Raw genomic sequence first — 56,097 nt, 5'->3', positions numbered from 1 at the left:
CGATCCGCATGGCCGACGAGGGCTGGGGGATCGACCTTGAAGCAGAGGTCGCGGTCATCGTCGACGATGTGGCGATGGGAGCCGACAAGGAGCAGGCACGCGATGCGATCCGCCTCGTCATGCTGGTCAACGACGTCACGCTGCGCACACTGACGGCGCCGGAACTTGCCAAAGGTTTCGGCTTCTTCCAATCGAAGCCGTCCTCGGCGTTTTCGCCCGTTGCGGTCACGCCGGATGAACTCGGCGATGCCTGGGATGGCGGCAAGCTGCACCTTCCGCTTTGCGTCGACCTCAACGGAAAGCCGTTTGGGCGCGCCAATGCGGGCGTAGACATGACGTTCGATTTTCCGGCTTTGATTGCGCACGCAACCAAAACCCGGCCGCTCTCAGCCGGTGCGATCATTGGCTCCGGCACGATTTCCAACAAAAAGGACGGCGGCCCTGGCAAGCCCGTTGCCGAAGGTGGCTCCGGCTATTCCTGCATTGCGGAGCAGCGTGTGATCGAAACCATCCAGAGTGGCGAAGCGAAAACGCCATTCCTGCGCTTCGGCGACACGGTGCGTATCGAGATGAAGGATAAGGCTGGGCATTCGATCTTCGGTGCCATCGAGCAGAAGGTGGAAAAATACCAGGACTGACTATTGAGCAAAAAGGAGCGGCGATGGACCTGATCGATCATTTCCGCCGCATGGCCGCGAACAATCTCTGGTCTAACGACCGGCTTTACCGGGCTTTGATGGCACTGAAGCCCGGTGAGTTTGAGGCCGAGAGAACCGGTTTCTTTCCGTCCATCAAGGCGACGCTCAACCACGTCCTGTCAGTCGATCTCTACTATCTCGACATGGTGGAAGAGGGCGGTGTCGGGCTCGCCATCTTCGACGACTGGGCGGATTTCGAAATACCCGCCAAACTGGCCGCGGTCCAGGCGGAGACCGACCGGCGGCTGCTGTCGTTCTGCAACGAACTGAAAAAGGTCGACCTGGATCGGCGCGTGCCGACCGACCGGGGCGACAATGGTATGATTCCCGAGCGTATCGGCGACTTGCTGGCGCACCTGTTCCTGCACCAGATCCACCATCGCGGGCAGGTGCACGCCATGCTATCAGGCACATCGGTCAAGCCGCCGCAACTCGACGAGTTCCTGCTCGACTACGATATCAAGCTCAGAAAAAAAGAGGTCGAGCGCCTGGGACTTTGACACGCTCGACCTGTGAACCGGCCTGCTGCCTGGCTATTCGGCAGCCTGTACTTTCAGCACGCCGCGCTTGATCTGGTCCTGCTCGATCGACTCGAACAGGGCGCGGAAATTGCCTTCACCGAATCCCTCATCGCCCTTGCGCTGGATGAATTCAAAGAAGATCGGGCCGATCACGGTCTTGGAGAAGATCTGCAGCAGGATCTTGGTCATGCCGCCATTCACCACGCCTTCGCCGTCGATCAGAATGCCGTGCTTCTTCATGCGTTCGATCGGCTCGTCGTGTCCGTTCACCCGGTCGTGCGACATCTCGTAGTAGGTGTCGGGAGGGCCGGGCATGAATTTCAAGCCATTGTCGGCCAGCCTGTCGGTGCCGGCATAGATGTCGTCGGTTCCGACGGCGATATGCTGGATGCCTTCGCCCTTGTACTTCTTCAAATACTCGGCGATCTGGCTGGTATCGTCCTTGGATTCGTTCAGCGGGATGCGGATCTTGCCGCAAGGCGACGTGATGGCGCGGCTGACCAGGCCGGTGATCTTGCCGTCAATGTCGAAGAAGTGGATCTGCTTGAAACCGAACAGGTCGCGATAGAAGTCCCACCATTTGTCCATATTGCCGCGGTAGACATTATGGGTGAGGTGGTCGAGGAAATAAAAGCCGACGCCGGCCGGCTTCGGATTGCGCTCGCCGATCCAGTCGAATTCGGCGTCATAAGCTGAGCCCTTTGCGCCGTATTTCTCGACAAAATAGAGCAGCGAGCCGCCAATGCCGACAATCGCGGGCACTTCGAGTGCCTTGTCCGCGCCTTCGTAGGGCTTGGCGCCCTTGGAGATGGCGTGTTCGAAAGCGTGTTTGGCATCGACCACGCGCCAGGCCATCGACGGCGCACAGGGGCCATGTTCGTCGACAAACTTCATGGCATGAGAGCCCGGCTCGGCATTCAGGACGTAGTTGATGTCACCCTGACGCCAGACCGAGATCTTCTTGGTCTTGTGTTTGGCGACTTCAGTGTAGCCCATGCGGGCGAACAGTTCGGCAAGCTTTTCCGGCTCTGGATGGGCGAATTCGACAAACTCGAAACCATCGGTACCGGCGGGGTTGGTCTCGCTGATGGTGGCGGGTGGCGCGTCGTGCGGGAAGGGACCCATGGCAAATCCTCCGGTTCGTCTCCAGTTGCGACCAGTATAAGGCTGGATGCCCGCACGGTGCTTGCATTACAGTGCCTGCAAGGATCATAATGTGCGAAATTCATGCACGATTGAGGGGAAAATGTCTGAAGTCGCGCGCGTTGATCAGTTCGATCGCAAGATATTGGCTCTTTTACAGGGCGATGCGCGGCTTACGAATAACGACCTGTCTGAGCGTGTGAACCTTTCAGCATCGCAATGTTCACGCCGACGGCAGCGGCTGGAAGAGGAAGGTTACATCCGCAATTACCAGGCGGTGCTCGATCGCGACAGGCTGGGGTTCTCGCTCGTCAACGTCATCACTGTGACGCTTGCCACACACAACCGGGACAATGCCCGGCGGTTCGCTGAGTTGGTCAAACGTCTTCCCGAGGTGCAGGAAGCGCACGCACTGACCGGCGAGATGGATTATATCCTGAAAGTCGTTACGCCCGACCTGAAATCGCTATCCGAATTCGTGAACAACGAGCTGCTGCCGCACGAATCCGTGCAGCATGTCAAAACGGCGATCGTGCTGGAGACGCTGAAGGAGACCGGCGCGCTGCCGATCTAGCCTTTCAATTGCCGTACGGCAGCGTAAAGGTTGGTGCAGCGCGTGCCGGAACGGCAATAGGCGAAAACCGGGCCGGGCAGGGCGTCGAGGGCTTCGGCCTGGTCCTCGACATTCTGTGCGGTCATCTGGCCGCTGATGACCGGAACCCAACGGAATTCAAGCCCTGCAGCCTCGACCGCCGCCTTGATCTCGCCGGCGCTTGGCTGGCCGGGATCTTCGTTGTCTGGGCGGTTGCAGATGACACTCTTGAACCCGGCGGCTTTGATCGCCGCGACATCCTCGACGCTGATTTGCGGCGAGACGGAATAAGCGTCGGAAATCTGGCGGATGTTCATGTAAGCAGCTCCGGGGCGGATGGATGTTTCGCTTGTCATGCCATCGCGCGCGATGGGCTGCAACCTTCGCCTGTTGAGGCAGCGCCGATCTTCCCAGCCGGCGCTGCAGGGGCGAGCTAAGCTGCCCGTTCGCTGTCCAGCATCGCCATCTGATGTTCGGCGTAACGCTGTCCGGCTGCCGCGCCCTTCGGCGCCGCAGCCTCGATGGCTGCGATATCGCTGGCAGAAAGAGCAAGATCTAGCGCACCAAGTGCTTCCGTCAGCCGGTCTCGGGTGCGGGCGCCGATCAAGGGGAAGATATCGCCACCCTGCGCCAGCACCCAGGCGATGGCAATCTGCGCGACGCTGGCACCGCGCGTTTCCGCGACCTGGCGCAGCGCTTCGACCAGTTTGAGATTGCGATCGAGATTGTCGCCCTGGAAGCGTGGGCTGTGGCTGCGGAAATCGGTTCCGGCCGTGGCCTTGGTTCTGTCCCAATGGCCGCTGATCAGCCCGCGCGAAAGGACGCCATAGGCGGTAATAGCAATGCCGAGTTCGCGACAGGTGTCGAGAATGCCGTCCTCGATATTGCGCGACAGCAGGGAATACTCGATCTGCAGATCGGCAATCGGATGCACGGCAGCGGCGCGGCGAATGGTTGCGGAGCCAACCTCCGACAATCCGACATGCTTGACATAACCTGCCTTGACCAGATCGGCGATGGCGCCGATCGTTTCCTCGATCGGCACGTTCGGGTCGAGCCGCGCGGGCCTGTAGATGTCGATTGCTTCGACACCCAGTCGCTTCAGGCTGTAGGCCGCCGCAGTCTTGACTGCATTCGGCCGGGTATCGAAGCCAAGCCAACTTCCGTCGGGACCGCGCTGCGCGCCGAATTTGACGCTGAGCGCCACCTCGCCGGCGCTGCGGGTGGCTAGCGCCTCGGCGATCAGCATTTCGTTGTGACCCATGCCGTAAAAATCGCCGGTGTCGAGCAGTGTGACGCCGGCATCCAGCGCGGCGTGCAATGTCGCCAGGCTTTCGGTCCGGTCCGCCGGACCATAGAGATCAGACATGCCCATGCAGCCGAGGCCCAGGCGTGAGACGACAGGTCCGTTCGTTCCAAGAGTATGTTCGTGCATCGCGAATCCTTTCGTTTTGAACCGATGGTGCCGAAAAGATGGCGCATGCTACACTGTGCGATAAGATGCCCTTTTCCAAATAGACTGTGTGGATTTTCGCACAATGCCGATCGACCTTAATTTGCTCGCGGCTTTTGCCTCCGTCGCCCGCCGCCGTAATTTCCGGGCAGCGGCGGTGGAGCGTGGTGTGTCAGCCTCGACGCTCAGCCAGCAGATCCGCGACCTCGAAGCGGCTCTCGATTTGCGGCTTCTGAACCGCACTACGCGCAGCGTGGCGCCAACCGAAGCCGGCGTCCGGTTGCTCGAACGGCTGGCACCAGCACTGGCCGACATCACATCGGCTGTCGATCACCTGCAGCTGGAAGCCGACAGCCCAAGCGGTACGCTGCGTATCAACGCGCCCCAGCCGGCGATCGATCTGGTTCTTGCGCCACTTGTTGGCCCGTTTCTCAACGAGTTTCCTCGCCTACGGCTGGAGATTACCGCAGAAACGGCTTTCATCGACATCGTGTCGGCCGGGTTCGACGCAGGTGTGCGCTGGGGTGAGAGCCTGGCTCAGGACATGATCGCCGTTCCGCTCGGCCCTCAGCAGCGTTACGTAGTGGTGGCCGCGCCGTCGGTTATCGCCGCCGGCCCGCCAGTCCTGAAGCCACGCGACCTGCTTGGCCGCCCGTGCATTCGCACACAGTTCCCGAGCGGTATGAAACTGCCATGGGAATTCGAACAGGACGGCGTGCTTGAAAAGCTTGAGCCGGAAGCCAGGCTGCTCTCCAGCAACATTACCTCACAACTGCGCGCTTGCCGCGATGGCGTCGGATTCTGGGCAACGTTTGAGGACTATGTTCGGGTAGATATCGAGGCTGGCCGCCTTGTCAGCGTGCTGGATGACTGGCTGCCTCCGTTTCCCGGTCCGTTTCTATACTATCCCGGGCGCAGGCATGTGCCTGCGCCACTGCGCGCCTTTGTGGATTTCATCAGGCGGCAGCGGCGCAGCGGCTAGCCTTGGGAGGAGGCTATTCAGTCGCGTGCGTTTCGCCAGAGCCGCCGACGGCGACGATGTTGAAAGGCTTGCCGGTGAGTGAGATGTCGCCCGTCTTTGCAAAACTCGTTGCGTCGACAAGGTGGAGCTGGGATTTCAACGGGTCCGTGACAACGATACGATCACCCGCAACGGCGATGCGTGGCCGCGGGTCGCTCCAATGGCCATCCATCGAGTAAGGATCGGTCAGCTTCACGGACTGAGCGAGCCTGCCGGCGACGATGTCGACCTGATGAAGTTGGCCATCTTCGGTGAATGCATAGGCAAAGCGGGGACGTATCGGGTCCACCGCGAAGTGTACGCGCCGTGTCGGCAGTTCGACCAGACGGAACATGTCGTTTGCTGAAGGATCGATGAGCACAAGGCGATCAGCACCGTAATTGCCAAGGAAGTATTGCAGTCCCTTGCCGCCGAGCAGCGTCGTCGCTTTTCCGGACGGTAGGCTGGTAGGGTAGGCGATGTGCTCGATGGATGGACCTTGATCTGCGTCGCGGACCAGCAAGATGCCGCTGGCGCAGGCGAAGACCATAAGTTTGCCGGAGGTTGCTTCGCCATGCAGATCGGGACATGCGCGGATGTCGCCGACCTGTTTGCCTGCGCTGTCTACGACACGGATGCCGACTGGCAGTTCGTCGGGCTTTTCCTTGTTGGGTTCCGATAACAGTACATAGTCGCCAAAGACTGCGGCAACGCCATGATGCGGTGCCTCGGCCTTTACTTCGCGAACGCTGGTTTCACCGTCGAGAGCCTTCTTCTCGTCGAGGATCCGAGCGACGCCCTCGCCATCGAAGAAGAGAGCGAACTCGCCGTCATGTTCGACGAAATGCGATGGTTTCGTCCCGGCGATCTCGGTGCCCGTGAGCCTCGGTGCGGTTATCTCTATATCACCGTGGTCACCATGGTCTTCGAAGGTTATGCCGGTGGAGGCGGCGGAAACCATGTCAGCCTTGCCTTGTACTGCAAATACGATACGGCCGCTGGCGCTCCGATAGAGCGAAGCCGGCCCTTTCAGCGGCAATGTGTCGATCTTATTGCCAGTAAGGGCATCGACGACGTTGATGACCGGTTCGCCATGATCCGACACGAAGAGGCGCCACGCGGTCTTTTCCTCGGCGAAGGAGGAGGTCGTGGCCATGCCCGCAGCAAGAACGGCGATCGAGGCCGCAGCGAGAAGGCGTTTCATGGGATTCTCCTGTAATGTTATTTAAAAACATATTGTTGCTGGAAATAGGCGGAAGGAATCTCTTCCGCCAGGAGAGCTAGTGTTGATCGGGCCGATCGGTGGACTAATAGAAGCAGTACTTTAACTGCCGAGGATCGCGCCCTTGATCTGCTTGATGTTGTTGCGCATCAGGTCGATGTAGGTTGCAGCCGGACCATTCGCCTTCGACAAAGCGTCCGAGTAGAGCGTGCCACCCACCTTGACGTCGGTTTCGACCGAGATCTGTTCGATCAGGCGTGGATTGCTGATGTTCTCCACGAAGATTGCCGCGGCCTTGTCCTGTTTCACCTGTTCGACCAGCTTGGCGACGTCGGCGGCCGATGGCTCGGAGTCGGTGGAAAGCCCTTGGGGTGCCAGGAAAGTCAATCCGTATTCGTGCTCGAAATAGCCGAATGCGTCGTGGGACGTGATGACGATGCGCTTTTCCTGCGGAATTGCCGCGATGGCCTCGCGGACTTCCTTGTCCAGACCATCGAGCTTTTCGGTATAGGCGGCGGCGTTGGCGTTGTAGGTGTCGCAACCGGCGCTGTCGGCATTGCAGAAGGCGTCAGCGATGTTCTTCACATAGATCTTTGCGTTGACGACCGACTGGAATGCATGAGGGTCGGTAGAGCCATGATTGTGACCTTCGTGACCACCCTCGGCCTCCTCAGCTTCGGCGAATTCCTTTTTGAAGTCGATCGGCGTGATGCCCTTGGTCAATTCGACGATCGCTGCCTTGCTTGCGCTTGCCTCGACGAGACGCTGCAGGAACCCTTCGAAATGCAGGCCGTTGACGAGCACCAGCTTGGCGGATGCCATTGAGACAGCGTCGGCCGGGCTAGGTTCGTAGACATGGGCATCGCCGTCGGGACCCACCAGCGTTGTCACCTCAACGCGATCGCCGCCCACATTCTTTGCGAAATCACTAATGATCGAAAAGCTCGCTACCACCTTCAGCGGCTCGGCAAAGGCATGTCCTGCACTGAGGGATGTTAATGTTATAACGCTCAATATCAGGGCGCGGCGGATCGATTTCAGCATGGCCAACTCCTTTAAACAGTCAGGCGGTTCTGTGGCGATGGTGGACGAGGCGCGAGCGCAGCACGCCGCGCGGTCCAACCAGGATGGAAGCGATATAGGCTGCGCCGGCAGAGAGGATGATGGCCGGGCCGGATGGGAGTGCTGCATGATAGGAGAGAAGCAATCCAGCGACGCAGGAAATGAAGCCGATCGCGACGGCAAGAACGCACATCGGCCCGACGCGCTGGCTCCAGAAGCGCGCAGCGGCGGCCGGCAGGATCATCAGACCTACAGAGAGCAGGGTGCCCAGCGCCTGGAAGCCGCCGACCAGGTTGAGCACGACGAGCCCGAGGAAGATGAAATGCACGGGGCTGCCGAGCCTGCTCACCGAGCGCAGGAAAAGCGGGTCCAGGCATTCGGCGACAAGTGCTCGCCAGAACAAGAAAAGCGCGACCAGGGTGACGACGGCGATACCGCCGATCAGCAAAAGCGCCTCGTTGTTGAGTGCCAGCACGGTGCCGAACAGCACATGCATCAGATCGACGCTTGAGCCGCGGATCGAAACCATCAGCACGCCGATTGCCAGCGAAATCAGGTAAAAAGCGGCCATCGAGGCATCTTCGCGCTGTATGGAGAAGCGCGAGACTGCGCCGGCACCCAGCGCGACGATGACACCTGCGATCAGTCCGCCAACAGTCATCGGCAGGATTTCCAATCCGTAGAGCAGGAAGCCAGCAGCGGCACCCGGCAAGATGGCATGCGCCATGGCGTCGCCCGAGAGGCTCATTCTGCGCAGCATCAAGAAGACACCGACCGGGCAGGCTCCGAGTGACAGCATGAGTGAGCCGGCCAGGGCCCGCTGCATGAATGCGAAATCGGCAAAGGGAGCTATGAAGAAGCTATAGAGCGAACTCACGACGCTACCTTCTGCTTCGAGGGATGGTCGTGGTCATGGTGCGAATGATCGTGGGCAACGTGGTCATGACCATGGCCGTCCGGTTCGCACCAGGGTGCATTATCTTCCCACGCTTCGTGGAACCTGCGGGCGCGCAGCATGTTTTCCGCACTCAGCGTTGCCGAGGTGGCGCCCCAGGCGACCGGCTGGCGGGCAAGCAGCAGCGTTTCGGGGAAATTCTGCCGCACCAGTTCGAGGTCGTGTGCAACAACCATGACCGTGCGGTCTTCACCGTGCCAGCGTTTGATCAGTGCGATCAGATCACCAACCGTTTTGGCGTCAATGGCATTGAACGGTTCGTCGAGCAGGATGAGATCGGCGTCCTGCACCAGCACGCGTGCAAACAGGGCCCGTTGCAACTGGCCGCCGGAAAGGGTGTCCAGGCCGCGGCTTTCAAATCCCTCAAGTCCGACCGCCATCAGTGCTTTGCTGACGGATGCGCGATCTTCCGCGGTGTGCCGGCCGAGCAGGCCGCGGCGGGGCCAGAGTCCAAGCGAGACCAGATCGACGACGCGTGCGGGGAAACTACGATCGAGTTCCGATTGCTGCGGCAGATAGGCGATGCGGATGCCCGCCATTTTGACGACTGCACCCGCCATCGGTCTCAGCGCGCCGACGATGCCTTTCATGAGTGTGGATTTGCCGGAGCCGTTGGCGCCGACGACCGCGGTCAGCGATCCCTTCCGCACTGTGCCGTTCAGGTGATGGACGGCCGGGTGGCTGCCATAGCCCAGGGTCAGGTCGCGAAAGGTGAGGGCAGCTTGGCTCATGGTAGTCCGTACTCTTGGGAAAGAGGTCGTATGTTATGTTATTACATGTGTCAACATGGGCCGCAAAAAAGATGTGGCCTGCGCGGAAGCGGGCACCGGCCCCGCTATGACAGTGGACGACGACCGATTGCGCCTGCGGCTGTATTCGGCGGGCTTGGCCTTGTCGCCGGGCAAGGCGCTCTCTAAACAAGCCTTTCCAATCAGGAAAGGAACATATCATGAGCGTTCGTCGCATCGATGTCGGCCCCCGCATGAGCCAGGTGGTCATCCACGGCAACACCGCCTATCTCGCCGGTCAGGTCGGTGAGGGCAAGACCGTCGGCGAACAGACCAAGGATATCCTGGCGACCGTCGATGCGCTGCTCGCCAAGGCCGGCACTGACAAGACCAAGATCCTGCAGGCAATCATCTGGCTCTCCGACATGAGCACGTTCGCCGAGATGAACAAGGAATGGGATGCCTGGGTGCCGCAGGGCAACACGCCGGCTCGCGCCACCGGAGAGGCCAAGCTGGCCGGCCCGGAGTATCTGGTCGAGATCATCATCACCGCCGCTATCTGAGCGCCGAAACGCTATTGTTTCGGAGCGTCGGCTGGTGTCGACGCTCCGCCCCGATGCATGCCGGGCGGCACATCATCCATCAGTGCCTTAACCCAGACCACGATCCGCTGGGCGATGAAATCCGTGGTGTCGGGCGACAAGACATTGCCGGCGATAACGTGGTTGTCGGGATCGCCGCTGTTGTCGACAGGCACTTCTTCGTGCACGGCTCCCCACTGCGAAGCGATCTCGCGTGTACGTTCCGGTCGCACCACCTTGTCATCGTTTGAGAAGATGAAGAGCGCAGGTACCTTGGCGTTGCCGACCGGTGCTGCGTAGGCGAGTTCGGCCAAGGCTGCCATCGGCAGCAGCGCCCCCGTCGGGTAGCGCCAGGTCCAGTATTTTTCGTGCAGGGCGTTGCGAGGTACAAACGAGCGCTGCTTGCCGATGATCAATTCTGCGAGCTGCTTGCCCCATGGCCACAGCAACATCTCCGCGCCGGACGCCCGCACGCCGTAGTTTGGCGAAATCAACGCCATGCCGATGAGGTCCTTCGACCCATCCGGCTGGCTTGCAGCCCAGGTCGCGAGCGAGGCGCCGGTCGAGGTGGCGACGACCACGGCCTTGTCGCCGATCGCGCGACCGATGGCGAGTGCCTCCTCATAGTCGTTGATCCACGCGTTGACGCTTCCCTCCGTCATCGCCGAACCGTCCTGGCCGTGTCCGGTCAGGCGCGTATAGAAGAGGTTGGCGTCGAGTTCCTCCGCGACTTTGTCGGCCAGGGGGCGGGTTTCTTCCTTTGAGGCGGAGAAACCATGGATATAGACCACGGCGAGCGGCGTCCTGGCATGGATCATTGGATTGACCCAGACGATCTCTTTCTCCAGTCCGTCACGGATATTGGCCACCTTGGCCTCCTCGCGGATGAGGTAGGCTTGTGGATCATCGCCGATCTTGGATGGGTCGAAGCGGATCTTGGTGTCGACAGGCACGCGCGGTCCCAGCAAAACCGCCAGGACGACCAGGATGATCAGACCCAGGAACATCACCGCGATACGGCGCCCCATGACAAACTCCAGACTGATCGGCGCAAATTATTGTGGTGCCTGGCGACACGCAACGGGTCGGGCTCAGGCGGCCTGCGCCAGCCCTAGATGGGTTGGCGTGGCTTGCGACCGAAACTCAGCGGCCTGTCGCCCCATCCGGTCATGCGGTTGAGGAACCAATGACGCAGCGGGTGCGGCAGCATCCCCAAAACCTTGAGACATAGGGTGAAACGGCGCGGGAACGTGATCTCGAAACCGCCGGTTTCGATGCCGCGCATCATTCTGTCGGCCGCGCAGCTTGAGGAAATGACCGCCGGCAGGCGAACGCCGTTCTTCTGTGTCATCGGCGTGTCGATGAAGCCGGGGTTCATCACCTGGACGCGGATGTTCAGCTTGTCGAGATCGAATTTCAGCGACTGCGCCATCACATTGATGGCGGCCTTCGTGGCGCCGTAGGCGGCTGTTGTCGGCCAGCCGAAATAGGCACTGATCGAGCCAACCATGATGATATGGCCGCGGCCACGCCTGCGCATGAACTTCACCGTCGGCACAAGCCCATGGACGATGCCCATCACATTGACGTCGAAGGTACGGCGAAATTTGCGCACGGACAGATTGTCACCGGCAACTTGGGTATAGCTGCCGGCATTGAAGACGGCGAGTGCGATCGGGCCGAGATCGGCCTCGATGGCAGCAACGGTGTCGGCCATCCCCTGTTCATCGGTAACATCGCATGGAAAGGCGACAATCCGACCGGGCAGGGAGGTGGTTTCCGCGATGAGCAAGCCAATATGGTCTTCCTCGCGGGCGGTGACCGCCACGACAAAGCCTTTTGCCGCCAATTCTTTCGCGAGTTCCCTGCCGATGCCGGAACTGCCCCCGGTAATCCAGGCAACGCCGTCTTTCGGGCTGGCCCGATAGAGTGTCATTCAGTGTCCCGAAAGCTCTTTCAATGGGTCATCTAGCCGCGCGGAAGTCGAAAGGAAAGCATGTTCTTGGATGCCCACTATTTTAGTTTGAACTGATGGTTTGCACTATCGAGCAGCGCTGCAAGCGCGAATGCAACTGGTCCAGGCCATTTCCAGCCTTGAAACGGCAGGCCAGCGTTTCTAGGGTTCTTCGCTGACACGAGAAGGATTCCTCATGCACCGTTCGGTGATAGACGCCATCGGCAACACGCCGCTGATCCGCCTCAACCGCGCTTCCGAAGAGACCGGTTGCGAGATACTGGGCAAAGCCGAGTTCATGAACCCCGGCCAATCGGTCAAGGACCGCGCCGGTCTTTTCATCATCCGGGACGCCGAGCGACGTGGCCTTTTGAAGCCGGGTGGGGTCATCGTCGAAGGCACGGCGGGCAACACCGGTATCGGGCTCACTTTGGTTGCCAAGGCCTTGGGCTATCGTACGGTCATCGTCATTCCCGATACGCAGAGCCAGGAGAAGAAGGATACCATCCGGCTGCTCGGCGCCGAGCTGATCGAAGTTCCGGCCGTTCCGTACAAGAACCCCAACAACTATGTGAAACTGTCCGGCCGCCTTGCCGAACAGATGGCGAAAAGCGAGCCGAACGGCGCCATCTGGGCCAACCAGTTCGATAATGTCGCCAACCGCGACGGTCATATCCACACCACGGCTGAAGAGATCTGGGCGCAGACGGGCGGCAAGGTCCATGGCTTCGTGTCCGCCGTTGGCTCCGGTGGTACGCTGGCCGGTGTAGCCGCGGGCCTCAAAGGCAAGAGCAAGGACGTCAAGATCGCGCTGGCCGATCCGCTGGGTGCGGCACTATTTTCCTTCTACACCAACGGCGAACTGAAGGCCGAGGGCAGCTCGATTACCGAAGGCATCGGGCAGGGACGCATTACGGCCAATCTCGACGGCTTCACGCCGGATTTTTCCTTCCAGATCCCGGACGAAGAGGCACTGCCGATCGTCTTCGACCTGATCCAGGAAGAAGGTCTGTGTGTCGGCGGCTCGACCGGTATCAATATTGCCGGCGCCATTCGCCTAGCCCGGGAGCTCGGACCCGGCCATACCATCGTGACCATCCTCTGCGACTACGGCACGCGCTACCAGTCGAAACTGTTCAATCCGGAATTCCTGCGTAGCAAGAACCTGCCGACACCGGACTGGATGGAGGCGGTGAGCACCATTCCCGTGCCGTTCGAACAGGTGGCGTAATGGCCTTGAAAACCGAGGCCGTTTTCCGCGACGATTCCTATTTGAGGGAACTTGAAGCGACCGTGGTGGCGATCAACGACCGCGGCGGCATCATCCTTGATCGCACCGTCTTTTATGCGACGTCCGGCGGCCAGCCGGGTGATACGGGTCATTTCGAACGGGCGGATGGGAGCCGCGTTGCGATCGCAGCCACGGTGACCGGCGAAACCAAGGATGAGATCATCCACGCTCCTGCGCCGGATCAGTCGATGCCGGCTGTCGGTGAAAAAGTGAAAGCCATCATCGACTGGGATCGTCGCCATCTGCTGATGCGCATGCACACCGCCTGCCACCTGCTGAGTGTGGTGTGTCCATTCCCCATCACCGGCGCGGCCGTTGCAGAAGACGATTCCCGTGTCGATTTCGACATTCCCGACACCGGCTATTCCAAGGAAGAGGTGACGGCGAAGCTGATGGAACTGGTCCGAGCGGATCATCCAGTTTCGATCGAATGGATCACGGACGAACAATTGGCCGCCAATCCCGGCCTGGTGAAGTCGAAGAATGTGCGTCCACCGAGCGGTACCGGGCGCATCCGCCTCGTGCTCATCGGAGAAAATGCCGCGGTGGACAGCCAACCTTGCGGCGGCACTCATGTTGCCCGTACAGCTGAAATCGGCGAGATTCACATCGGCAAGATTGAAAAGAAGGGGCGCGAAAATCGGCGCTTCCGCATCCGATTCGGGCCTTTGCCGGCCGCCTGACCGGGCTGGCTTCAAATCTGGGAGAACAGTATGGCCGAGGACAGCCCCTTTACCGTCGACGCGGACTGGCTTGAGCAGCGGCTCGGTCAACCCGGTCTGTCGATCGTCGATGCTTCCTGGTACCTGCCGGCGCAGAAGCGGGATGCTCGTGGCGAATATGACGCCGCGCACATTCCCGGCGCCGTCTTTCTCGATCAGGACGCGGTTTCAGACCAGAATTCGTCACTGCCGCACACCTTGGCTTCACCGCGCGAGTTCGCTCAATATGTCGGATCGATGGGCATATCGGCGGACGACACGATCGTCGTCTACGATGGGCCGGGCTTCTTTTCAGCGCCGCGCGCATGGTGGATGTTCCGCGTGATGGGCGTGTTCCAGACCTATATCCTGGACGGGGGCTTCGATCGCTGGAAGGCCGAAGGACATCCGGTGACGGCTGAGCCGACCAAGATCGCCCCCGGCATCTTCCATGCCGATTTCGATGCATCCCGGGTGGCGTCGCTCGAGGACATGCGACGTATCGTTGCCAGCGGCGAAAGCCAGATTGCCGACGCTCGGTCACCGGGGCGTTTCGCCGGCATCGAACCGGAGCCTCGAGCCGGCGTGCGTGCCGGCCATATGCCCGGCGCCCACAATCTGCCTTACAGCGCACTCTCTGAAAACGGCACCTTGCTGCCCAAGTCGAAACTGCGCGAGGTTATCGAGCGGGCCGGGGTGGATTTGTCGAAGCCGGTCGTCACCTCATGTGGCTCCGGCATCACGGCTGCTGCCATCACGCTGGCGCTTGAAACGCTTGGCCATACCGACAACAAGCTCTATGACGGTTCGTGGACGGAGTGGGGCAGCCTGCTGGACACACCGGTCGAGACGGGCAAGGATCGTTAACTCCATGAGCGCCGACGATCAGGAGCGGATCGACGTTACGGTGACGTTCCTCGAAATGGACGTTCCGCCAGCCTACTATCCGCCGCTGCCGTACAACAGACAGATCGCGCTTCTGAGGACGCGGATGATTCCGCTGCATTTCTATCGTTATCTGCAGGATCGGGTCGGGCGCAAATGGCTTTGGGTCAACGTGCTCAAACTCAACGACGACGAATTGGCCGCCGGCTTGCACCGGGAAGATCGCGACATCCGCGTGCTTTATCTCGATGGCGCGCCCGCGGGTTTTTTCGACGTCAAGCCGCATCTGCCGGAGGAGGCCGAGCTTGCTTATTTCGGCATGATGGAACATGCCACGGGGCAGGGTATCGGCCGTTGGTTCCTGGGCGCGGCCATAGAAGCTTGCTGGTCGCACGGACCGAAGCGGGTGACCGTGCAGACATGCACGCTCGATCATCCGGCGGCGTTGCCGCTCTACCAGAAACTCGGCTTCAAACCGGTGGCGCAGAAAAAAGAAATCGTGCGCCCGATGTCTTTCGCCGAGCGGTCGGCCAGCGTCATGCGCTAAAGCGCTTCCGTTGCTCAGAATTGCTCGGGACCGCTGAACAGTGCGTTCATGCCGGCTTCAGCTTGGCTCTGTCATGGTGCGGCCAACGTTGATCCGGCATGACCTCTCAGGAGCCAAGCATGATTTCCCGCCGTACCGTCGCCGTTGCGCTGATTGCTTCGATCGCGCTGCCCAGTCTTGCCTTCGCGCAGGCACAGACCCCTTCTGCAGCGCAGATCGAACGCAAGCTGGAGGCGGCACCGCGCCTGAAGCTGCGCCCAAACGAGCGCGTCACCATTCGTGAATTCAAACGCCGGCCCGATCTGCGCCGCATGGCGCCGTCGATCGACATCCAGTCCATCAATTTCGCCTTTGGATCCGCTGCGATCGAACCGTCGCAATATCGGAAAGTCGAGATCATCGCCGATGGCCTGCGTCGTACCTTGCGTCGCCATCCCGGTGCACGGGTCCTTATCGAAGGCCACACCGACGCCGTCGGTTCCTTTGCCTCGAACCAGGCATTGTCGGAGCAGCGAGCGTCGTCGCTGAAGCGGACCCTGGTGCGAGAGTTCGGTGTGCCCGGTTATGCTCTGGAGACCGTCGGTTACGGCGAGGAATTCTTGCTGGTGCCGACTGATAACGAGAATTGGCGCAATCGGCGTGTCACGTTGCGCCGCTTCGACGACTTCATCCGCTGATGGTTGCTGAGTTCGCAGCCAAGTCAGGATTCGGGTGGGAGAGCGTCTGGCCATCGGCATAGGGTTACGGTTCGAGAAACCGGAGAACCGACCTATGTCCGTCCTGTTCAAGGCTTTACCCACCGAAACCGCAAGGGCGTTGCAAAAAGGTGGTCTCGACGCCTATGGCCTCGTGCCAGAGCGCAGGATTTCTGATGGCGATGGCGTTCCCTGCCGTCACTGCTTGAAGAATGTCGCGGCCGGCGAAGCATATCTGATCCTGGCCTATCGGCCATTTCCGGGGTTGCAGCCTTATGCCGAGACCGGGCCGATTTTCCTGCACGCCGAGGCTTGCGAGCGCGCAGAGGACGCAGGGACGATTCCAGAGCTGTTTCTCGAAACCAGCGATTACATCGTGCGCGGATACGGCGCCGACGACCGTATCGTCTATGGAACCGGCGCGGTGGTGCCGACACCGGATATCGCCAAGCGGGCGGACATGATCCTGAAGCGGGAAGACGTGGCCTATCTGCATATGCGATCGGCACGGAACAATTGTTATCAGTGTCGGATCGAGCGAGGCTGAATCTCGAGCAATTCCAGGAAAAGTGTTCACGGTTTACCGTCCGGAATTGCGTAAAAACAAGGGGTTAGAGCGTTTCCGAGGTTCCATGAAAACGGGAATGCTCCAGCGTAACGAATGCTTAACCAAAATCGGCCGAAGATCGCACCTGCCTGTCACCTAGTTGTTGTATTGAGTGGCTATAAGATGGGTGTCGAACGATTTCATCGACCGCGGATGGACCGGCGGTGAGTTTTCGACAGACGAGGAAGCGGGGTTTTGACCCCGCTTTTTTGTTTGGCGACGACGTCGCTGGCTGAAAGCGCTGGTTAGATACCGCCATACCAATCATAGCCGTAGTCTTCCCAATAGCCGCCGCGGCCGCCACCAAAATTGGCGAAAGAATCGACCAGTTCGACGCGCTGGATGTATTTCGGCATTTTGTAACCGAGTTGGCGTTCGACCCTTACCCGCAGCGGAGCGCCATTTTCCACGGGCAGCGGCTTGCCGTTGAGGCCATAGGCCAGAATGGTCTGCGGATGGCGCGCGTCAATCAAGTCGATCGAGCCGTAATATTTGATGTCGCCGGAAAGATTACGATCGATCGTATCAAGACAATGGAACATGACGTAACGCGCCTGCGGCTTCACCACGGCCTGGTCGAGCACCAATGAGAGCGGCGTCCCGGTCCATTTGGCAATACAACTCCAGCCCTCGACGCAATCATGTCGGGTTATCTGCGTACGGCTCGGCATGGCCAGCAGTTGCTCACGCGTCAGCGACAGCGGCTTTTCCACGAGACCGGTGACTTCGAGGCGCCAGTCGACGAAGTTGTTTGTGAGCAGGCTCTTGTAGGTGTCATCGTCCGGTGCCGTGATGCCGTTAGGCCGCATCGGCTGGCGGATATCGGCCTCGGAGAATTCGGGCGCGAGGGTATCGCGTCCAGCAAGCAGGCGTTGCGCCCGATAGGTCAGGCCGTTTGCTCCCTCCAGGAAATTGCGCAGGCCGTCGCCCATGCCTAGCTGGCTATCGAAGGCGTCGCAGCCGGAAAGCGTGAAGCCTGACGCTCCCAGGCCGGCGGCAGTCAGGAACTTGCGACGGTTGATCTGGAACTTGGCCATCTTACTCGCTCCGCCCGGTCGAATTTGTTCCGCCGTTCGGCGGATCGGTGCGATACCAACCGGTGATGATCGATCTCAGCTCGTTGATCGGCCCCGCAGCCAGGATCATCAGCATGTGAACGAGAAAGAACAGGACGAGCAGCACCATGACCGCGAAGTGGATGGTGCGCGCCGTTTGCCTTCCTCCGAACAGCTCATTGAGGAAAGGCAGTACCGCGTTCATGCTGGGTGACATGGCAAGTCCGGTCAGGACCATCAGCGGCAGAAGAACAAACAATACGCCGCCATAGGCGAGTTTTTGCAGCGTGTTGTACCGGCCGGAATGATGGAAACGCAGCCGGATATGGTCGGCGACATCGCGAGGCAGATTGCGGATGTCGGCCAGACGCGGTGCAAGATCGCGTCGAATGTGACCGCTGAACAGCCCGACGAGCAGCCAGACGAGCAGTGTTGCACTCAAGATCCATGCAAAAAAGAAATGGACGACGCGCGCAGTACCGAGATCGTAATAGGATGGGATCGTTGCCCAGGATGGGAAGGCGCGCGCACTCTCGTTGCCGGGTGGCCCCGACCACCCGAGAACGCCTGTGGTATCGAAACGATGGCCAAAGATTTCGGTGAACCCGCGAGGGCCTGTGGCGGTGTCCTCGGCACCGATTTGAAGGATCGTATTGTTGTAGCCGAAACCCGATTCCTTGCCGATGTAAAGCTGTGGCCGCGCGTTGAAAATCTGCAGGCCGCTCAGCAGCAGGAAGAACAGGGCAAAAGCCCAGGCCCAATGCGTCAGCCGTGTCCAGTGATTCTGCCGGTAGATCAGTGGCCCTTTCTTCGACTGACCTGCCTGAGCTTCCTTGCTTTGGTCGATGCTGGCGATCGCGTCCATGCCGCGCCCCTTCTGCCGCGTGATCCGGCTCGCGAGTGGTTTTCGCATGGTAGTACGAGTCCTGGCCTCGTCTTGTTTCAATCCATCACGATTTTGTGCGCGAATCGCTTCAGTTGCCGAGCGTGACGGCAACATTCACCGCCGCAGCCACGATGACGGTATTGAACAAGAAAGTGATCAGCGAATGCAGGATCACCAGCTTGCGCATGCGCGTGGTGGTGACATTGGTGTCCGCGGTTTGCGCCGTCATGCCGATGACGATGGCAAAATAGAAAAAATCCCAGCCCTGCGGCGGCGCGTCTCCCGGGAAGTCGAGGCCGCCGACCGGCTGGCGTATGGGTCGTCCTTTTGCGTCACGCACCTCGTCGTCGTCGCGCCAATAGACATGGGCATAGTGAAAAGCAGCCATCGTATGAATGGTCAGCCAGCCGAGCGGCAGTGATATCAGTGACATCAGCAGTTCGGCGGGCGAATGCTTATGATTGTCGTTGACGATCAGAAACAGCGAGCCGACGACGACGGCAATGACCGCGATGGTCACCGCAAAGATGATGAAGACCGGGAGGTCGTCGACACGCGCCTTGCGGCGTAAATGTTCCGCCGTGAGGTAAGGCATGCGCGCCAGCATCAGCCCGACATACACCAGGAAGAATGCATCTGCGCCGATGGAATAAGCGATCGCGAGTTTGAATTGCAGGGCTATTGCCAGCGCGATGAGTCCCACGCACGCGGCTGCTGCAAACGGTAGCAGTCGGTTTGCGGACTTACCAATCAATATTCTCATGACCGGAACCTGCTGTTCTCAGCTTGGCACCGCTGATTTGAGCGCGCGTCGCAAGATTCGGTCAAGTTCGCCGAGGAAACGCGAGCGGTCCTGCGGCGTGAAACTGGCATTGTAGCCTTTGCTTTCACCTGTCTCGCGCAGGTGCTGCTTCAAGTCGCGCATGGCAACCGCCATGCCGATCGTTTCCGGCGTGAAGGGGCGCCCGGTCGGTCCGAGCACATGAGCGTTGAGCGCAACGGCCCGCGCAGCAAGGGGAATATCGGCGGTGACGACAATGTCATTCGCCACGGCGTTTTCAATGATCCAGTCGTCAGCAGCGTCGGCGCCCTTGCTGACGACCACGTTGCGGATCATCGGGTCACGCGAAGGACGCAGGCCGCCGTTCGAAACGAACGTGACGGTGACACCGTGCCGCTCGGCAACCTTGATCACCTCTTCCTTTACCGGACAGGCGTCGGCGTCGACGTAGATTGAGACTGTCATGGATGTGGTTGATGTTATCCGGCCGCTGCTGTCAATCTCCGTTCCATATCGATATGCGGGATGTCGTCCTCCAAATACTCTTCCGAAACAGCAACAAAGCCGAATGTTTCGTAGAAACGCCGGAGATGGCTTTGGGCTGACAGTACGATTGCGTGGTCGGAAAAGAGCCGCTCGCAAGTCGTGATGGCTTCTTTCATCAGCGCGTCGCCAAGGCGTTTGCCGCGATGGTTCGGCGAGACCACGACCCTACCGATCACGGCGGGCTCATCGGCGGTCGAGGGTTTGCTGATGCGGGCACAGGCGAGCAATTCGTCACCGGACAACAAACGCAGATGCAAGGTCTCGGGGTCTTTACCGTCGAGTTCGGGATAGGGGCACTTCTGCTCGACGACGAACACATCGGTTCGCATTTTGAGCATGGTGTAGAGTTCTCTCGGTTCGAATTCGTCGAGAGTGCGCACGTCAATGCTGTAACCAGCTTCAGCCATCAAAATATCCCGATGCGTGTGAGGTTCCCGGGTAATGTTCCGGCGCGCGACATCTTGATCTAAGGTCGGCGCCGGCAAACGAGACGGAGCGACCATGGCACATCTGATCGAGCGCGAGCAATGGGTTGGAAAACCGGATGTCTTGCATGGGGAGTTCCAAGCCGGAGCCTATGGTGCCGAAGTCTCGGTTATCTTCTATAGTTCCGACCAGATCGGTGGCGGACCGAAATTGCACAAACATCCCTATGCGGAAGTCTTCGTCGTCAGGGAAGGGCGAGGCCTGTTCACCATCGGCGACAAGACAATCGAAGCAACGGCCGGGCAGATCCTGGTCGTTCCTGCTGATGTCCCACATAAATTCTCCAACCTTGGTCCCGGGCGATTCGAAAGCACCGACGTCCATGTTGCAGGAGCCTTCATTACCGAATGGCTGGAGTAGACGGCGGGTACGTCGACCGCACGACGATGATCCTGATGACCGGCTTGCGGATTCGGTCTTCAACTTTCGAACACCGGCTTAGCGGATCACTGCGGCTTGAGCAGGCGCACCGGACTCCATAAAAGGTAAGGACTTAGCGGAGGACGCGGCATCCATGTTCAAGAAGATCCTGATCGCCAACCGCGGCGAGATTGCCTGTCGTGTCATCAAGACGGCGCGCAGGATGGGAATCGCCACCGTGGCGGTCTACTCGGATGCCGATCGGGATGCCGTCCATGTCGAAATGGCGGACGAGGCCGTGCATATCGGGCCTGCGCCTGCTGCACAGAGCTATCTGGTCGCGGACAGGATCATCGAAGCTTGCAAGGAGACCGGCGCCGAAGCCGTGCATCCGGGTTATGGCTTCCTGTCGGAACGGGCGTCTTTTTGTGAGGCGCTGGAAGCGCAAGGCATCGTCTTCATAGGCCCTAAGCCCAAGGCGATCAACGCCATGGGAGACAAGATCGAGTCGAAGAAATTTGCCAATGCCGCCAAGGTCTCGACCGTGCCAGGCTTCCTGGGCGTCATCGAGAACGCGGATCACGCTGAGCGTATTGCCGACGAAATCGGTTATCCGGTGATGATCAAGGCGTCCGCCGGCGGCGGCGGCAAGGGCATGCGCATTGCCTGGACGAAGGACGAAGTCCGTGACGGTTTCGATCGCGCCCGTTCGGAGGCAAAGAGTTCCTTTGGAGACGATCGCGTTTTCATCGAGAAGTTTGTGGTCGATCCGCGCCATATCGAGATCCAGGTTCTTGCCGACGGGCATGGCAACGCCGTCTATCTCGGCGAGCGCGAATGTTCGATCCAGCGCCGCAACCAGAAGGTCGTCGAGGAAGCGCCGTCGCCCTTCCTCGACGAGAAGACCAGAAAGGCCATGGGCGAGCAGGCGGTAGCGCTGGCGAAGGCTGTCGATTACCAGAGCGCCGGCACTGTCGAGTTCATCGTCGACAAGGACAAAAACTTCTATTTCCTTGAAATGAATACACGATTGCAGGTCGAGCACCCCGTGACCGAGTTGATCACCGGCGTCGATCTGGTCGAGCAGATGATCCGCGTCGCGGCTGGGGAAAAACTGGCTTTTGGGCAGAGCGATGTGAAGCTGAACGGTTGGGCGGTTGAAAGCCGGCTCTATGCCGAGGACCCCTACCGAAACTTTCTGCCGTCGATCGGACGGCTGACGCGTTACCAGCCGCCGGAAGAAGGTAAGTTCGAGGAGATTGTCGTGCGCAACGACACCGGCGTGACCGAAGGCTCTGAGATCTCGATGTTCTATGATCCGATGATCGCCAAGCTCTGCACATGGGCTCCGACCCGCATCGAGGCGATCGATGCCATGTCGGAAGCGTTGGACGAGTTCGTAGTCGACGGCATCGAGCACAACCTTCCGTTTCTTTCCGCATTGATGCAGCACCCGCGCTGGCGGGAGGGGCGGTTATCCACCGGCTTCATCGCCGAAGAATATCCGGACGGTTTCGCGCCGATCGCGCCAGATGCCGATGACAAGGCGGTGCTGGCTTCGATTGCGACGGCGGTGGAACTGTTACGCCGCGACCGTCTCGATCGTCTCAGCGGCCGATTGGCCCCGCACTCCGGCGCTCTCAAGCGCGACTGGGTGGTGAAACTCGGCCAGGATTACCTGTCGGCCACAGTGCTCGAAGGCATGATCTCCATCCCCATGGAGCTTGACCTGTCGATTGAGGGCGGCAAGGCGCTTACGGTGACGTCGGATTGGCGGCCGGGTGAGCCGGTGTGGCGCGGCACGGTCGGCCAGCACCGTATCGCGGCACAGTTGCGGTCCCTGCCGAACGGTACGCGCATCGCCTGGAAAGGCATCTCGGTGGCTGCGCAGGCGATGTTGCCGCAAACTGCTGCGCTCGAGCGGCTGATGCCGGTGAAGCTGCCGCCGGATACGTCCAAGCTGCTGTTGTGTCCGATGCCGGGACTTGTCGTCTCAATTTCGGTGGCAGAGGGTCAAGAGGTGAAGGCCGGCGAGACGCTGGCGGTGGTTGAGGCAATGAAGATGGAAAACGTCTTGCGCGCGGAACGTGATCTGACCATCGCCAAGTTGAACGCCAAGCCGGGAGATAGCCTTGCCGTCGATGCGGTCATTATGGAATTTGCCTGAATGTAAGATTGATCAGCGGGTGTGGAGCGCCCGCTGAATCACAGGCAGCTAGTTGCCCTACTTTCTGGTCAGTCACGACGTAAACACAGGCGCGGTAGGTATTTCGCTTGCGGTGCAACGGGATGCCCTCCGAGGCACGCGTGTTTTCTGTGATCGAGGTCCCGATCCAAGGGATGGATGTAGCGGGGTGAGGATCCGCTGATTACATTGATAACGAATAGCCGAAGATTCGTTGGCCAGATCGAGTTCAGCAGTGACAAGCGACGTCAGAATACGCGATCCTCTCAAACGTGAGGCGATGGCACCCAAAAGGGAGGAAATTCCTGCGCGTCCGTTCATTCACCTGCGCGTTCATTCGGCCTATTCATTGCTGGAAGGCGCTTTGCAGCTGGGGCCGATCGTTGGTCATGCCATCAAGGATCAGGCACCGGCTATCGCGGTCACCGACACCAATAATCTGTTCGGAGCGCTGGAATTCGCGCAGAAAGCGGTCAAGGACGGCATTCAGCCAATCATGGGCAGCCAGATCGACCTGGCTTTTTCCGGCGAGAGCAATGACGGGCAACGCGATCGTCGCAAGCAGGGGCCTGATTTGCGTCCCGTGTTGCTCATCGCTGCCACTGAGACCGGTTATGCCAATCTGGTGCGGCTGATCAGCCGGGCCTATCTGGAAACGCCGTCCGGCGAGCCGGTGCACGTCACCACGGGCATGGTAGCGGAACTTGCTGAAGGCGTCATTTGTTTGACCGGTGGGCCGCGGGGGCCAGTCGGGGCAGCCCTGCGCGACGACCGCAAAGATCTGGCCGAGGCTCGCTTGTTGACCCTCAAGGCTCTGTTCGGTGACCGGCTTTACGTCGAACTGGAGCGCATGGCTGGCTATGATCGCGGTATAGAACATGCCTCTATCGAGCTGGCCTATCGCCACGAATTGCCGTTGGTTGCGACTAATGAGGCGTTTTTCTCCTCGCGCGAGGATTTCGAGGCGCATGACGCGTTGATCGCCATCGCGGAAGGCTCGGTGATTGCAGCCGACGAGCGCCGCCGCCTGACGCCGGACAATTACCTGAAGAGCCAGGCGGAGATGGCGCGGCTGTTTGCCGACCTGCCGGAGGCGATCGACAACACGATCGAGATCGCGCAGCGCTGCTCGTATTATCCGAAGAACCGCAAGCCCATCCTTCCGCGTTTCGCCGGCGCTGACGTCGCCGATGCCGAAGCCGCTGAAAGGGCCGAAGCCGAAGAATTGGCCAGGCAGGCCCGCGAAGGGTTGGCCATGCGCTTTGCCACACGTGGCCTTCAAGGAGGTTTTACGGAGGAACAGTATCGCGAGCGTCTGGAGTTCGAGATCGGCATCATCCAGCGTATGAAGTTTCCCGGCTACTTCCTGATCGTGTCGGACTTCATCAAATGGGCAAAACAGCACGATATTCCGGTGGGGCCAGGTCGCGGTTCCGGTGCCGGCTCGCTGGTCGCCTACGCACTCCTCATCACCGACGTCGATCCGCTGCAGTTCTCGCTGCTGTTCGAGCGCTTCCTCAACCCTGATCGTGTCTCGATGCCGGATTTCGACATCGACTTCTGCCAGGACCGCCGCGAAGAGGTGATCCGCTATGTGCAGGGCAAGTACGGTCGCGACCAGGTCGGACAGATCATCACCTTCGGTACGCTGCAGGCCCGCGCAGTCCTGCGCGATGTCGGCCGCGTGCTGCAGATGCCCTATGGCCAGGTCGACCGGCTTTGCAAGATGGTGCCGCAGAACCCTGCCAATCCGGTGAAGCTGGCGGATGCCATCGCTAACGAGCCGCGCTTCGCCGAGGAGGCGGAAAAGGAGCCGATCGTCACCACGCTGCTCGAGATGGCGCAGAAGCTGGAAGGGCTCTACCGCCACGCTTCGACGCACGCCGCCGGCATCGTCATCGGTGACCGTCCATTGTCGGAACTGGTGCCGATGTACCGCGATCCACGCTCGGATATGCCGGTCACCCAGTTCAACATGAAGAAGGTCGAGGACGCCGGACTGGTGAAGTTCGACTTCCTCGGCTTGAAGACGCTGACGGTGCTGGACAAGGCGGTGAAGCTGATCCGTCGGCGCGGCATCGACATCGACCTCGCCACGATCCCCATCGACGATCAGCAGACCTACGCCATGCTGTCGCGCGGCGAGGTCGTCGGCGTGTTCCAGGTTGAAAGTGCCGGCATGCGCAAGGCGCTGATCGGCATGCGGCCGGACCGCATCGAGGACATCATTGCGCTGGTGGCGCTCTATCGTCCCGGTCCGATGGAGAACATCCCCACCTACAACGCACGCAAGCATGGCGAAGAGGAGATTGCGTCGATCCACCCCAAGATCGACCATCTTGTGCGCGAAACGCAGGGCGTTATCGTCTACCAGGAACAGGTGATGCAGATCGCCCAGGAGCTTGCCGGCTATACGCTCGGACAGGCCGACCTGCTGCGTCGTGCCATGGGCAAGAAGATCCGCGCCGAAATGGACAAGCAACGCGATATCTTCGTCGCGGGTGCCGTCGAACGCGGCGTTGCCAAGCCGCAGGCCGATTTCATTTTCGATCTGCTGGCAAAGTTCGCAGACTACGGCTTCAACAAGTCGCACGCGGCCGCGTACGCCATCGTCTCCTACCAGACTGCCTATCTCAAGGCGCACTACCCGGTGGAATTCCTGGCTGCGTCCATGACGCTCGATATGTCGAACACCGACAAGCTGGCCGATTTCCGCCAGGACGCAATGCGGCTCGGCATCGAGGTCGTGCCCCCTTCGGTCTTGACCAGCTTCCGCGATTTCGAGGTGGGCGAAAACAAGATCTTTTACTCGCTGGCGGCATTGAAGGGTGTCGGCGATGCCGCCGTCGAACACATCGTCGAAAAACGCAAGGATGGGCCCTTCAAGAGCCTTGCCGACTTCTGTGAGCGGATCGACCCCAAGATCGTCGGCAAACGGGTCTTCGAAAGCCTGATCATGGCCGGCGCGCTCGACTGCTTCGGGCACGATCGGGCGCAGATGATGGCAGGGGTCGAGCGCATGATGGGCCTGGCGGCGTTGGCGCAGCAGAACGCCACGTCCGGACAGGCGGATATCTTCGGCGCATCACTAGGCGCGCAGTCCCAGGCGCTCAATCTGCCAGCAACCGAGCCGTGGCTGGCGGCGGACCGCTTGCACCGAGAATTCCAGGTGGTCGGCTTTTATCTGTCGGCACATCCGCTTGACGAGTATAAGGCCGCGCTGCAGAAGATGCGGGTACAGAACTGGGCCGAGTTCTCAGCCGCAGTGAAGCGTGGCGCCTCCGCAGGCCGACTTGCCGGGACCGTCACGGCCAAGCAGGAGCGAAAGACGCGCACCGGCAACAAGATGGGCGTCGTCAATTTCTCCGACATGACCGGTCAGTACGAAGCCGTGATGTTCTCGGAAACACTCGCGCAGTACCGCGACATGCTGGAGCCTGGAAAATCCGTCGTTATCACGGTCGCGGCGGAAGACAGGCCGGAAGGGGTCAACCTGCGTATTCAGACGGTACAGTCGTTGGAAGACGAGGCGAGCCGTATTCAGAAGGCTTTGCGTATATTCCTGCGAGATGCCAGCCCGCTCAACACGTTGGCTGGGCAACTTACGGTGAAAGGCGAGGGGCAGGTTTCTTTCGTGCTGATCAAGGATGGCGGACAAGGCGAAATCGAAATCGAGTTGCCCACACGCTATCGCATTTCGCCCCAGGTCGCTTCGGCCATGCGAGCTGTGCCAGGGGTGATCGAAGTCGAATTGGTGTAGGCGTCCAGGGGCGATCTGGAAAACGCTGGACGAGCGGCGTGGCTGACGCTACCCGATAGCAATGGCATCTGAAGCGAAGCCTGAAGTCGCGAACGACTCTTTTCTCACGAGACTGCGCGATCGTTTGCGCCGTCTTTATCACGGCCACGCGCCTGAAGCCGTTCGCTTTCAGGCCATGGCGGCTTTGATCGACCTTATCACCATCGCCTTCTTTATCGCCACACCACTGCTGCAGGACTCGGCTTCTTTTCTGTGGCTGGATTATGCCGTGGCGATACTCGTCGCTGCTGATCTCCTGGCGCGCCTGCTTGCTTCGACGGATATGTTGCGTCTGATGCGGCAGCCGACGAGCTGGGTCGATGTCTTTGTCCTGCTCACCCTGCTGTTCCCGACAGCGCTCGCCAACCTCAGCTTCCTGCGCATCTTGCGGCTCTGGTCGCTGTCTCGCCGCGGCGTGTTGTGGCGGCACCTCGGTGCCGGCCGATTCCTTGCATGGCGAGAGACCACGCAGGCGGTCGTCAATCTGCTGACCTTCCTGTTCGTGGTAACCGGATTCGTCTACACCTTTTTCTTCAGGGAGGGGTCCGGTCTCGCCGGCTATGTCGATGCGCTCTATTTCACTGTGGCGACAGTGACGACCACCGGTTTCGGCGATATCGTGCTACCGGGCATAGCCGGCAAGCTCACGGCCATCGTCACCATGATCACCGGTATCTCGCTGTTTGTGCGCTTGGCTCAAGCTGTCGTCCGTCCAGGCAAGGTGCTGTTTCCATGCCCGCAATGCGGATTGCAGCGCCACGAACCCGATGCAGTGCATTGCAAGGCTTGCGGTCATGTTCTCAATATACCGGACGAGGGCGACTGACCGCTGACACAAAACTGAAATACAGGATGACGAAAAGCGAAGCAGGGTTCTCGTGATTCAAGGGAGGAAATGAATGCCGATCCGTTTTTACCTGACTGCAGCGCTGGCTAGCTTGCTTCTGACACAACCCTCGAACGCCGCCGAGCCAGCCTTCCTCACCTCGCTGGGCGGCAAATGGACCGGCAAGGGCAGTTTCCGCGTCAACACCAAAGCACCGGCAGTCAGCGTTTCCTGTTCCTTTGCCGCCAAGGCAAACTCCGCCTCGCTCACGCTCGATGGCAATTGCCAGGGATTGGTGTTGATCTCGCGCAGCATCGGCGTCCGCTTGAAGGCCGAAGGGCCGCGCTATGGAGGAACCTATATAGGCTCAAGAACCGGCCCTGCCGCGCTTTCCGGCCAACGCCGGGGAGATGTGCTCAGCCTTGGTATCCGTTGGGCCAAACCGGTCAATGGCGATCGGAACGCCGAAATGCGTGTTGAAAAGCTTGGGCAAGATGCCATGCGTATCGTCACCGTCGACAAGGACGCGACGACAGGCAAATCGGTGATTACCGCCCAGGTCGATTTGAAGCGAAACTGACCCTCGGTTTAGGTCAATCTGCCGTCGCCGCAGCCATTTTCGCCGAACGGCACGGCAAGTTGAGCAGATTACCCGTCAGGATCAGCGCTGCCCCGCCTGCGGTAAAGATGTCGATCTGCTCCTTGTAGAGCAGCCACCCGATCAGTGCCGACAACGGTACGCGCAGGAAATCCATCGGTGAGATCAAAGTGGCGTCCGCATAAGTGAGCGCTCGCGCCATGCAAAAATGCGAAGACATGCCGGTGAAGCCGATGACAAGCAGCCAAGGCCAGATTTCGAGCGGCGGGTTGCGCCATTCGATAAGTGCCGGAACCAGTCCCAACACCGATTGCACCACCAGCATCCAGAAGATGATGCGCACCACGCTGTCGGTACGGGTGAGTGCTTTCACCATCACCACCGAAGCGCCAAAACACATGGCTGCGCCCAACACGACGAGATGGCCCGACTCGATGGAGCCTGCGCTCGGTCGCACGATGATGAAGACGCCGATCAGGCCGAAGATGATCGAGGCAATGCGGCCGCGGTTCAATTTTTCGCCAAGGAACAAGAAAGCCAGCAGCGCTGTCCAGATTGGCGTGGTGAACTCGATCGACACGAGCACGCCGAGTGGGATCAACGTCAAAGCATAGAGCCACGCACCCTGGCCGACATAGTGGACGATGTTGCGCGCTATATGCAGCGGCAATCGCTGCGATGCCATTGCTGCAAAGCCGCCTCTGGCAAGAACCAGCGGCAGCAGGATGACCCAGCCGATGATCGAGCGCAGTTCCAGCACCTGGAACACGCTGAGTACGGTGGTTGTCGTGCGGCCTGCTACCGACATCAGCAGGAACGACGCAATCGACAGCGCCATCCAGAATGCGGCTTTGGGGATCGAGGGAGTGGGTGTCATTGCCGATTGTCTGGCAGAACGATCACCATGCCACAATCACTAGGCCGGCTTTTCACATGAGCCACAAAGCGGAACTTTCGGGGCTTCAAATGCGCTCCCAGGGATGTTGCACCTCCGGTCCTTCGTCTTCGTCGGGACGTGAAGGGCGGCCGCGATGACCTTTGCCGAAGGTGTAGCCGGTCTCTACCGCCTTTCGCCCGAATTTGTCGCGCAAGGCGTCGATCGCACCCTCGGCCAGTGCACGCTTGCGCGACTGCATGTCGACAAGGTCAGGCGGATCGGCCTTTCCATCATCTGAAAGATCGCTGACGCCGATACCCAAAAGCCGGTATTTGGTGCCGTCGGTTTCCTTGCGCAGGAGGTCGAGCCCGGTCGAGAAGATCCGATCGGCGAGGCGGGTTGGGTCGCCAAGCTGACGATTGCGTGTGCGGATCTTGAAATCCTGGCTCTTGAGCTTGAGCACCACCGTGCGCCCGGCAAGGTTGGCCTTCTTCAGGCGCGTCGAGACTTTTTCGGACAAGGCACGCAGCACCGGCACAAGGTCGTCCATCGTGGCAATGTCGGTGTCGAAGGTGGTCTCGGCGGAGACGCTCTTGGCATCGTGATCGGGCTCGACACGGCGATCGTCCTGCCCGCGTGACAAACGATAGAGCCGATCGCCCATGACACCGTAGCGTCCCATCAGATCGCTGCGTTCCATTTTCTGCAGTTGCGCGATCGTTCGGATGCCATCGCGTGCCAGAACTTCGGAAAACGCTTTGCCGACACCCCAGATCATGGTCACCGGCTGGTCTGCAAGGAACGACACGGCCTCCTCTTTGCCGATGATCGCGAAGCCACGAGGCTTGCGGAAATCGGATGCGATCTTGGCCAGGAATTTGCAGTAGGAAAGGCCTGCCGAAACGGTAATCCCGATTTCCTTTTCGACCGCCTGCGAGAAGCGCGCAAGCACCATGGCGGGCGGCAAGCCATGCAGCTTTTCGGTGCCTGCGAGATCGAGGAACGCTTCGTCGATCGAGATCGGTTCGACCTGCGGGGTAAGCGCGAACATCATGGCACGCACCTCGCGACCGACGCGGACATATTTTTCCATGTCCGGCTTGATGACGATCGCTTCGGGGCAGGCTTCCAGAGCCTTGAACATCGGCATTGCCGAGCGCACACCCTGGATGCGAGCGATGTAGCAGGCAGTCGACACCACACCGCGCTTACCCCCTCCGATGATCACCGGCTTATCGCGCAAGGCTGGATTGTCACGTTTTTCGACCGCGGCGTAGAAGGCGTCGCAGTCGATATGGGCGATATGCAGTTTGTGAAGTTCAGGGTGGCGGACGATGCGGGGGCTGCCGCAACGCTCGCAACGCATCGTCCTGCCGCGCTGAAGCGTCAGGCAGTCGCGACAAAAACCATGCTCGGGATCGTTGACAGGGGCCGCCATCGCTGCGAACATAAAGGGAACACATGTAACCTAGTCTACACGGCCGGGCCTCGCAAGGCGACCGGAGGGACAAGTCATGAACATCGAAATTCTTCCGTTGACGCCAGATCTATGGCCGCAATTCGAAGATCTCTTCGGCAAGCAAGGTGCCTGTTACGGCTGCTGGTGCACGCATTTCAGGCTCGCGCCGGCAGCGCGACGAGCGAGCAACCGCCAAAGCAACAGAGATCACATCAAGGCGCGAATCGAAGCGGGGCCGCCGCCTGGTCTGCTCGCCATAGAGGACAGTACGGCGCATGGCTGGATGCAGATCGGTCCGCGCGCTGACGTGCCCGAATGGAACAACAAGGGCAGAGGATCAGCGCCGATCGATCTCAAGGATGCTGATAATCCCGCAGTCTGGGCCATTTCCTGCTTCTTCATCCGTGCGAAAGCACGCGGGCAGGGGCTGACGCATCGGCTGGTTGCTGGTGGCATCGATTTCGCCCGCACCAGTGGCGCAAGGCAAATCGAGGCCTGTCCGATCGATCTTTCAAGGGATTCTCGCTCGGTTGGCCTTTTCGTCGGTTCATCTCGGGTCTTCGAAAAGGCTGGCTTCGAGCGATTGGCCGAACGCAAAGCAGGGCGCCCCTTGATGCGACTCGTTCTCTAGCGCCGAGTTTGGGGCGTTGGGTGCGAAAGCCGCGAAACGGCTGCCTCAGCATATCATTTCGAAATGAAACCGGTCGTCATGTCGCCTTGTGGTTGTGGCGGTAATTTCATACGAAGGAGCCCAAATGGATGGGCTTTTCCATTGCTCGATAAAAGTGGAGATGTAAGTGCGCCGTGTTTTGACGACTGTTTCTGCTCTGGCGATCTGCGCTCCGGCCTATGGCCAGAGCATCGATAGCCAGGGTGCTGCCCAGGTCCAGAAGGACATCGCTCGCTATCTCGGCAGCCAGGCTTTCGACAAGGGGGTGATCAAGGTTGAGCCGAAGGGCGATGCCTATCAACTGACAATCGACTTCAAGGCGCTGGTCAACACACTGCCCAAGCAAGATTTCGTCAAGTTCGACGTGCCCGCCTATGTGCTCGCCGTGAAGCCGCGCGCCGATGGCGCCTGGGACGTGTCGAGTGCATTGCCCTCGAAGGGGACCTTCGAGGTCAAGACTCCGGATGGTCAGCAGAACACCGAGATCGAGATCAAGGACGGCAAATTCTCGGGCGTCTATGACACCGCTTTAGCGACGTTCACCAGCATGACGTCCTCCATGGCCGGCATGACCATGTCGTCGAAGGATCCGAAGTCGAGCGTGCAAGCCAGCGCCGGCGCTTCGACAATGACGGGCTCGGGCGGGAAGGCTGCCGACGGCGGTGTCGATTTCACTATGAACCAGACTGTTGCCGATTTCAGCGAGACGGTGACGATCGACGATCCCGAAAGCGGCATGAAGGTGCCGCTGACCTTCCGTGCGCCGAGCTTCGTAGTGGACGCGACAGCGAAGGGGCTGCGCAGTCGGGCGATCCTCGACCTCGTCGCCTTTGGCGTCGCCAATCAGGACGAAGCCAAGGTCAAGGCCAACCAGGCTGAACTGAAAACGTTGCTCCTGGCCGCATTGCCGGTCTGGCAGCGTTTCGACGGCTCGTACAATTTCAAGGATTTCAAGCTTGGTACGCCGCTCGGCGAATTCGGCATGACTGAACTGGTCGCTAAATTCGGCGCCGATGGTGTCAGCCAGAACGGTAAATTGAACTATGGCTTCAAAGCCAGCGGCCTGACCGTCCCGGCAAGCGCTGGGCAGATGCTGCCGACTTGGAGCATTTCACTGTTGCCGACCGATGTTGAACTGAATTTCGGCGGTTCGAATCTCGACCTCGACACGATGGCCAGGAAGACCATCGACACGTTGGACCTGACTAAGGAGCCTCCGCTGCCAGCCGATTTCGGTGACAAGATCGGTGCCGAGTTCCTGGCCAAGTCGCCGAAGATTCTGATCGAGCCCAGCATCGTCAAGAACAAGGATGCCGAGATCGCCTTTAAAGGTGAGGTTCGTTTCCCGTTCGACAAGCCAGATCCAACCAAGAAGCCGGATATGGATCTGACCGTTACGGTCTTGGGCTACGATAAGATCGTCGAGACGCTGCAGGAGGCGGCCAAGACGACGCCGGATGCGAGCAATGCTGTTACCGCTGCGCTGGCAATGAAAGGATTTGCCAAGACGTTGCCGGACGGCCGTATTGAATGGGTGTTGAACGGTAAGTCGGATGGCAGCGTGGCCGTCAATGGCGTTACCGTCAAGGGACCCGATCCGATTGTCGATCCGGCCGAGGATGGCGCGGCTGGCGACGCAATCCAGGAAGAAGGCACTGACCCTGCTCAAGATGCCACTGAACCGGCACAAGAAGAACAGGCTCCGCAGCAGCCTACGCAACAATAACCCACCGGTTGCCTGCTTGCGCATAGAAAAGCCCCGCTCGGTTCGCAAGCGGGGCTTTTTCCTGCAGTGGCCTTTATGCGGCTTTCCTAAGGCGTTCCTGTCTTGATGGAAAGCGCTCCAACTCTTTGTTTCTAGAAACCCAGCGCTTGTGCAATTTTCGGCGCCGCTTCGTGCCAATCCTGGACCACGATGAGGTCCTCCGGCAATGGCGGCAGAAACGCGCGCAGCGAGTTGTCGGCCATGAGATGGAACAGATGCGCATCAGCAACTGAACCGCGCGCCGAGATCAGGTTGTTGGGTTGGTCGTCAACAAAGGCAACAGGTCGTCCCGTGCTGCCACGCAGCTTCGCCACTGCCGGTCCTTTGGCCATTTCGGTGGTAAGCAGTGGGTAGGTGAGCCCGAGCTGATCGAGGTGGGCGCGGCGTGTTGAGCGGTGCTTGTGGGGCATCGCCGTCAAAAGCACGATTTCGGCCTTGTCTTCGAGAGAACGCAGCGTATCCGCTGCACCTTCGGCCAAGTATTGCCACTCGGCCTGTCCGGCGAAGAAATCATCGAGCAGGGTGTGCACCTCATGCTGTTCGGCCACGCGCCCGGTAGCCTTTTCCGCGACATTGCCAGTGAGGCGGAAGGAAGCGAAGGTCAGGTCATAGCCACGAACTTCCAGGAAGCGCGGAAAAGGTCGGATAAACTCCAGGATCACGTCATCGACGTCGAGCACGAGAAGAGGACGATCGTCACTTGCGAGCTCAGCGATCTGTCGGGCTGTTTCGGGATCATCGCTCATGTCGATCGCTCGTAATCCTGGTTGCCATTTGGCAGGGCGCGCAGTGCCTTGCCAATCGATGCGGGAGGGGTACCGGTTTGCTCGCAGAAGCGCATCAGCGTTGGTTCATGCGCCAGAATGAATTGCAATACGCCGGCCAGAAAGCCGGGCTCGGCAGCTGCACGGCGGATGGAGCTCGCCTCGATACCGGTGATCGCCAGGAAACGGGGCAACAGCTCGGCGTCGTTTGCCACAAAAGCCAAAGCCTCGACGGCGAGGGCCTCCGCCTGCTCACGCATTGACGCTGCGTCTGCCATCGCTACCTTGATCCCAACAATGGTGATGAGTCTGCGTCTGGAAGTAGTCACAAGCTCCGCCAAGGGCAAGGCTTGTGTTGCGTTACCGTTGTTTTGTCGCGAGCAAACCGTGCGGAGTTCAGCCGGCCGGTTTGCGTTTCGTCAATCATCTCGCGCTAAAGTAAACCTGGTTTGGGCGCTCTCTGTTGGAGCGCATTGGCGACGGTTTCCAAGCGGGAGTGCCGTCGGAGCGGGAAGTTCATGCCGAAAAAGGTAATGATCGTCGAGGATAACGAGCTCAACATGAAGCTCTTTCGCGACCTTATCGAGGCTAGCGGCTATGAAACCGTGCGCACCCGCAATGGTCTCGAAGCACTTGATCTGGCACGTAAGCATCGACCGGATCTGATCCTCATGGATATCCAGTTGCCCGAAGTTTCCGGGCTGGAGGTGACGAAATGGCTCAAGGAAGACGACGAACTGCACGTCATTCCGGTCATTGCCGTCACTGCTTTCGCCATGAAAGGCGATGAAGAGCGAATCCGGCAAGGTGGCTGTGAGGCATATATCTCCAAGCCGATCTCGGTGCCGCGCTTCATAGAGACGGTAAAGTCTTATCTGGGTGACGCCTGATGATTGCCCGATTGTGGTCCGGAGTTGCATGAGATGACAGCCCGCATTCTTGTCGTCGACGACGTCCCGGCTAATGTGAAGTTGCTCGAGGTTCGGTTGCTGGCCGAATATTTCGATGTGCTGACAGCCTCGAACGGTCCGGATGCGATTGAAACCTGCGAGAACGGCAAGGTCGACGTCGTGCTGCTCGACGTGATGATGCCGGATATGGACGGTTTCGAGGTGTGCCGGCGGCTGAAAAGCGATCCAGCCACCTCGCACATTCCCGTCGTGATGGTTACTGCACTGGACCAGGTGAGCGATCGTGTGCGCGGCCTGGAGGCTGGCGCCGATGATTTCCTGACCAAGCCTGCCAATGACCTGCAATTGATGACGCGGGTGAAGAGCCTCGTGCGGTTGAAGATGCTGACCGACGAACTGCGCCTGCGTGCATCCACGACACGCAATATCGGCATTGAGGAGTTGCTGAGCCGCAGCCTCGCCGATTTGAGCGCTTTGCCCCGGGTTCTTTTGATTGACGAACGCCAGAGTTCGGCGGAACGTATCCAGAAAGTGCTGCGTGACAAAGCGGTGCTGGATGCTGTGAAGGATCCGCATGCCGGGTTCTTCCAGGCCGCGGAAGCGCCTTATGAATGCATCCTGATTTCGACCGACTTTACCGATTTCGATCCGCTTCGGCTCTGTTCGCAATTGCGTTCGCTGGATCGCACGCGGTTCGTCCCGATCATGTTGCTCGCCGACCCGGGAGAAGAAGAGCGCGTCATCCGCGGGCTGGAACTTGGCATCAACGACTATCTGACCCGACCGATCGACCCACACGAATTGTTGGCGCGCTTGCGTACGCAGGTCCGGCGCAAGCGCTACAACGATCAATTGCGCGCGTCGGTGACACAGACCATCGAGATGGCTGTGATCGATGGCCTGACTGGCCTGCACAACCGTCGTTATCTGGACAGTCACCTCCAGACGCTGTTCGACAGGGCAGTGGCGCGCCGTCGTCCTCTATCGATGATGATCAGCGACCTGGATAGGTTCAAGTCGATCAACGATACCTACGGGCACGATGGCGGTGATGACGTGCTGCGCGAATTTGCCCATCGGCTGCGCAAGAATGTGCGTGGCATCGATCTCGCCTGCCGCTTCGGTGGAGAGGAGTTCGTGGTCGTGATGCCGGATACCGAAGGTGCCGTGGCGGAAAAGGTCGCCGAGCGCATCCGTGCTGAAATCGCGCGCGCACCGTTCACGATCGGGCGGGACGGGAAGACCGTGGATGTCACCATCAGTGTCGGCGTTTCGTCCCTGCTCAAGGGACCGGATACTGTGGAAGATCTGATCAAGAGGGCCGATATCGCCCTGTATGAAGCCAAGAACAGCGGTCGCAACCGCGTGGTAGCGAAAGCTGCTTAGGCGGAAGGAAGCCGATTACTTCGATCGGTAACGCTAGCTGTTTACCTTAACCGGCGCGAATCGCTGGTCGTGGTTAAGAAAGTATTGCTTTTCATCGGCGCTTGCGCAAATGTGCACGCGCAAAACGGGGAACGGGTCGGCGGGGGCAAGGCCGGCAGTTCAGTTATACCCCATGATGCTCAGGTCCGCCGCATCTCCTGGGTCCGTGGGGTCGGCCGGCCGGCGCTGGCATATAGTGGCCTCCTCGTACCGCTGCCATCACGCCGACCGGCCCCCTTCCTGCTCCATGACATCAACTGAACACCTATACCAACGGTCATTCAGAATGACCGTTGGCGCGCGACCCGGCGCTGCGCCCGTAGGCGCGGAGCCAAGTGGCCCGGATGGGCCGCGGCGGCGATTGAGGCGTCCTGGATGTGTAAGCGCACACACGCAAAACAAAAAACGCCGCCCTGGGGCGGCGTCAACGATGCAACTGGAAAACCAGAATTACTTGATCTTGGTTTCCTTGAACTCGACGTGCTTCTTGGCAATCGGGTCGTACTTGCGGAATGACAGCTTGTCGGTCTTGGTGCGGCTGTTCTTGCTCGTCACATAGAAGAAGCCGGTATCGGCGGTCGACAGAAGCTTGATCTTGATGTTCGCGGCTTTGGCCATGATGTTCGTCCGTTGATTTTCTTGGAGTTCGAGCCGCTGGAGCACGGGGTAAACACCCGGACGCGGAAAACTTGGCCGGACACATAAAGAAAGCGCCCGGAAAGTCAAGTCCGGGCCGGGTTGTGACCGGACATTGCCGGGCCGCCGCCGCTCCTTAACTCGTGTGGGCGACCAGCCGGTTCAACGTCTCGGGGAAGAAATCCCGTGCCGACCAGCGTTTGCCGAACATCATGTCGTACTGCAGATAGCGATAGTCCCGGATCAGCGGCTCGATCTGCTTCTGCCTCGCCCAATCGACGGCTGCCTCATTGTTGACGCCCAGCAACACGCTGCGGTCTACCGCGCTGTATTTCTTGCTCACTTCTCCGAGGAAGCCCGTGTAGTAGGGGTGCGTGATCCCCGCAGCTTTCAGCATGTGATAGGGCAGGAACGCTGGGCTGACCGAACCGATATCCTTGGTAAGGCCCGTGCGGTTCGACCATACGACGAGCGGAGTCTCGCGGTGCAGCTTCATCTGGTCGGGGGCTTCCCTGCGCGGCGCGACATTGTCCTTGAGGAAGCCGGTTTCAACATAGACCGGACCGAGTGGTGGCAGATGGTCTCCGAAAAAGACGACGACGGTGGGACGTTTCCGTTTCTCGGCCCAATCGATGAGACGCTTCAAGTTGCGATCAGCGTCGGCGGCCCCTTCTGCGTAAGACAGAAGCGAATCCCTGGCCCACTGGCTGATCGGCGCTTCCACCGTATGGGAGGGGTCGAAATAGCGGTTGGGTTCGTATGGGCCGTGGTTCTGAAGGCTGACAGCGAAGAAGAAGAATGGCTCTTCGGACACCTCTGCCGCTGAAATAAGCTGATCGGTCATCGCCTTGTCGGAGGCGAGCGGCCCACGCTTTTCCATATAGGGCATCGTCTCTTCCGACTGGAAGTCATCGAAGCCGAAATCCGTATAGACGGCTGTGCGGTTCCAGAACCAGTTCGTGCCAGGATGGAAAGCTCTCGCCGAATAGCCTTCGCTTTTCAGAAAGGTGGCCAGCGAAGGCACCGGGGCGCGTACATATTGCTGATAAGGAATCGACCCCGACGGCAGGAAAGCGTTGGAAAAACCGGTCAGCGCCTCGAATTCGACATTGGCGGTCATGCCCCCGAATTCCGGCGAGAGCATGGAGCCCGAGCGGATCTTGCGCACGGTTGCGATCGGGTCCGGCTTGATCGAGACACCAGGGAGGATCGTCGGATCCCAGAAGGATTCGCTCATCACCATGATGATGTCCGGCTTTTCCTCCGGTATCGTTGCCCCAACCACGGGCCTGGCGACGGCGGCGATCGCCTTGTCCGAATATCCCGCCGGTGCAGCGACATGCGCCATCGGCACATTCAGCGCGAAGGCCAGCGCGAAGCCGTTGGAGTTGTAGTTCTCCTTCTGGTCCCACATCATCGGAATGATCTGCAGCCGGTCGCGCGTCCACGAAAACGTCGCATAGTCCATAATGGAGACGAAGAAGGCGAGGAGTGGGATCGCAACGGTCAATCGCGCCAGCCGTGCCTTGTAGCGCAAGGCGGGCGTCCGGCGACGCCATGTGCGCCACAGTGTGACCAACGCGGCCAGCGTGCCGATGATGCCAACCGCCAGAGCTACGCCCGTCCAAGGTCGCTCACGGACCAGCAGCGGCATGAGTTCGACGATCTGTCGCGCATAGAGGAAGTCGGTCGGGTAGAGCGGGTCGCCGAGATAGCGTGATTTTTGATGGCCGATGAAGGCGAGCGCCAGGGTCAAGGGCGCGAAGATCATGAGGCTCTGATGGTTGCGTCCGAGCAAGGCATCGAGGCCGATCAGGATGAGGGTGAACAGGATGATCGTTGTCCAGCCAGGCTTGAACGGCTGGAGAAAAAATCCGAAGGTGGCTGCAAGGTCGCCGCGGAAGATCAACTCAATGGCAAACACCAGCACGGCCGAAACCGCCAGCGTTACCAGGCAATAGCGCAGGGTACGCTTTTCTTCGCCAGGCTCGAACCCGGCAACGACACCATCATACCTGTGCTTCGGCGCGCTCATGCGGCTCCTCGACCATCCTTTCGTCAACTCACAAGTCCCCCGACCGCAAAAAAGGCGTCACGCAACTGTCACTCAAATGTCACAAAAAGCTAGCGCCTGTGGCGAAATTTAGAAGAGCCAGCAAACGAATCGTGTTCGATTTTCATCATGATTGATCGCCCCGAGACGTGTCGACGCGGGGTTTGGATCGACGCCCGAAGCCTCGGCCGGGCTTGACTTGTCGCCTCGGCTTGCGCACACGGCAGGCGAGATCAAGGAATTGGAGCTCTCTATGGCGGTCGCGTTCACCTTTCCAGGGCAGGGCAGCCAGTCGGTCGGAATGGGTAAAGATCTGGCCGATGCGTTTCCGGAAGCCCGGCGTATATTCGATGAAGTCGACGAGGCGCTTGGCGAAAAACTGTCCACCTTGATTTGGGAAGGGCCGGAAGAGACGCTGACATTGACTGCCAATGCACAGCCTGCGCTGATGGCTGTATCGCTGGCTACGATCCGGGCGCTCGAAGCCCGCGGTTTCTCGCTGAAGGATAGAGTTGCCTATGTTGCGGGCCACTCCCTGGGCGAATATTCGGCCCTGGCGGCTGCCGGTTTCGTGTCCGTTGCCGACGCTGCCCGTCTGTTGCGTATCCGCGGCAATGCCATGCAGTCGGCCGTACCGGTCGGCGAGGGTGCCATGGCGGCAATCATCGGACTCGATCAGGCGGACGTCGAAATCGCCTGTGCGGAAGCTGCCAAAGGTTCGGTTTGCCAGATCGCCAACGACAATGGTGGTGGTCAGCTGGTTATCTCCGGCGCCAAGGCCGCTGTTGAACTCGCTGCGAAACTTTGCACGGAAAAGGGCGCCAAGCGGGCATTGATGCTGCAGGTTTCGGCGCCGTTCCATTCGGCGCTGATGGCCCCGGCTGCGGAGGCCATGCGCGAGGCTCTGGCAGGTGTCGCTAAAAACGCACCTAGCGTTCCCGTGGTTTCCAACGTTTCGGTTTCACCGACCACTGATCCAGAAATCATTGCTGCTCGGTTGGTCGAGCAGGTGACGGGCCGTGTGCGCTGGCGTGAGACGGTGGAATGGTTTGGCGCCAACAGCGTGACCACCCTTTATGAAATCGGTGCAGGCAAAGTGCTTTCCGGCCTGGCGCGGCGTATCAACCGCGACATCGCGATTGCGTCAGTGGGCAATCCCGCTGAAATCGATGCCGCCACAGTGGCACTGGCGTGATGAAACTGACGATTCTTCTCCCTGTGTGAGGGTGTGCTTGAAAGGGACGAAACATGTTTGATCTGACTGGTCGCAAGGCACTCGTCACCGGCGCCTCGGGCGGCATTGGCGAGGCGATCGCCCGCGTGTTGCATGCGCAAGGTGCAATCGTCGGTTTGCATGGCACGCGTGTGGAGAAGCTCGAGACGCTGGCTGCCGAACTTGGTGATCGCGTCAAGCTTTTTCCGGCGAATCTGTCCGATCGTGACGAGGTCAAGGCGCTAGGTCAGAAGGCCGAAGCCGAGCTCGAAGGTGTCGATATTCTGGTCAACAACGCCGGGATTACCAAGGACGGCCTCTTCGTGCGCATGTCGGATGCCGACTGGGACAGCGTGATCGAGGTCAATCTGACCGCCGTCTTCCGGCTGACCCGGGAGCTCACGCATCCGATGATGCGCCGCCGCTATGGCCGCATCATCAACATCACGTCCGTCGTGGGTGTGACCGGCAATCCTGGGCAGGCCAACTATTGCGCTTCGAAGGCCGGGATGATCGGATTCTCGAAGTCGTTGGCGCAGGAGATCGCCACCCGCAACGTCACTGTCAACTGCGTGGCTCCCGGCTTCATCGAATCGGCTATGACCGACAAGCTGAACGAGAAGCAGAAGGAGACGATTATGGCTGCGATTCCCGCCAAGCGCATGGGAACGAGTGCCGAAGTCGCCTCCGCAGTTGTTTATCTTGCCTCGGGGGAAGCCTCCTATGTGACGGGGCAGACCATTCACGTCAACGGCGGTATGGCAATGATCTAACTAGGGCTGCGAGCCCTCGCAGCTTTGGAAAAACAACGCCTACGCCTTGGATGCCAAGCCGTTTTCGTGTAATGCGGCCCGCAACCCGGCGGTTCGGGCAAAAGCCGGCGAGATATTGTTGTGTTTTAGCCCGGCCTATCTTTCAGCTTGATTAGCGGCATTGTGCCCGCTAACGAAGACAGATCACAGAACGAAGGATGCCAACATGAGTGACACCGCAGAGCGCGTCAAAAAGATCGTTATCGAGCATCTGGGCGTCGATGCCGACAAGGTGACGGAGCAGGCCTCCTTTATCGACGATCTCGGCGCGGACAGCCTCGACACGGTTGAGCTTGTCATGGCGTTCGAGGAAGAGTTCGGCGTAGAAATCCCGGACGACGCGGCTGAGACAATCCTCACGGTCGGTGACGCCGTGAAGTATATCGACAAGGCCTCGGCCTGATCTTTCCGGTAAAGGTTTTCGGGAAGGGCTTGGAATGAGGCGCGTCGTCGTTACGGGCCTCGGCCTGCTTTCGCCTTTTGGCGTCGGGGTCGAGCACGGTTGGCGGGAACTTCTGAGCGGCCGCAGCGCCGCTCGGCGCGTCACCGAGTTCGAAGTCGAAGACCTTGCTTGCAAGATCGCGCACGTCATTCCGCGCGGCAATGGCGAGAACGCTACGTTTAATCCGGAAGCCGTTCTCGAGCCCAAGGAATTGCGAAAGATCGGCGACTTCATCCTGTACGGGATTGCGGCCGCCGATGAAGCGTTGAAGGATTCCGGCTGGCAGCCGAAAACTCACGAGGAGCAATGTGCGACCGGCGTGATGATCGGTTCTGGCATCGGCGGTATTGAAGGTATCGCTGAAAATGCCCTTATCCTTCAGGAGAAGGGGCCTCGCCGCATCAGCCCATTCTTCATCCCCGGACAGATCATCAATCTCGTCTCGGGACAGGTTTCGATAAGGCACGGCCTCAAGGGCCCAAATCATGCTGTCGTGACAGCGTGTTCGACTGGCGCGCACGCCATCGGCGACGCTGCCAGGTTGATTCAGTTCGGCGACGCCGATGTGATGGTCGCCGGAGGCGCGGAAGCCCCTGTCACGCGTCTCTCACTGGCTGGTTTTGCCGCCTGTCGCGCTCTTTCCACCGAGCGCAACGACACACCCGAAAAAGCGTCCCGCCCCTATGATCGCGACCGCGACGGCTTCGTGATGGGCGAGGGGGCCGGCGTGGTCGTTCTGGAAGAACTGGAACATGCCAAGGCACGCGGCGCCAAGATCTATGCCGAAGTCACCGGCTATGGCCTGACCGGAGATGCATACCACATCACCGCGCCGGCCGAGGATGGCGACGGTGCTTTCCGTTGCATGACCGCGGCCTTGAAGCGTGCGAAGCTGACGGCTGCCGACATCGACTACATCAATGCGCATGGTACCTCGACGATGGCGGACACGATCGAGCTCGGTGCCGTGGAGCGTCTGGTCGGTAACGCCGCTTCCAAGGTGTCGATGTCGTCAACGAAATCGTCGATCGGTCATTTGCTCGGTGCTGCTGGCGCCGCCGAAGCCATCTTCTCGATCCTGGCCATACGCGACAATATCGCACCAGCCACGATCAACCTGGACAATCCCGAGCGCGAAACGGCAATCGATCTCGTTCCGAACACGCCGCGCCAGCGGCAGATCGATGTCGCGCTGTCCAATTCCTTCGGGTTCGGTGGTACCAACGCATCGCTGGTCTTCCAGCGCTATAATGGCTAATTGACCGGCTCGGTCGGTCTACCACAGCCTCAGGACGGGTGATCCGTCATTTTTGCCATATTCCCTGCTACGTTCGGGGGATTCGTGGATAGGATATACGGTAGGGCGCCATGAACACGACCCCGACGAACAACGAGGACGTCAGCCAGGCCGCCGCGACTTCCACGCCGATCATCCCGAAGACGGCAAGCGAGGCTCTCCGTCCTGAAGCGGGTACTCCGCCTCCGGCTAAGCGTTCACGTGCTTCGCGCAGCCAGATCGTTGTCTTCATGAACTTCCTCATCTCCTGCATCATGCTGGTGGTTCTGGCTGCCGGCGTAGCTGTTTATTTCGGGCGGCAGGAATTCTTTGGGCCCGGACCGGCGGCCAATGGCGACACTTTCCTGGTCCGTCCGAACAGCGGTGTGCAGGACATTGCCGAGCAGCTCGAGCGTCGTGGTTTTATCAGCGACGCACGCATTTTCCGGCTCGGTGTGCGTGCCTATGGCAACGACCAGGGGCTCAAGGCCGGCGAGTATGAGATCAAGCCGCACGCTTCGATGCGCGAGATCATGGATTTATTGAAGAGCGGCAAGTCGGTGATGTATTCACTCACCATCCCGGAAGGCTTGACGGTTGAGCAGGCTTTCCAACGCATCGCCACAGCTGAAACATTGACCGGTGATATGCCTGCGAGCCTTCCACCGGAGGGGACGCTCGCCACCGATACGCTGCGTTTCACGCGCGGCGCCACGCGTAAGCAGATGATCGACAAGCTTTCGGCCGACCAGAAGGAGCTTGTCGACGAGATCTGGAAGCGCCGTTCACCGGACCTTCCGCTGGCCAATGTCGATGAATTCGTCACTCTTGCCTCGATCGTCGAAAAGGAGACTGGTCGCAGTGACGAGCGCTCGCGTGTTGCCGCAGTATTCCTGAACCGGCTCAGCAAAGGCATGCGCCTGCAATCGGATCCGACGATCATCTACGGCTTGTTCGGCGGCAAGGGAAAACCTGGTGATCGCCCAATATATCAGTCTGATATCGACAAGAAGACGCCCTACAACACCTATCAGATCAGTGGCCTGCCGCCGACGCCAATCGCCAACCCCGGCCGCGCCTCGCTCGAAGCCGTGGCAAATCCTTCGAAGACGAAGGATTTGTATTTCGTCGCTGACGGCAATGGTGGGCATGTCTTTGCGGCCACGCTGGATGAGCACAACCAAAACGTCGCCCGCTATCGCTCCTTGATGAAGAAGCAAGCCGAGGAAGCCGCCAAGGCTGGAAACGCGACGCAGCCTTCAAACGGTGATGCGGCCGCAACAGGTACGAATACGGTCCAGTAGGGCGTTTCGGGGGCGGGGACATGAATTTGCAGAGTATGACCGGCTTCGCGCGCGCAGCCGCGGATCATCAAGGCACCGCCATCGCCTGGGAAGTGAAGTCGGTCAATGGCAAGAGCGTCGAGGTCAGGCTGCGTCTCCCGCAGGGGTTCGACAGGCTTGAGCAGGCGACGCGCCAGGCGATCCAGAAGCAATTTTCCCGCGGCAATTTTCAAGCCACGCTAACCGTGGGACGTTCTTCCAGCCAGGCAGTTCAGCCGGTGGTGAATGAGGCATTCCTGAAAGACATCGCTGGCTTGGCCAAGCGATTGCAGGACCAGTTCGGTATTGCGCCTGCGACGGCAGACGGTCTGCTTGCATTGCGCGGTGTGCTGGACGTGCCAGAAACAGCTGAGACGGAAGAGATGCGTGTCGCCCTGGACTCGGCGATCGAGCAATCGCTGGAAGAGGCGCTTGCTGGTCTTGTCAAAGCGCGCAAAGCTGAAGGAGAGGCTTTGCGCGCGCTTCTCTTCAGCCATCTCGACACCATCGAGACGCTCACTCTGAAAGCCGAAGCGGATCCTTCGCGCCAACCGGCCGCGATCCGCGAGCGGATAGCCGAACAAGTTCGCCTATTGATGGACGCTAGCGCCGGGCTGGACGAGGCGAGGCTCCACATGGAGGCGGCTTTCCTTGCCACCAAGGCCGACATTCGCGAGGAGATCGACCGTTTGAAGACGCATGTGGCGTCGGGCAGGTCGCTCCTCGCCGCGGGTGGCCCGATTGGCCGCAAACTCGATTTTCTCGCGCAGGAATTCAACCGCGAATCGAATACTTTGTGTTCGAAGTCGAATGCCGCCGCAGTCACCGCAATCGGGTTGGAACTGAAGGCCGTCGTCGACCAGTTTCGCGAACAAGTCCAGAATCTGGAGTAGAAGATGGTGGTCAAGGACACCGGTTCCCGCATCCGCCGCCGGGGGCTGATGCTCGTTTTGTCGTCGCCGTCCGGTGCCGGCAAATCGACCATCGCGCGCAATCTCATCGAGAGCGATCAGGGGTTCGAACTCTCCGTTTCGGTTACCACGCGACCGCGCCGCGGCAGTGAAATCGACGGCATTCACTATCATTTTCGCTCGCGCCGCGAATTCGAACTGCTCCGCGACAACGACGAATTGCTGGAATGGGCGGAAGTGCATGGAAATTTCTATGCGACCCCGCGCGAACCCGCCGAGCGCGCTATGTCCCAAGGGCGTGACATGCTGTTCGACATAGATTGGCAGGGTGCCAAGCAGCTCAAGGAAAAGATGCGCGGCGACATTGTCTCGATCTTCATCCTGCCGCCATCGATGAAGGAGTTGAAGGCGCGGCTGAAGCGACGGGCTGAGGATCAGGAACAGGTCATCGAAACGCGTTTGAAAAACGCACGCACCGAGATCGAGCATTGGACCGAGTATGATTTCGTCATCATCAATGACGACCTCGATCGGGCATTCACCGAAGTACGGGCCATCGTTGCCGCCGAGCGCCTGCGCCGCGATCGCCGGCCAGGACTGTTCGACTTCGTCTCTGGCCTTCTGGACGAAGCGGTCTGAGCGTTTCAGCCGCTAGCGGGCGCCAAGGTAGTTCTCGACTCAGCGAAGCCTTGCTATGCTTTTAATCGGCGCTGGCCCGCGCCTCCACCCTCCATCCGGGAAGCATTGTCCATGCGGGGCCCATTCTCGTCGAACCCACTGTTCGAGCACCACGCATAAGGAGGGATTGCGAAGTTCGCTCGCAATAGGAGGTTTTGATGAAGCTTTCGGCTCCCGCCTATCAGTTGAAGCGCCAGGCCAAGCGTCTCGCGCGGGAGAAGAATATCCCGCTACATGCCGCGCTCGACTACACCGCCGTCAAGGAAGGGTTTGCAAGTTGGAGTTTGCTGGCGGTCAGACATGAGGCGATATCTACAGCCGGCAGGGTGTTCAGGTTGCTGCAACCTGGTGATTTGTTGCTTGTTGGTGCGCGCCCAGGACACGGCAAGACATTGTTCAGCCTCGAACTGGCTATCGAGGCGATGAAAGCCGGTCATCGCGCGGTGTTCTTCTCGCTCGAATATACCCATAAGGACATTATCGATCGTTTTCGTGCGCTTGGTGTCGAACCCGCGGGATTCGACCACCTGTTTCAATTCGATGGGTCCGACGGGATCGATGCCAACCACATCATTGCCGAGTTGAGAGAGGCGCCTTACGGCAGTTTTGTTGCGATCGACTATCTGCAGTTGCTCGACCAGAAGCGTACCAGTCCGGAGTTGATTGTTCAGCTTGGTGCGTTGAAATCGTTCGCCAGGCAGAGGGGAGTGATCTTCGCCTTCATCTCTCAGATCGACCGTACATATGATCCGTCGAGCAAGCCGTTTCCCGATATTGCCGACATTCGCATGCCGAATCCCCTGGACCCGGGCGTCTTCGACAAAATCTGTTTCCTGAACAACGGCCAGATGCAGTTCCAGACCCTGAATTGAGGACGCTGGACCGACGCCGAACGGCGAAAGTGCGTAGCAGCTTGCCGTTCGGAGTTGCGTAAAACCAAAGGTTAAAGCGTTTCCGCGTTTTCCGATAAACTGGAAGCGCTCTCAAGTCCGTCCTGCACCAGTTCGGACAGCCGTACGAATTCTTCGACGCTCAGTGTCTCTGCGCGGCGGGTCGGATCGATCCCGCCTCGCTCCAGCAGTTTTTCACCGCCAAGGCTTTTAAGACTTTGCCGCAACATCTTGCGGCGTTGTCCGAAGGCTGCTTCCGTGACGCGGCCAAGCACCTTCACGTTCGTCGGCAAAGGGACCGTGCGGGGCACCAGATGTACGACGGATGATGTCACCTTGGGTGGAGGTGTAAACGCCTGCGGCGGTACATCGAATGCGATTTTTGCCTCAGTTCGCCAGCCAGCCAGGACACCAAGCCTGCCATAAGCGCTGGAACTGGATTTCGCGACGATTCGTTCGGCTACTTCGCGCTGGAACATAAGCGTCAGCGATTGATAAAACGGCGGCCAGCGATCGACGGTCAGCCAGCGAATAAGCAGCTCGGTGCCGATGTTATAAGGTAGATTCGCAACGATCTTAACCGGGCCATCGGTCGCCAAGGTCGTAAAATCGGTTTTGAGCGCATCGCCCGATATGACTTCCAGCCGACCGGGATAATGGTCAGATACTTCTGAAAGCGCGGGCAGACAACGCTCGTCGCGTTCGATGGCGATAACCTGTCGTGCGCCATGCATGAGTAGGGCTCGGGTCAGTCCACCTGGTCCGGGACCAACTTCAATGACGGTCGTCTGGCTCAGATCGCCGGCGGTTCGCGCCACTTTGCCTGTCAGATTCAGGTCGAGCAGGAAGTTCTGGCCGAGAGCCTTGTTGGCCTGCAAGCCATGGCGTTCGATCACGTCGCGAAGCGGCGGCAAGCCATCGGCGCTCATGCAGCCGCGCTCCTGCTGTTGGTGGCCAACTCTGCGGCCAGCTTGAGCGCAGCAATCAGGCTGTCTGGCCGCGCAATGCCCTTGCCGGCAATGTCGAAGGCGGTGCCATGATCTGGCGATGTGCGGATAAAGGGCAGACCAAGCGTGACATTGACGGCCTCGTCAAAGGCCAGCGTCTTTGCCGGGATCAGCGCTTGGTCATGATACATGCATAGGGCCACGTCATAGCTCGTGCGAGCACGCTTGTGGAATAACGTGTCGGCAGGCAGCGGTCCACGTGCGTCGATGCCTTCGGCCTGCAGCAGCCGGACAGCGGGAGCAACGATTTCCAGATCCTCCATCCCCATGGAGCCGTCTTCGCCGGCATGCGGGTTGAGGCCAGCAATGGCAAGGCGAGGCACTTCGATGCCGAAACGAGCCTCTAGATCCCGTGCTGTAATGCGGGCGGTTTCCACGATCAAGTCGGTGGTCAGCGCCTGCGGCGCCGCAGCAAGCGGAATGTGAATGGTGACAGGAACGGTGCGCAACTCCGGCCCTGCTAACAACATCACTGGCATTGCCATTTCGCCGGTATGACGTGCAGCAAGATGCGCCAGATACTCGGTATGGCCAGGGAAGCCGAAACCGGCATCATAAAGCGGCTTTTTGGCGATGGGGCAGGTGACAATGCCCGCGGCACGTCCAGCAAAACTGTCCGCGACGGCGCGGTCGATGGCCTCGATCACGCCTTCGGCGTTAGCGGGGTCAGGACGCCCCGGCATATCTTTGAATTTGGCTGAAAGAGGCACAACGGGAAGGCCAACGCCGAAGGCTGTGCTGGCCTCCTTGGGTGTCGTCTCGACAATCGGGACGTTCGTGCCGACACGGTGGCCGCGCGCGGCAACCAGCGCCGGGTCGGCCAGCAGGTAAAACGCGGGAATGCCGAGCTCTTTGCGGCAGTTCCAGGCTGCGAGAGCGATCTCGGGCCCGACACCCGAAGGGTCGCCAACAGTCAGAGCCAATGGAAGACTGGTTCCGCGCACGGCGCGTCAGCGCTGCACGATGACGGCTTTGGCCTTCAACTCGGATACGTACTTCTTGCTCAGCGCATCAGCTGCATCGTCTTTTTTGCCGTCAAGGCCTTCGTTCTGCAGCATCAGCTGTGCTGTCTTATCGTCCGAAACCTCGCGCGCCGAACAGATACCGATAAATTCGATGCCACGGTCGGTTTCGCGCACATTCGTTGCGCCTCCGGCCTTGGTGGCCTTGATCTGATCCGCCCAATCAGCCGGAAGCTGGGGCGCGAGCACACGGCCGAGATCGCGCACTGTGACGTCGATCAGGCCTTTGGCAAACTCACGCGTGGTGTTGCAGCCGTTGAAGCGGGCGCGCATTGCTTCCGCCTCGCGCTTGCGCTTGCCCATCAACGCACCGCGTTCGGCCGCTGGAACCACAAAGATTATCTGCTGCAGCAGGTATTCGGTAGCGGACGGCTTGTTGCCGCCTTTCTGCAGCATCTTGCGCACGGCATCCTGCTCACTCATGCCGGTACCGCCTTGTTCCGAGCGGTAGCGCATGCTCAGTGCCTGGTTCCAAGCCATCTGGGCACGGATGAATTCCTTGAAATGCTGTTTGGTGACACCCGACTTGTCCATGACGCCGTCGAGCTGGGCCAGCTGCATTTTGTTGTTGGAGGCGAAACGCGCATAGGCGTCGTTCACCTGCTGATCGGAAATGCGAATGCCCAGACGGCGCGCTTCGGCGAGACGAAGCGTCTGCTCGATCATTTCGTCGGCAGCGTCGCCCTTGCGTTTTTGCAGGCGCAGGAAGGCTGCCCGGTTCTTGATGTCGCCACTGGTAATGGCAACATTGTTGACGACGTATTTGATTTCGCTGGCAAAAGCAGGCTGCGACATCCCCATCACCGAGATGCCTGCAGTGGCAACCAGAAGCGCAAGGCTCGCAGAAAAGAGCTGTTTCCTCATCGTCTCTGTTCCAAATCCGTTACGATCCCGGCTCATCACTGAGCCGGATACAAATTTCCTTGCCCGTCCTATGCGGCGAAACCATGTCCCGCAAGGGGTAATGACTTATTGGAAGCTGCTGGAAGCCGAGCCGAAATCGCCAATGGTGCGGAACGAGATGTTGAAGCCGATGTTGCGGGTGACTTCTCGAGTGACGCGGTCACGGCTCTCGGACACAGTCATCATATAGGTGAAGCACTCGTCATCATAAGCAAAGCCGAGGCCGTCACTTGTCAGCACCCGTGTCTGGATGTCGTAAGTGCCCGAACCGAATACACGCCAGTTCTGATTGAGGCGGGTCGATGCACCGAGCGAAACCTCGTGGCGGTCTTCCTCAAAGCCATAACCAGGCTGGGCTTGGATAAAGGCATATTGGGCCGAAATCGAGACCGGCGATGAACCGCTATAGGCCGCCTTGGCTTCGGCGCGACGAACCTCGAAGGTCTGCTCGTCGAAACGGCCGCTGACCGAAGCCGACAAGCCGTACGGGCTGGTGAAACCGGCCAGGCCGACATAATCGGATTTCTCGGTCTCGAGACCTGAATAGGCGCCGACATTGACCAGATCAGGCTCGGCGAACGAATTCGTGCCGCCGATCTGGTAGGATTGGCCGAACAGCGCGTTCGTGCTCCAGCCATTGGAATAGCTGCCGGAGTAACGCACACCGACATTCGCGCGGCTACCGCCTTCGATACGATCATAGCCGGAGAATTTGTCACGTTCGAACAGGGTCGTGGCGTCGAACACCATGCTCTGTGCATCCTCGTTGGGGACGCGCAGGCCGCCGACATACGATTCGTTGGGGCGTACGAACAACTGGGCGGTCGGCTCGATAACATGCGAGCCACCGGTCAAGCTGGTGAAGAGCAGCGGCCAGCGGAATTCGAGACCTGCAGTGGCCATAGTTCTGGCGAAAGACGACCGCATATCGGCACTGACGCCCTGCGCTGTCGCCATCTGGTTTACCGCGTTGAGCGAATCCGATGAGGCGTTGAGGTAGTTGGCGTCGGCTTGGAAAGCGAGCAGTGGTGTGATGACCAGGCCGCCGTCGGTAACGAAGCTGCGCTTCCATTCAGCTTCGGCAGTCAAGCGGCCGGAATCGCCCTCGATACCGCGAACACGCTGCACTTCGCTGAACGTGTCGTAATTCGCGCGGAACGCTTCGTCGAGGCGATCGCGCTTGATGACACGCGAATTCAAATTGATCGACAGCTGGCCACCGGCGAGTGATGCATCAGGAATATATGCATAGTCGAGCGACGGCAGCACCCAAGGCTGGAACTCGTCCCGGGCACCGGTCTGATAGCGAGCGCCTTCTTCCCGTGGAAGTATTTTTTCCTGCACTTCGAAGTGCATGGCCCGCAGGTCGAAATAGTTCCGATCGTTCAGCCCGGTTAGATAGACCTCCGAACGATGAACCGAAGCGTCATAGCCGCCGATATGATAGGTGCTAGAGAAGTTCTTGTCGGTCTGCAGCAGGATGTCCCAGCCGAAGTTCCAACGCGAATTGATCGCAAATTGGCCTTTCGTGCCCATCATGCCGCGGAAATTGTTCGGATCGCCGGCCGGACCGGAATCAACCGTATAGTTGTCGAACTTCAGCGGTTTCTTCTGGTCGATGCCGGCGATGCGAAGGCTGTACTGACCATTGTTGAAGCGCTGGCGCCATTCGGCCTCACCAAGGAAACCCTGGTTGGTGTAGTAGGTGCCCCGTGCAGTGATGTCGTAGGTCGGTGACAGCGCGAAATAGTAGGGAACGGTTATTCCCGTACCGAGCTTGCTGTTGAACGTGATGCCGGGCATCAGGAAGCCGCTCTTGCGCTTCACCGTCGGGTCGGCGATCTCGAAGGCCGGCAGGAAAGCGATCGGGAAGCCAAAGAACTCAAAATTGGAGTTCTCGAAGCGCACCGTCTTCTTCTGGCCGTTCCAGATGATTTTCTTGGCCTTCACGCGCCAGATTGGCGCTTTGTCCGGCTTTTCTTCGCAGGGTTCGCAGGCCGTATAGACGCCGTTGTGGAACGTCGTCAGCACGCCGCCGATGCGCTCTGCACTTTCCGCGCCGAAATAAGTCTTATCCACCGTTTCGACACGCAGGGCGTTGACGAAACCATCGGCAAAGTCGTCGGTGATGTCGATATGCTCGGAATTGATCTTGGTTCCGTCGCTTTGCACCAGCTGTGCATTGCCCGAGGCGACAAGGCGCTTGGTTTTGCGGTCGTATTCAACGCGCTGGGCAACGAGCTTATTGCCGCCATAGTCGATCTGCACGCCGCCGACAGCCGTCACCGTCTGATTGTCGTTGTCGTAAACCAGCGTGTCCGATTCCAGCAGCATCTGCGAGCCGGCAGGTACACTGGGGGCTTCAACTGTTTGAGCTGCTGCCGGTACGGCAGTCGCCAGGCTACCGGCAAAAAGACAGGCCAGCGCGCTCACCCCACACAGGAGTGCAGCGCGGATCGGTCTGCGACCTTGCAAAACCGTCCTCATCACTAACCGTCTTCCCTGTACAGTAGGAACGTCACCCCGAAGAACATCGCCACGACCACCGGAAACCATGCAGCTACGACAGTCGGGACGAATCCCGCCACTCCAAACGCTTTGACCAAAACAGATACAACATAAAGCAGAAACCCAGCGACTACGCCACCCAGAATCATCGTTGCGGATTGTCCCATGCGTGCAAAACGCATCGAGACGGTTGCGGCGATCAAAGTCATCGCAACCAGGAGGAAAGGCATCGCCACCAGCGAATCGAACTGCATGGCGAATGCATTTGCCTTAAGGCCGAAGGAGCGAGCAACTTCAATCTTTTGCGGCAGATCGTAAAATGGAATTGTTTCCGGTCGTGCCAGCCGCTCCTGCACAAATTCCGGCTTGAGATCGGTCGGCAGACGGTCTGTCGTTTTTTTCTCGATATTGCCGTCCTTCAGAATACTGACGTCCTGCAGATCCCAATAGCCATCGCGCAGGAACACCTTCTTGGCATCCTTGCGTTCAACGATATTGCCTTGCGGGTCGAGTAGGAAGAAAACGGCATCCGCCATTTCCAGGCCCTGATTCAGAATGGCGCGTGCGCCGATGATGGTATCGCCAGAAGCGGTTTTTTGGCGGATCCACGGTGCGGCGTCCGCGGAGACGTTGTTCGACGAGCCGGAACGCAGCTCACTTTCGATTCGCTCGGACTGAGAGAAACCATAGGCGGCCAATGGGTTGAGGACGGCAACGGCAATGGCCCCGAACAGTAGCGCGCCAATGCCGCAAGGCAGCAGGAACTGCCAGGCCGAGATGCCGGCGGAGCGGGCGATCACCAACTCGTATTTGCGGTTGAGCGAAACCAGCGTCGCCATCGCCGAGAACAGTCCGACGAAAGGCACGGTCTGCAGCATGATCATCGGCACACGCAACGCGGAGATGGCAAAACCCGTCTGATAGGTAAAGCCCGGCACACCTGCGATGCGGCCAGTCAGCTCAGTGAAATCGATCAAGAACACCAGGGCAAACAGCCCAAGGAAGATCCAGATCGTGATCCCCAGGTAGCGGAAGAAGAAATAGCGGCCAAGCGTCCAACCCATCAGGCACCCCCCTGGCGGGATGCAGACCGGTTGGCCCACCACAATCTAAGCCGGACACCGGTTTCGCCGATTCGGCTGAAGAGATTGGTCAGCCAGTCGGCCCAGCTTACGGGCAGCTCCATTCGCCGATTCGAATATATGACCCAGCCGGCTATCGCCGAAGCACCGAATGGCACAGCGAAGACCAGATAGTTGTAGAAAGGATTCGTGTTGGCCTTGCCTGCGGCAAAGAAACCCAGCCAACGCACCAGCAGGGCGACGCAGATGGCCGTGATCAGCGGGTGAATGCGAGCCTCGCGGTGGGAGCGCGCGTCCCCGGCCACGGCCAATGCGATCATCGCAAAGGCCAGTGAATAAGCCCATTCGGAGAAACGCAAGGCAAGCTCGGCCCGATATTGATCAGGGGCTTGCTGGTAATATCCGTCATTGGGATCGGGATTGAGCAGATACTGCGTCGTCTGATCCTTCGGATAAAGCGTGGCCTGCGCGGCGGTAGCAAAGGCCGAGAGATCGAAGGCGTAGGAGGTGAAACGGATGACCGACACATCACCGGCTGGGGCCTTGCGATGAACGACGCCGTCGTTCATCAGAAGAACCTTCTCGTTACCCTTGTCGATGACCGCGCCGGTCTTGGCATAATAGACCAGATCCGTGCCTTCCTGGCGGGAATCCGCCACGAAAATGCTTCCTAATCCGCCATCGGCGAAGCGTTCACCAATCTGCACGAACAGGCCATCCTCGATCTTGCGGAAGGTACCTTCCTGAATGATCAAGGACAGGAAATCGGCGCGTGCGCTCGCAATGAGTTCGCGGTTTTTCTGGCGGGCATAGGGCTCGATGCCGTTGTCGACGACAAATGAAAGCACGCTCGCGATCATTGCAAGGATCAGGATCGGCTTGACGACAGTCATGCGTGAAGCGCCGGCGGCATTGATGACCACCAGTTCCGAATCGGAATTCATCACGCTCAGAGTTTGCGCTACCGCCACGATGAGCGCGAAGGGAACAACGATCGGGATGATCGTTGGCAAAATGAGAGCGGCAACCTGGAAGAAGCTCACCGCAGACTGGCCGTTATCCGTCACCAGGTTGATGCGTGTCAGAACCTGCGTCGTCCAGACGATCGCCAGCGTCCACGCCAACGCTGCGAGAAAGAGCGAGAGCGCGCGCCGGAAGATATAAAGCTCGGCGACCTTCATTCAGAGCAGTTCTTCTCGATTGATTTCGATGGGTATCGCAGTTTCAGAAGTTATCTTTCCGGTGACACCCGTACAACCGGTCTGGTCTGGTTCCGTCTCAAGTCGTCATTTCCGGTGGCGCCGACTCTGGTCGGCAATGGATAAGAAAAGGCGAATAGGTATGGTTAACAGCGATTTGCGTCAGACATTTGTGTGAGGCGCGGTCGATCGTCAAGGGTCGCCCTCTGCCAAATCGCAACGGCTGTTGCTGACTGGGATGCTCGATGGCGGAGCACCCCTTTGTGCCGGCTTGCGGTTTGACGGTCTTGCCAAACCACTGAAAAGCGCGAAATGTCGACGCCTATCCCTCGCATCAACCAAGCAGGTTTTCATGGCTGCCCGACCTACGATCGCCTTTGCCAAATTCGCCACCGTCAAAAAAGGCACAGTCTTCTTGATCTCAGCGGAAGAGGTGGGGCTTTCCGATGTTGCAAAGGCGCACGATCCTGCCGGCACGCTGATCAGGGTATTGCCGGCTGCGGATTTTTCCGGAAAATTCGGCACTTCCGCTGAAATCTTCGCGCCTGAAGGGACTACGCTCGATCGGTTAACCGTGATCGGCGCCGGCAAGGTTTCAGCGCTGGATGAATATGGCTGGCTGAAGCTTGGCGGACATATTGCGGGCTTGCTGCGTAAGGCGAAGGAGATAACGGTCGTGGTTGATCTGCCGGGTGCCGAGCCCGACGGAGCGGCGGCGGCAAACGTCGCGGCGGGCATTTTGCTGAGAGCATACTCTTTCGACAAATACAAAACCAAGAAAGGTGATGACGCCAGGGACGACGTCAGGACACCGGTAAAAATTGCCATTCAATCGGCGAACCCTGCCGCAGCAAAAAAGGCATTCGCTGAACTCGAGGCCGTGGTTGATGGCGTGTTTGTCGCGCGTGACCTGGTCAATGAGCCAGCAAATACTCTGGGCCCGGTCGAATTCGCCGAACGAGCCAAGCAGTTGGAGGTGCTGGGCGTCAAGGTCGAGATCCTCACCGAGAAAGAGATGAAAAAGCTCGGCATGGGTTCGCTGCTCGGCGTTTCGCAGGGCTCACCGCGTGGCGCGCGGCTCGCAGTTCTGCAATGGAATGGAGGTAAAGCCAAGGAGAAGCCGCTGGCCTTCGTGGGCAAGGGAGTGACCTTCGACACAGGCGGCAATTCGATCAAACCGGCGTCCGGCATGGAGGACATGAAGGGCGACATGGGCGGTGCGGCGGCGGTCACAGGCTTGTTGCATGCGCTTGCCGCCCGCAAGGCAAAGGCGAATGTCGTCGGGATCCTCGGGCTCGTGGAAAACAGTGTCGATGGTCATGCGCAACGGCCAGGCGACATCGTTACCTCCATGTCGGGACAGACGATCGAAGTGCTCAACACGGATGCCGAGGGCCGGCTCGTACTCGCCGATGCACTCTGGTACTGTAGCGACCGTTTTCAGCCTCGCCTGATGATCAACCTTGCCACATTGACTGGAGCGATCATGGTAGCGCTGGGCCAGCATCATGCCGGCCTGTTTTCGAATGACGACGAGCTTGCCGAGCAGTTGCTCCGGGCGGGTATCGCCACACAAGAGAAGTTGTGGCGGATGCCCCTGGGCAGCGAATACGACAAACTGATCGACTCCAAAAACGCCGACATGAAGAACATCGGCGGACGTTATGGCGGCGCCATTATCGCGGCCCAGTTCCTGCAGCGTTTCGTCAAGGACACGTCCTGGGCGCATCTCGATATCGCAGGGACGGCGATGAGCGCACCGGCCAGCGAGATCAACCAGTCCTGGGGATCGGGCTTCGGGGTGAGGTTGCTCGACCGACTGGTGCGCGATTATTACGAATCCTGATCTATGGCCGAGGTGCTGTTCTACCATCTGACGGAATCGACATTGGAGGAGGCTCTGCCGGGTCTTCTCGAGCGCAGTGTCGACCGTGGCTGGCGCGTCGTCGTTCAGACAGGGACCGAAGAGCGCAGGGATGCACTTGATCAGCATCTGTGGGTCTGTCGTGATGATAGCTTCCTGGCGCACGCGACCGATCGGGAACCTTATCCCGCCGAACAGCCCATTCTGCTGACCACAGGCGATACCAACACGAATGCCGCGCAGATCCGTTT

The 56,097-nt window shown here is 59.5% G+C and carries 56 protein-coding genes (2 of these 56 cut by a window edge); 30 read left to right on the top strand and 26 right to left on the bottom strand.

The window, feature by feature from the left end; all coding sequences use genetic code 11:
• On the top strand, positions 1–638 hold the 3' portion of the coding sequence (locus L4923_RS02680) for a fumarylacetoacetate hydrolase family protein (protein WP_239361861.1). 376 nt of this gene lie to the left of the window's left edge; the window shows 638 of its 1,014 coding nt (coding positions 377–1,014); the start codon falls outside the window, past its left edge; it ends in the stop codon at positions 636–638.
• Between the two features lie 23 nt (positions 639–661).
• Complete coding sequence (locus L4923_RS02675) at positions 662–1,198, top strand: DinB family protein (RefSeq protein WP_239361860.1); 537 nt, start codon at positions 662–664, stop codon at positions 1,196–1,198.
• 33 nt (positions 1,199–1,231) lie between these two features.
• On the opposite strand, the gene hppD is transcribed toward L4923_RS02675, so the two are convergent.
• Positions 1,232–2,344 carry a 4-hydroxyphenylpyruvate dioxygenase gene (hppD, locus tag L4923_RS02670; RefSeq protein WP_239361859.1) on the bottom strand — a complete coding sequence of 371 codons (1,113 nt, stop codon included), beginning with the start codon at positions 2,342–2,344 and terminating at the stop codon, positions 1,232–1,234.
• Positions 2,345–2,465: 121 nt separating this feature from the next.
• On the opposite strand from hppD, the gene L4923_RS02665 reads away from it, so the two are divergent.
• Positions 2,466–2,936, top strand: coding sequence for an Lrp/AsnC family transcriptional regulator (locus L4923_RS02665; RefSeq protein ID WP_239361858.1), 471 nt, complete (start codon positions 2,466–2,468; stop codon positions 2,934–2,936).
• Here L4923_RS02665 and L4923_RS02660 read toward each other — a convergent pair.
• Positions 2,933–3,271, bottom strand: a complete 339-nt coding sequence (locus L4923_RS02660; protein WP_239361857.1) for a protein tyrosine phosphatase family protein — start codon at positions 3,269–3,271, stop codon at positions 2,933–2,935. The two genes, L4923_RS02665 and L4923_RS02660, sit on opposite strands and share 4 nt — an antisense overlap.
• Positions 3,272–3,387: 116 nt before the next feature.
• Positions 3,388–4,389, bottom strand: coding sequence for an aldo/keto reductase (locus tag L4923_RS02655; RefSeq protein ID WP_239361856.1), 1,002 nt, complete (start codon positions 4,387–4,389; stop codon positions 3,388–3,390).
• A gap of 103 nt (positions 4,390–4,492) precedes the next feature.
• Between L4923_RS02655 and L4923_RS02650 the strand changes: the two genes are divergently transcribed.
• Positions 4,493–5,389 carry a LysR family transcriptional regulator gene (locus L4923_RS02650; protein WP_239361855.1) on the top strand — a complete coding sequence of 299 codons (897 nt, stop codon included), beginning with the start codon at positions 4,493–4,495 and terminating at the stop codon, positions 5,387–5,389.
• Positions 5,390–5,402: 13 nt separating this feature from the next.
• Here the strand turns inward: L4923_RS02650 and aztD are convergent, their stop codons facing one another.
• The 4 genes from aztD to aztA form a co-directional block, all read right to left on the bottom strand.
• A complete protein-coding gene (gene aztD, locus L4923_RS02645) occupies positions 5,403–6,611 on the bottom strand; it encodes a zinc metallochaperone AztD (protein WP_239361854.1) in 1,209 nt (402 codons plus the stop codon).
• Positions 6,612–6,731: 120 nt separating this feature from the next.
• A complete protein-coding gene (gene aztC, locus L4923_RS02640) occupies positions 6,732–7,673 on the bottom strand; it encodes a zinc ABC transporter substrate-binding protein AztC (protein WP_239361853.1) in 942 nt (313 codons plus the stop codon).
• A 19-nt stretch (positions 7,674–7,692) separates the two neighbouring features.
• Positions 7,693–8,517: a zinc ABC transporter permease AztB gene (gene aztB, locus L4923_RS02635; RefSeq protein ID WP_239362063.1), complete on the bottom strand. Its 825-nt coding sequence runs from the start codon at positions 8,515–8,517 to the stop codon at positions 7,693–7,695.
• Between the two features lie 47 nt (positions 8,518–8,564).
• Positions 8,565–9,377: a zinc ABC transporter ATP-binding protein AztA gene (gene aztA / locus L4923_RS02630; RefSeq protein ID WP_239361851.1), complete on the bottom strand. Its 813-nt coding sequence runs from the start codon at positions 9,375–9,377 to the stop codon at positions 8,565–8,567.
• 218 nt (positions 9,378–9,595) lie between these two features.
• Between aztA and L4923_RS02625 the strand changes: the two genes are divergently transcribed.
• The gene (locus L4923_RS02625) at positions 9,596–9,937 is read left to right on the top strand and encodes a RidA family protein (protein WP_239361849.1); all 342 of its coding nucleotides are present in this window, start codon (positions 9,596–9,598) and stop codon (positions 9,935–9,937) included.
• A gap of 11 nt (positions 9,938–9,948) precedes the next feature.
• Here L4923_RS02625 and L4923_RS02620 read toward each other — a convergent pair whose 3' ends face one another.
• Together L4923_RS02620 and L4923_RS02615 are read right to left on the bottom strand one after the other, a co-directional pair.
• Positions 9,949–10,983, bottom strand: a complete 1,035-nt coding sequence (locus L4923_RS02620) for an alpha/beta hydrolase (protein ID WP_239361848.1) — start codon at positions 10,981–10,983, stop codon at positions 9,949–9,951.
• An 83-nt stretch (positions 10,984–11,066) separates the two neighbouring features.
• Positions 11,067–11,891: an SDR family NAD(P)-dependent oxidoreductase gene (locus L4923_RS02615; protein ID WP_239361847.1), complete on the bottom strand. Its 825-nt coding sequence runs from the start codon at positions 11,889–11,891 to the stop codon at positions 11,067–11,069.
• Between the two features lie 214 nt (positions 11,892–12,105).
• Here L4923_RS02615 and L4923_RS02610 point away from each other — a divergent pair, with 214 nt between their 5' ends.
• From L4923_RS02610 to L4923_RS02585, 6 genes are all read left to right on the top strand, one after another.
• The gene (locus L4923_RS02610; RefSeq protein WP_239361846.1) at positions 12,106–13,140 is read left to right on the top strand and encodes a cysteine synthase A; all 1,035 of its coding nucleotides are present in this window, start codon (positions 12,106–12,108) and stop codon (positions 13,138–13,140) included.
• Positions 13,140–13,883 (top strand): alanyl-tRNA editing protein, encoded by a 744-nt coding sequence (locus tag L4923_RS02605; protein WP_239361845.1) that lies wholly within the window; start codon positions 13,140–13,142, stop codon positions 13,881–13,883. The genes L4923_RS02610 and L4923_RS02605 overlap by 1 nt, the downstream gene beginning before the upstream one ends.
• A gap of 30 nt (positions 13,884–13,913) precedes the next feature.
• A complete protein-coding gene (sseA, locus tag L4923_RS02600; protein ID WP_239361844.1) occupies positions 13,914–14,768 on the top strand; it encodes a 3-mercaptopyruvate sulfurtransferase in 855 nt (284 codons plus the stop codon).
• Positions 14,769–14,772: 4 nt separating this feature from the next.
• Positions 14,773–15,333 carry a GNAT family N-acetyltransferase gene (locus L4923_RS02595; protein WP_239361843.1) on the top strand — a complete coding sequence of 187 codons (561 nt, stop codon included), beginning with the start codon at positions 14,773–14,775 and terminating at the stop codon, positions 15,331–15,333.
• A gap of 119 nt (positions 15,334–15,452) precedes the next feature.
• Positions 15,453–16,010 carry an OmpA family protein gene (locus L4923_RS02590; RefSeq protein WP_239361842.1) on the top strand — a complete coding sequence of 186 codons (558 nt, stop codon included), beginning with the start codon at positions 15,453–15,455 and terminating at the stop codon, positions 16,008–16,010.
• A gap of 94 nt (positions 16,011–16,104) precedes the next feature.
• The gene (locus L4923_RS02585) at positions 16,105–16,575 is read left to right on the top strand and encodes a DUF1203 domain-containing protein (RefSeq protein ID WP_239361841.1); all 471 of its coding nucleotides are present in this window, start codon (positions 16,105–16,107) and stop codon (positions 16,573–16,575) included.
• A 305-nt stretch (positions 16,576–16,880) separates the two neighbouring features.
• On the opposite strand, the gene L4923_RS02580 is transcribed toward L4923_RS02585, so the two are convergent.
• The 5 genes from L4923_RS02580 to L4923_RS02560 form a co-directional block, all read right to left on the bottom strand.
• On the bottom strand, positions 16,881–17,672 hold the full coding sequence (locus L4923_RS02580; RefSeq protein WP_239361839.1) for a molybdopterin-binding protein: 792 nt from the start codon (positions 17,670–17,672) through the stop codon (positions 16,881–16,883).
• Position 17,673: 1 nt separating this feature from the next.
• The gene (locus tag L4923_RS02575) at positions 17,674–18,555 is read right to left on the bottom strand and encodes a cytochrome b/b6 domain-containing protein (RefSeq protein WP_239362062.1); all 882 of its coding nucleotides are present in this window, start codon (positions 18,553–18,555) and stop codon (positions 17,674–17,676) included.
• Between the two features lie 109 nt (positions 18,556–18,664).
• Positions 18,665–19,279 (bottom strand): DUF1345 domain-containing protein, encoded by a 615-nt coding sequence (locus L4923_RS02570; protein ID WP_343302639.1) that lies wholly within the window; start codon positions 19,277–19,279, stop codon positions 18,665–18,667.
• A 78-nt stretch (positions 19,280–19,357) separates the two neighbouring features.
• A complete protein-coding gene (locus L4923_RS02565; protein WP_239361837.1) occupies positions 19,358–19,822 on the bottom strand; it encodes a YaiI/YqxD family protein in 465 nt (154 codons plus the stop codon).
• Positions 19,823–19,836: 14 nt separating this feature from the next.
• Positions 19,837–20,310: a GNAT family N-acetyltransferase gene (locus tag L4923_RS02560; RefSeq protein WP_239362061.1), complete on the bottom strand. Its 474-nt coding sequence runs from the start codon at positions 20,308–20,310 to the stop codon at positions 19,837–19,839.
• 94 nt (positions 20,311–20,404) lie between these two features.
• Here L4923_RS02560 and L4923_RS02555 point away from each other — a divergent pair, with 94 nt between their 5' ends.
• From L4923_RS02555 to L4923_RS02535, 5 genes are all read left to right on the top strand, one after another.
• The gene (locus tag L4923_RS02555) at positions 20,405–20,749 is read left to right on the top strand and encodes a cupin domain-containing protein (protein ID WP_239361836.1); all 345 of its coding nucleotides are present in this window, start codon (positions 20,405–20,407) and stop codon (positions 20,747–20,749) included.
• Positions 20,750–20,903: 154 nt separating this feature from the next.
• Positions 20,904–22,916: an acetyl-CoA carboxylase biotin carboxylase subunit gene (locus tag L4923_RS02550; RefSeq protein WP_239361835.1), complete on the top strand. Its 2,013-nt coding sequence runs from the start codon at positions 20,904–20,906 to the stop codon at positions 22,914–22,916.
• 298 nt (positions 22,917–23,214) lie between these two features.
• The gene (gene dnaE / locus L4923_RS02545; RefSeq protein WP_239361834.1) at positions 23,215–26,694 is read left to right on the top strand and encodes a DNA polymerase III subunit alpha; all 3,480 of its coding nucleotides are present in this window, start codon (positions 23,215–23,217) and stop codon (positions 26,692–26,694) included.
• Positions 26,695–26,755: 61 nt separating this feature from the next.
• The gene (locus tag L4923_RS02540) at positions 26,756–27,559 is read left to right on the top strand and encodes a potassium channel family protein (protein WP_239361833.1); all 804 of its coding nucleotides are present in this window, start codon (positions 26,756–26,758) and stop codon (positions 27,557–27,559) included.
• A gap of 73 nt (positions 27,560–27,632) precedes the next feature.
• A complete protein-coding gene (locus L4923_RS02535; protein WP_239361832.1) occupies positions 27,633–28,139 on the top strand; it encodes a hypothetical protein in 507 nt (168 codons plus the stop codon).
• Positions 28,140–28,152: 13 nt separating this feature from the next.
• On the opposite strand, the gene L4923_RS02530 is transcribed toward L4923_RS02535, so the two are convergent.
• Both L4923_RS02530 and L4923_RS02525 read right to left on the bottom strand, forming a co-directional pair.
• On the bottom strand, positions 28,153–29,034 hold the full coding sequence (locus L4923_RS02530; RefSeq protein ID WP_239361831.1) for a DMT family transporter: 882 nt from the start codon (positions 29,032–29,034) through the stop codon (positions 28,153–28,155).
• 85 nt (positions 29,035–29,119) lie between these two features.
• Positions 29,120–30,484: a DNA polymerase IV gene (locus tag L4923_RS02525; protein ID WP_239361829.1), complete on the bottom strand. Its 1,365-nt coding sequence runs from the start codon at positions 30,482–30,484 to the stop codon at positions 29,120–29,122.
• 64 nt (positions 30,485–30,548) lie between these two features.
• Between L4923_RS02525 and L4923_RS02520 the strand changes: the two genes are divergently transcribed.
• Both L4923_RS02520 and L4923_RS02515 read left to right on the top strand, forming a co-directional pair.
• Positions 30,549–31,124 carry a GNAT family N-acetyltransferase gene (locus L4923_RS02520; RefSeq protein WP_239361827.1) on the top strand — a complete coding sequence of 192 codons (576 nt, stop codon included), beginning with the start codon at positions 30,549–30,551 and terminating at the stop codon, positions 31,122–31,124.
• A gap of 166 nt (positions 31,125–31,290) precedes the next feature.
• Positions 31,291–32,889: a hypothetical protein gene (locus L4923_RS02515; RefSeq protein WP_239361826.1), complete on the top strand. Its 1,599-nt coding sequence runs from the start codon at positions 31,291–31,293 to the stop codon at positions 32,887–32,889.
• A gap of 131 nt (positions 32,890–33,020) precedes the next feature.
• Here the strand turns inward: L4923_RS02515 and L4923_RS02510 are convergent, their stop codons facing one another.
• Both L4923_RS02510 and L4923_RS02505 read right to left on the bottom strand, forming a co-directional pair.
• On the bottom strand, positions 33,021–33,674 hold the full coding sequence (locus L4923_RS02510) for a hypothetical protein (protein WP_239361825.1): 654 nt from the start codon (positions 33,672–33,674) through the stop codon (positions 33,021–33,023).
• Positions 33,671–33,970, bottom strand: coding sequence for a DUF3572 domain-containing protein (locus L4923_RS02505; RefSeq protein WP_239362059.1), 300 nt, complete (start codon positions 33,968–33,970; stop codon positions 33,671–33,673). Before L4923_RS02505 ends, L4923_RS02510 begins: the two co-directional genes overlap by 4 nt.
• 240 nt (positions 33,971–34,210) lie before the next feature.
• On the opposite strand from L4923_RS02505, the gene L4923_RS02500 reads away from it, so the two are divergent.
• Both L4923_RS02500 and L4923_RS02495 read left to right on the top strand, forming a co-directional pair.
• Positions 34,211–34,582, top strand: coding sequence for a response regulator (locus L4923_RS02500; protein WP_024926172.1), 372 nt, complete (start codon positions 34,211–34,213; stop codon positions 34,580–34,582).
• A 33-nt stretch (positions 34,583–34,615) separates the two neighbouring features.
• Complete coding sequence (locus L4923_RS02495) at positions 34,616–35,989, top strand: PleD family two-component system response regulator (protein ID WP_239361824.1); 1,374 nt, start codon at positions 34,616–34,618, stop codon at positions 35,987–35,989.
• Between the two features lie 489 nt (positions 35,990–36,478).
• On the opposite strand, the gene rpmG is transcribed toward L4923_RS02495, so the two are convergent.
• Together rpmG and L4923_RS02485 are read right to left on the bottom strand one after the other, a co-directional pair.
• Positions 36,479–36,646: a 50S ribosomal protein L33 gene (gene rpmG / locus L4923_RS02490; RefSeq protein ID WP_040995604.1), complete on the bottom strand. Its 168-nt coding sequence runs from the start codon at positions 36,644–36,646 to the stop codon at positions 36,479–36,481.
• Positions 36,647–36,800: 154 nt separating this feature from the next.
• Positions 36,801–38,699: an LTA synthase family protein gene (locus tag L4923_RS02485; RefSeq protein WP_239361823.1), complete on the bottom strand. Its 1,899-nt coding sequence runs from the start codon at positions 38,697–38,699 to the stop codon at positions 36,801–36,803.
• A 271-nt stretch (positions 38,700–38,970) separates the two neighbouring features.
• On the opposite strand from L4923_RS02485, the gene fabD reads away from it, so the two are divergent.
• The 8 genes from fabD to L4923_RS02445 all read left to right on the top strand — a co-directional run bounded on the left by fabD (position 38,971) and on the right by L4923_RS02445 (position 46,243).
• Positions 38,971–39,912, top strand: a complete 942-nt coding sequence (gene fabD / locus L4923_RS02480) for an ACP S-malonyltransferase (RefSeq protein ID WP_239361822.1) — start codon at positions 38,971–38,973, stop codon at positions 39,910–39,912.
• Between the two features lie 53 nt (positions 39,913–39,965).
• Positions 39,966–40,703: a 3-oxoacyl-[acyl-carrier-protein] reductase gene (gene fabG / locus L4923_RS02475; RefSeq protein ID WP_239361821.1), complete on the top strand. Its 738-nt coding sequence runs from the start codon at positions 39,966–39,968 to the stop codon at positions 40,701–40,703.
• 205 nt (positions 40,704–40,908) lie between these two features.
• Positions 40,909–41,145: an acyl carrier protein gene (locus tag L4923_RS02470; RefSeq protein ID WP_006203723.1), complete on the top strand. Its 237-nt coding sequence runs from the start codon at positions 40,909–40,911 to the stop codon at positions 41,143–41,145.
• Between the two features lie 34 nt (positions 41,146–41,179).
• Entirely contained in the window at positions 41,180–42,442 is a 1,263-nt protein-coding gene (gene fabF, locus L4923_RS02465) for a beta-ketoacyl-ACP synthase II (RefSeq protein ID WP_239361820.1), read from the top strand.
• Between the two features lie 110 nt (positions 42,443–42,552).
• Positions 42,553–43,764, top strand: a complete 1,212-nt coding sequence (mltG, locus tag L4923_RS02460; RefSeq protein WP_239361819.1) for an endolytic transglycosylase MltG — start codon at positions 42,553–42,555, stop codon at positions 43,762–43,764.
• A 20-nt stretch (positions 43,765–43,784) separates the two neighbouring features.
• Positions 43,785–44,675 (top strand): YicC/YloC family endoribonuclease, encoded by an 891-nt coding sequence (locus L4923_RS02455; RefSeq protein WP_239361818.1) that lies wholly within the window; start codon positions 43,785–43,787, stop codon positions 44,673–44,675.
• Between the two features lie 3 nt (positions 44,676–44,678).
• The gene (gmk, locus tag L4923_RS02450) at positions 44,679–45,332 is read left to right on the top strand and encodes a guanylate kinase (protein ID WP_239361816.1); all 654 of its coding nucleotides are present in this window, start codon (positions 44,679–44,681) and stop codon (positions 45,330–45,332) included.
• A gap of 197 nt (positions 45,333–45,529) precedes the next feature.
• On the top strand, positions 45,530–46,243 hold the full coding sequence (locus L4923_RS02445) for a DNA helicase (RefSeq protein ID WP_239361814.1): 714 nt from the start codon (positions 45,530–45,532) through the stop codon (positions 46,241–46,243).
• A 71-nt stretch (positions 46,244–46,314) separates the two neighbouring features.
• On the opposite strand, the gene rsmA is transcribed toward L4923_RS02445, so the two are convergent.
• From rsmA to lptF, 6 genes are all read right to left on the bottom strand, one after another.
• On the bottom strand, positions 46,315–47,190 hold the full coding sequence (rsmA, locus tag L4923_RS02440; RefSeq protein WP_239361813.1) for a 16S rRNA (adenine(1518)-N(6)/adenine(1519)-N(6))-dimethyltransferase RsmA: 876 nt from the start codon (positions 47,188–47,190) through the stop codon (positions 46,315–46,317).
• Entirely contained in the window at positions 47,187–48,212 is a 1,026-nt protein-coding gene (gene pdxA, locus L4923_RS02435) for a 4-hydroxythreonine-4-phosphate dehydrogenase PdxA (RefSeq protein WP_425530892.1), read from the bottom strand. The genes rsmA and pdxA overlap by 4 nt, the downstream gene beginning before the upstream one ends.
• 6 nt (positions 48,213–48,218) lie before the next feature.
• Positions 48,219–49,154: a peptidylprolyl isomerase gene (locus L4923_RS02430; RefSeq protein WP_239361811.1), complete on the bottom strand. Its 936-nt coding sequence runs from the start codon at positions 49,152–49,154 to the stop codon at positions 48,219–48,221.
• A gap of 105 nt (positions 49,155–49,259) precedes the next feature.
• On the bottom strand, positions 49,260–51,680 hold the full coding sequence (locus L4923_RS02425) for an LPS-assembly protein LptD (protein ID WP_239361810.1): 2,421 nt from the start codon (positions 51,678–51,680) through the stop codon (positions 49,260–49,262).
• Between the two features lie 2 nt (positions 51,681–51,682).
• Positions 51,683–52,768, bottom strand: a complete 1,086-nt coding sequence (gene lptG, locus L4923_RS02420; protein WP_239362058.1) for an LPS export ABC transporter permease LptG — start codon at positions 52,766–52,768, stop codon at positions 51,683–51,685.
• A complete protein-coding gene (gene lptF / locus L4923_RS02415; protein WP_239361809.1) occupies positions 52,765–53,964 on the bottom strand; it encodes an LPS export ABC transporter permease LptF in 1,200 nt (399 codons plus the stop codon). Before lptF ends, lptG begins: the two co-directional genes overlap by 4 nt.
• Positions 53,965–54,334: 370 nt before the next feature.
• On the opposite strand from lptF, the gene L4923_RS02410 reads away from it, so the two are divergent.
• Entirely contained in the window at positions 54,335–55,828 is a 1,494-nt protein-coding gene (locus L4923_RS02410; RefSeq protein ID WP_239361808.1) for a leucyl aminopeptidase, read from the top strand.
• 3 nt (positions 55,829–55,831) lie between these two features.
• Positions 55,832–56,097, top strand: the 5' portion of a protein-coding gene (locus L4923_RS02405; protein WP_239361807.1) for a DNA polymerase III subunit chi. The gene runs 184 nt beyond the window's last position; 266 of the gene's 450 nt are visible here — the first part of the coding sequence; it begins with the start codon at positions 55,832–55,834; its stop codon lies off the right edge, out of view.

The organism is Terribium retamae, from assembly GCF_022347545.1.
GTDB lineage: Bacteria > Pseudomonadota > Alphaproteobacteria > Rhizobiales > Rhizobiaceae > Mesorhizobium > Mesorhizobium retamae.
Note: the sequence above shows the minus strand (reverse complement) of the source record. Positions and strands in the feature narration are given on the sequence as shown.

What these genes read in the sequence shown, in the direction of transcription:
- L4923_RS02675 (WP_239361860.1), top strand. Translation starts at nt 662, where the DNA reads ATGGACCTGATCGATCATTTCCGCCGCATGGCCGCGAACAATCTCTGG.
- hppD (WP_239361859.1), bottom strand. Translation starts at nt 2,344, where the DNA reads ATGGGTCCCTTCCCGCACGACGCGCCACCCGCCACCATCAGCGAGACC.
- L4923_RS02665 (WP_239361858.1), top strand. Translation starts at nt 2,466, where the DNA reads ATGTCTGAAGTCGCGCGCGTTGATCAGTTCGATCGCAAGATATTGGCT.
- L4923_RS02660 (WP_239361857.1), bottom strand. Translation starts at nt 3,271, where the DNA reads ATGAACATCCGCCAGATTTCCGACGCTTATTCCGTCTCGCCGCAAATC.
- L4923_RS02655 (WP_239361856.1), bottom strand. Translation starts at nt 4,389, where the DNA reads ATGCACGAACATACTCTTGGAACGAACGGACCTGTCGTCTCACGCCTG.
- L4923_RS02650 (WP_239361855.1), top strand. Translation starts at nt 4,493, where the DNA reads ATGCCGATCGACCTTAATTTGCTCGCGGCTTTTGCCTCCGTCGCCCGC.
- aztD (WP_239361854.1), bottom strand. Translation starts at nt 6,611, where the DNA reads ATGAAACGCCTTCTCGCTGCGGCCTCGATCGCCGTTCTTGCTGCGGGC.
- aztC (WP_239361853.1), bottom strand. Translation starts at nt 7,673, where the DNA reads ATGCTGAAATCGATCCGCCGCGCCCTGATATTGAGCGTTATAACATTA.
- aztB (WP_239362063.1), bottom strand. Translation starts at nt 8,517, where the DNA reads ATGCAGCGGGCCCTGGCCGGCTCACTCATGCTGTCACTCGGAGCCTGC.
- aztA (WP_239361851.1), bottom strand. Translation starts at nt 9,377, where the DNA reads ATGAGCCAAGCTGCCCTCACCTTTCGCGACCTGACCCTGGGCTATGGC.
- L4923_RS02625 (WP_239361849.1), top strand. Translation starts at nt 9,596, where the DNA reads ATGAGCGTTCGTCGCATCGATGTCGGCCCCCGCATGAGCCAGGTGGTC.
- L4923_RS02620 (WP_239361848.1), bottom strand. Translation starts at nt 10,983, where the DNA reads ATGGGGCGCCGTATCGCGGTGATGTTCCTGGGTCTGATCATCCTGGTC.
- L4923_RS02615 (WP_239361847.1), bottom strand. Translation starts at nt 11,891, where the DNA reads ATGACACTCTATCGGGCCAGCCCGAAAGACGGCGTTGCCTGGATTACC.
- L4923_RS02610 (WP_239361846.1), top strand. Translation starts at nt 12,106, where the DNA reads ATGCACCGTTCGGTGATAGACGCCATCGGCAACACGCCGCTGATCCGC.
- L4923_RS02605 (WP_239361845.1), top strand. Translation starts at nt 13,140, where the DNA reads ATGGCCTTGAAAACCGAGGCCGTTTTCCGCGACGATTCCTATTTGAGG.
- sseA (WP_239361844.1), top strand. Translation starts at nt 13,914, where the DNA reads ATGGCCGAGGACAGCCCCTTTACCGTCGACGCGGACTGGCTTGAGCAG.
- L4923_RS02595 (WP_239361843.1), top strand. Translation starts at nt 14,773, where the DNA reads ATGAGCGCCGACGATCAGGAGCGGATCGACGTTACGGTGACGTTCCTC.
- L4923_RS02590 (WP_239361842.1), top strand. Translation starts at nt 15,453, where the DNA reads ATGATTTCCCGCCGTACCGTCGCCGTTGCGCTGATTGCTTCGATCGCG.
- L4923_RS02585 (WP_239361841.1), top strand. Translation starts at nt 16,105, where the DNA reads ATGTCCGTCCTGTTCAAGGCTTTACCCACCGAAACCGCAAGGGCGTTG.
- L4923_RS02580 (WP_239361839.1), bottom strand. Translation starts at nt 17,672, where the DNA reads ATGGCCAAGTTCCAGATCAACCGTCGCAAGTTCCTGACTGCCGCCGGC.
- L4923_RS02575 (WP_239362062.1), bottom strand. Translation starts at nt 18,555, where the DNA reads ATGGACGCGATCGCCAGCATCGACCAAAGCAAGGAAGCTCAGGCAGGT.
- L4923_RS02565 (WP_239361837.1), bottom strand. Translation starts at nt 19,822, where the DNA reads ATGACAGTCTCAATCTACGTCGACGCCGACGCCTGTCCGGTAAAGGAA.
- L4923_RS02560 (WP_239362061.1), bottom strand. Translation starts at nt 20,310, where the DNA reads ATGGCTGAAGCTGGTTACAGCATTGACGTGCGCACTCTCGACGAATTC.
- L4923_RS02555 (WP_239361836.1), top strand. Translation starts at nt 20,405, where the DNA reads ATGGCACATCTGATCGAGCGCGAGCAATGGGTTGGAAAACCGGATGTC.
- L4923_RS02550 (WP_239361835.1), top strand. Translation starts at nt 20,904, where the DNA reads ATGTTCAAGAAGATCCTGATCGCCAACCGCGGCGAGATTGCCTGTCGT.
- dnaE (WP_239361834.1), top strand. Translation starts at nt 23,215, where the DNA reads ATGGCACCCAAAAGGGAGGAAATTCCTGCGCGTCCGTTCATTCACCTG.
- L4923_RS02540 (WP_239361833.1), top strand. Translation starts at nt 26,756, where the DNA reads ATGGCATCTGAAGCGAAGCCTGAAGTCGCGAACGACTCTTTTCTCACG.
- L4923_RS02535 (WP_239361832.1), top strand. Translation starts at nt 27,633, where the DNA reads ATGCCGATCCGTTTTTACCTGACTGCAGCGCTGGCTAGCTTGCTTCTG.
- L4923_RS02530 (WP_239361831.1), bottom strand. Translation starts at nt 29,034, where the DNA reads ATGACACCCACTCCCTCGATCCCCAAAGCCGCATTCTGGATGGCGCTG.
- L4923_RS02525 (WP_239361829.1), bottom strand. Translation starts at nt 30,484, where the DNA reads ATGTTCGCAGCGATGGCGGCCCCTGTCAACGATCCCGAGCATGGTTTT.
- L4923_RS02520 (WP_239361827.1), top strand. Translation starts at nt 30,549, where the DNA reads ATGAACATCGAAATTCTTCCGTTGACGCCAGATCTATGGCCGCAATTC.
- L4923_RS02510 (WP_239361825.1), bottom strand. Translation starts at nt 33,674, where the DNA reads ATGAGCGATGATCCCGAAACAGCCCGACAGATCGCTGAGCTCGCAAGT.
- L4923_RS02505 (WP_239362059.1), bottom strand. Translation starts at nt 33,970, where the DNA reads ATGGCAGACGCAGCGTCAATGCGTGAGCAGGCGGAGGCCCTCGCCGTC.
- L4923_RS02500 (WP_024926172.1), top strand. Translation starts at nt 34,211, where the DNA reads ATGCCGAAAAAGGTAATGATCGTCGAGGATAACGAGCTCAACATGAAG.
- L4923_RS02495 (WP_239361824.1), top strand. Translation starts at nt 34,616, where the DNA reads ATGACAGCCCGCATTCTTGTCGTCGACGACGTCCCGGCTAATGTGAAG.
- rpmG (WP_040995604.1), bottom strand. Translation starts at nt 36,646, where the DNA reads ATGGCCAAAGCCGCGAACATCAAGATCAAGCTTCTGTCGACCGCCGAT.
- L4923_RS02485 (WP_239361823.1), bottom strand. Translation starts at nt 38,699, where the DNA reads ATGAGCGCGCCGAAGCACAGGTATGATGGTGTCGTTGCCGGGTTCGAG.
- fabD (WP_239361822.1), top strand. Translation starts at nt 38,971, where the DNA reads ATGGCGGTCGCGTTCACCTTTCCAGGGCAGGGCAGCCAGTCGGTCGGA.
- fabG (WP_239361821.1), top strand. Translation starts at nt 39,966, where the DNA reads ATGTTTGATCTGACTGGTCGCAAGGCACTCGTCACCGGCGCCTCGGGC.
- L4923_RS02470 (WP_006203723.1), top strand. Translation starts at nt 40,909, where the DNA reads ATGAGTGACACCGCAGAGCGCGTCAAAAAGATCGTTATCGAGCATCTG.
- fabF (WP_239361820.1), top strand. Translation starts at nt 41,180, where the DNA reads ATGAGGCGCGTCGTCGTTACGGGCCTCGGCCTGCTTTCGCCTTTTGGC.
- mltG (WP_239361819.1), top strand. Translation starts at nt 42,553, where the DNA reads ATGAACACGACCCCGACGAACAACGAGGACGTCAGCCAGGCCGCCGCG.
- L4923_RS02455 (WP_239361818.1), top strand. Translation starts at nt 43,785, where the DNA reads ATGAATTTGCAGAGTATGACCGGCTTCGCGCGCGCAGCCGCGGATCAT.
- gmk (WP_239361816.1), top strand. Translation starts at nt 44,679, where the DNA reads ATGGTGGTCAAGGACACCGGTTCCCGCATCCGCCGCCGGGGGCTGATG.
- L4923_RS02445 (WP_239361814.1), top strand. Translation starts at nt 45,530, where the DNA reads ATGAAGCTTTCGGCTCCCGCCTATCAGTTGAAGCGCCAGGCCAAGCGT.
- rsmA (WP_239361813.1), bottom strand. Translation starts at nt 47,190, where the DNA reads ATGAGCGCCGATGGCTTGCCGCCGCTTCGCGACGTGATCGAACGCCAT.
- L4923_RS02430 (WP_239361811.1), bottom strand. Translation starts at nt 49,154, where the DNA reads ATGAGGAAACAGCTCTTTTCTGCGAGCCTTGCGCTTCTGGTTGCCACT.
- L4923_RS02425 (WP_239361810.1), bottom strand. Translation starts at nt 51,680, where the DNA reads ATGAGGACGGTTTTGCAAGGTCGCAGACCGATCCGCGCTGCACTCCTG.
- lptF (WP_239361809.1), bottom strand. Translation starts at nt 53,964, where the DNA reads ATGAAGGTCGCCGAGCTTTATATCTTCCGGCGCGCGCTCTCGCTCTTT.
- L4923_RS02410 (WP_239361808.1), top strand. Translation starts at nt 54,335, where the DNA reads ATGGCTGCCCGACCTACGATCGCCTTTGCCAAATTCGCCACCGTCAAA.